The 56,276-nt window shown below is 68.6% G+C and carries 51 protein-coding genes and 2 pseudogenes (2 of these 53 cut by a window edge); 35 read left to right on the top strand and 18 right to left on the bottom strand.

What is annotated here, in order from left to right:
- On the bottom strand, positions 1-1,541 hold the 5' portion of the coding sequence (locus tag Q8K84_RS02600) for a S9 family peptidase (RefSeq protein WP_305280402.1). The gene continues 547 nt to the left of window position 1, outside the view; the window shows 1,541 of its 2,088 coding nt (coding positions 1-1,541); its start codon is at positions 1,539-1,541; its stop codon lies beyond the left edge, outside the window.
- Positions 1,542-1,743: 202 nt separating this feature from the next.
- Between Q8K84_RS02600 and Q8K84_RS02595 the strand changes: the two genes are divergently transcribed.
- The gene (locus Q8K84_RS02595) at positions 1,744-2,577 is read left to right on the top strand and encodes a serine protease (RefSeq protein ID WP_305280399.1); all 834 of its coding nucleotides are present in this window, start codon (positions 1,744-1,746) and stop codon (positions 2,575-2,577) included.
- Between the two features lie 59 nt (positions 2,578-2,636).
- Here the strand turns inward: Q8K84_RS02595 and Q8K84_RS02590 are convergent, their stop codons facing one another.
- Positions 2,637-3,086: a MaoC family dehydratase gene (locus Q8K84_RS02590; RefSeq protein WP_305280396.1), complete on the bottom strand. Its 450-nt coding sequence runs from the start codon at positions 3,084-3,086 to the stop codon at positions 2,637-2,639.
- 92 nt (positions 3,087-3,178) lie between these two features.
- Positions 3,179-4,717, bottom strand: coding sequence for an acyl-CoA synthetase (locus Q8K84_RS02585; protein ID WP_305280394.1), 1,539 nt, complete (start codon positions 4,715-4,717; stop codon positions 3,179-3,181).
- A 145-nt stretch (positions 4,718-4,862) separates the two neighbouring features.
- Between Q8K84_RS02585 and Q8K84_RS02580 the strand changes: the two genes are divergently transcribed.
- From Q8K84_RS02580 to Q8K84_RS02565, 4 genes are all read left to right on the top strand, one after another.
- Entirely contained in the window at positions 4,863-5,756 is an 894-nt protein-coding gene (locus Q8K84_RS02580) for a crotonase/enoyl-CoA hydratase family protein (RefSeq protein ID WP_305280391.1), read from the top strand.
- A 58-nt stretch (positions 5,757-5,814) separates the two neighbouring features.
- Positions 5,815-7,032: a DUF2336 domain-containing protein gene (locus Q8K84_RS02575; RefSeq protein WP_305280388.1), complete on the top strand. Its 1,218-nt coding sequence runs from the start codon at positions 5,815-5,817 to the stop codon at positions 7,030-7,032.
- A 217-nt stretch (positions 7,033-7,249) separates the two neighbouring features.
- Positions 7,250-7,669, top strand: coding sequence for a MucR family transcriptional regulator (locus tag Q8K84_RS02570; RefSeq protein ID WP_293322638.1), 420 nt, complete (start codon positions 7,250-7,252; stop codon positions 7,667-7,669).
- Positions 7,670-7,841: 172 nt separating this feature from the next.
- Entirely contained in the window at positions 7,842-8,333 is a 492-nt protein-coding gene (locus Q8K84_RS02565) for a PAS domain-containing protein (RefSeq protein ID WP_305280379.1), read from the top strand.
- Between the two features lie 11 nt (positions 8,334-8,344).
- Here Q8K84_RS02565 and Q8K84_RS02560 read toward each other — a convergent pair whose 3' ends face one another.
- Entirely contained in the window at positions 8,345-8,776 is a 432-nt protein-coding gene (locus tag Q8K84_RS02560; RefSeq protein ID WP_305280376.1) for a SufE family protein, read from the bottom strand.
- Between the two features lie 63 nt (positions 8,777-8,839).
- Positions 8,840-9,655, bottom strand: coding sequence for a sensor histidine kinase KdpD (locus tag Q8K84_RS02555; protein ID WP_305280374.1), 816 nt, complete (start codon positions 9,653-9,655; stop codon positions 8,840-8,842).
- A 213-nt stretch (positions 9,656-9,868) separates the two neighbouring features.
- Between Q8K84_RS02555 and Q8K84_RS02550 the strand changes: the two genes are divergently transcribed.
- The gene (locus Q8K84_RS02550) at positions 9,869-11,563 is read left to right on the top strand and encodes a HAMP domain-containing sensor histidine kinase (RefSeq protein ID WP_305280371.1); all 1,695 of its coding nucleotides are present in this window, start codon (positions 9,869-9,871) and stop codon (positions 11,561-11,563) included.
- Positions 11,564-11,572: 9 nt separating this feature from the next.
- Here the strand turns inward: Q8K84_RS02550 and Q8K84_RS02545 are convergent, their stop codons facing one another.
- The gene (locus Q8K84_RS02545; RefSeq protein ID WP_305280368.1) at positions 11,573-12,475 is read right to left on the bottom strand and encodes a hypothetical protein; all 903 of its coding nucleotides are present in this window, start codon (positions 12,473-12,475) and stop codon (positions 11,573-11,575) included.
- 168 nt (positions 12,476-12,643) lie between these two features.
- Between Q8K84_RS02545 and Q8K84_RS02540 the strand changes: the two genes are divergently transcribed.
- From Q8K84_RS02540 to Q8K84_RS02510, 7 genes are all read left to right on the top strand, one after another.
- The gene (locus Q8K84_RS02540; RefSeq protein WP_305280365.1) at positions 12,644-12,976 is read left to right on the top strand and encodes a DUF1491 family protein; all 333 of its coding nucleotides are present in this window, start codon (positions 12,644-12,646) and stop codon (positions 12,974-12,976) included.
- Between the two features lie 97 nt (positions 12,977-13,073).
- Positions 13,074-13,454, top strand: a complete 381-nt coding sequence (locus Q8K84_RS02535) for a hypothetical protein (protein WP_305280361.1) — start codon at positions 13,074-13,076, stop codon at positions 13,452-13,454.
- A gap of 69 nt (positions 13,455-13,523) precedes the next feature.
- On the top strand, positions 13,524-15,119 hold the full coding sequence (locus Q8K84_RS02530) for a peptide chain release factor 3 (protein WP_305280358.1): 1,596 nt from the start codon (positions 13,524-13,526) through the stop codon (positions 15,117-15,119).
- Positions 15,120-15,122: 3 nt separating this feature from the next.
- The gene (locus Q8K84_RS02525; protein ID WP_305280354.1) at positions 15,123-16,031 is read left to right on the top strand and encodes a class I SAM-dependent methyltransferase; all 909 of its coding nucleotides are present in this window, start codon (positions 15,123-15,125) and stop codon (positions 16,029-16,031) included.
- Entirely contained in the window at positions 16,028-16,762 is a 735-nt protein-coding gene (locus Q8K84_RS02520; RefSeq protein ID WP_305280351.1) for an RNA pseudouridine synthase, read from the top strand. The genes Q8K84_RS02525 and Q8K84_RS02520 overlap by 4 nt, the downstream gene beginning before the upstream one ends.
- A gap of 200 nt (positions 16,763-16,962) precedes the next feature.
- Positions 16,963-18,342: a hypothetical protein gene (locus Q8K84_RS02515; RefSeq protein ID WP_305280348.1), complete on the top strand. Its 1,380-nt coding sequence runs from the start codon at positions 16,963-16,965 to the stop codon at positions 18,340-18,342.
- Between the two features lie 61 nt (positions 18,343-18,403).
- On the top strand, positions 18,404-19,462 hold the full coding sequence (locus Q8K84_RS02510; RefSeq protein WP_305280345.1) for a TonB family protein: 1,059 nt from the start codon (positions 18,404-18,406) through the stop codon (positions 19,460-19,462).
- Between the two features lie 12 nt (positions 19,463-19,474).
- Here Q8K84_RS02510 and Q8K84_RS02505 read toward each other — a convergent pair whose 3' ends face one another.
- The 8 genes from Q8K84_RS02505 to Q8K84_RS02470 all read right to left on the bottom strand — a co-directional run bounded on the left by Q8K84_RS02505 (position 19,475) and on the right by Q8K84_RS02470 (position 28,592).
- A complete protein-coding gene (locus Q8K84_RS02505) occupies positions 19,475-20,572 on the bottom strand; it encodes a DUF2336 domain-containing protein (RefSeq protein ID WP_305280342.1) in 1,098 nt (365 codons plus the stop codon).
- 8 nt (positions 20,573-20,580) lie between these two features.
- The gene (locus tag Q8K84_RS02500; protein WP_305280339.1) at positions 20,581-21,261 is read right to left on the bottom strand and encodes a hypothetical protein; all 681 of its coding nucleotides are present in this window, start codon (positions 21,259-21,261) and stop codon (positions 20,581-20,583) included.
- A 37-nt stretch (positions 21,262-21,298) separates the two neighbouring features.
- On the bottom strand, positions 21,299-22,066 hold the full coding sequence (locus Q8K84_RS02495; RefSeq protein WP_305280336.1) for an ABC transporter permease: 768 nt from the start codon (positions 22,064-22,066) through the stop codon (positions 21,299-21,301).
- Positions 22,063-22,812, bottom strand: a complete 750-nt coding sequence (locus tag Q8K84_RS02490) for an ABC transporter ATP-binding protein (protein WP_305280333.1) — start codon at positions 22,810-22,812, stop codon at positions 22,063-22,065. Before Q8K84_RS02490 ends, Q8K84_RS02495 begins: the two co-directional genes overlap by 4 nt.
- 13 nt (positions 22,813-22,825) lie before the next feature.
- On the bottom strand, positions 22,826-23,818 hold the full coding sequence (locus tag Q8K84_RS02485; protein WP_305280330.1) for an ABC transporter substrate-binding protein: 993 nt from the start codon (positions 23,816-23,818) through the stop codon (positions 22,826-22,828).
- A gap of 71 nt (positions 23,819-23,889) precedes the next feature.
- Positions 23,890-25,977: an ATP-binding protein gene (locus Q8K84_RS02480; RefSeq protein ID WP_305280327.1), complete on the bottom strand. Its 2,088-nt coding sequence runs from the start codon at positions 25,975-25,977 to the stop codon at positions 23,890-23,892.
- A gap of 486 nt (positions 25,978-26,463) precedes the next feature.
- Positions 26,464-28,296: an ABC-F family ATP-binding cassette domain-containing protein gene (locus Q8K84_RS02475; protein ID WP_305280325.1), complete on the bottom strand. Its 1,833-nt coding sequence runs from the start codon at positions 28,294-28,296 to the stop codon at positions 26,464-26,466.
- Between the two features lie 47 nt (positions 28,297-28,343).
- Positions 28,344-28,592: a hypothetical protein gene (locus Q8K84_RS02470; protein WP_305280323.1), complete on the bottom strand. Its 249-nt coding sequence runs from the start codon at positions 28,590-28,592 to the stop codon at positions 28,344-28,346.
- Between the two features lie 161 nt (positions 28,593-28,753).
- On the opposite strand from Q8K84_RS02470, the gene Q8K84_RS02465 reads away from it, so the two are divergent.
- From Q8K84_RS02465 to Q8K84_RS02455, 3 genes are read left to right on the top strand one after another with little or no spacing between them, the layout of a single operon-like run.
- Positions 28,754-29,281, top strand: coding sequence for a methanogen output domain 1-containing protein (locus Q8K84_RS02465; protein WP_305280321.1), 528 nt, complete (start codon positions 28,754-28,756; stop codon positions 29,279-29,281).
- Positions 29,282-29,283: 2 nt separating this feature from the next.
- Positions 29,284-30,291, top strand: coding sequence for a sensor histidine kinase (locus Q8K84_RS02460; protein WP_305280318.1), 1,008 nt, complete (start codon positions 29,284-29,286; stop codon positions 30,289-30,291).
- The gene (locus tag Q8K84_RS02455) at positions 30,278-30,748 is read left to right on the top strand and encodes a response regulator (protein ID WP_305280315.1); all 471 of its coding nucleotides are present in this window, start codon (positions 30,278-30,280) and stop codon (positions 30,746-30,748) included. The genes Q8K84_RS02460 and Q8K84_RS02455 overlap by 14 nt, the downstream gene beginning before the upstream one ends.
- Before the next feature lie 17 nt (positions 30,749-30,765).
- On the opposite strand, the gene Q8K84_RS02450 is transcribed toward Q8K84_RS02455, so the two are convergent.
- Complete coding sequence (locus Q8K84_RS02450; RefSeq protein ID WP_305280311.1) at positions 30,766-33,024, bottom strand: PBP1A family penicillin-binding protein; 2,259 nt, start codon at positions 33,022-33,024, stop codon at positions 30,766-30,768.
- A gap of 77 nt (positions 33,025-33,101) precedes the next feature.
- On the opposite strand from Q8K84_RS02450, the gene Q8K84_RS02445 reads away from it, so the two are divergent.
- The 6 genes and pseudogenes from Q8K84_RS02445 (at position 33,102) to Q8K84_RS02425 (ending at position 37,163) form a co-directional block, all read left to right on the top strand.
- Complete coding sequence (locus tag Q8K84_RS02445) at positions 33,102-33,569, top strand: YcgN family cysteine cluster protein (protein WP_305280308.1); 468 nt, start codon at positions 33,102-33,104, stop codon at positions 33,567-33,569.
- Between the two features lie 110 nt (positions 33,570-33,679).
- Positions 33,680-33,935 (top strand): annotated as a pseudogene (locus Q8K84_RS17355) (J domain-containing protein); the annotation flags it as partial.
- 272 nt (positions 33,936-34,207) lie between these two features.
- A pseudogene (locus Q8K84_RS17350) lies at positions 34,208-34,615 on the top strand (DnaJ C-terminal domain-containing protein); the annotation flags it as partial.
- 97 nt (positions 34,616-34,712) lie between these two features.
- Positions 34,713-35,048: a PepSY domain-containing protein gene (locus Q8K84_RS02435; protein ID WP_305280307.1), complete on the top strand. Its 336-nt coding sequence runs from the start codon at positions 34,713-34,715 to the stop codon at positions 35,046-35,048.
- A gap of 26 nt (positions 35,049-35,074) precedes the next feature.
- Entirely contained in the window at positions 35,075-35,761 is a 687-nt protein-coding gene (locus Q8K84_RS02430; protein ID WP_305280306.1) for a response regulator transcription factor, read from the top strand.
- Positions 35,762-35,774: 13 nt separating this feature from the next.
- Positions 35,775-37,163, top strand: a complete 1,389-nt coding sequence (locus tag Q8K84_RS02425; RefSeq protein ID WP_305280305.1) for a sensor histidine kinase — start codon at positions 35,775-35,777, stop codon at positions 37,161-37,163.
- Positions 37,164-37,166: 3 nt separating this feature from the next.
- On the opposite strand, the gene Q8K84_RS02420 is transcribed toward Q8K84_RS02425, so the two are convergent.
- Complete coding sequence (locus tag Q8K84_RS02420) at positions 37,167-37,799, bottom strand: phosphohydrolase (RefSeq protein WP_305280304.1); 633 nt, start codon at positions 37,797-37,799, stop codon at positions 37,167-37,169.
- 161 nt (positions 37,800-37,960) lie between these two features.
- Here Q8K84_RS02420 and Q8K84_RS02415 point away from each other — a divergent pair, with 161 nt between their 5' ends.
- The 13 genes from Q8K84_RS02415 to Q8K84_RS02355 all read left to right on the top strand — a co-directional run bounded on the left by Q8K84_RS02415 (position 37,961) and on the right by Q8K84_RS02355 (position 52,225).
- Entirely contained in the window at positions 37,961-39,298 is a 1,338-nt protein-coding gene (locus Q8K84_RS02415) for a hypothetical protein (RefSeq protein ID WP_305280302.1), read from the top strand.
- Between the two features lie 69 nt (positions 39,299-39,367).
- Positions 39,368-40,447, top strand: a complete 1,080-nt coding sequence (gene ccmI, locus Q8K84_RS02410) for a c-type cytochrome biogenesis protein CcmI (RefSeq protein ID WP_305280300.1) — start codon at positions 39,368-39,370, stop codon at positions 40,445-40,447.
- Complete coding sequence (ccmE, locus tag Q8K84_RS02405) at positions 40,444-40,965, top strand: cytochrome c maturation protein CcmE (RefSeq protein ID WP_305280299.1); 522 nt, start codon at positions 40,444-40,446, stop codon at positions 40,963-40,965. The genes ccmI and ccmE overlap by 4 nt, the downstream gene beginning before the upstream one ends.
- Positions 40,962-42,980 carry a heme lyase CcmF/NrfE family subunit gene (locus Q8K84_RS02400; RefSeq protein ID WP_305280297.1) on the top strand — a complete coding sequence of 673 codons (2,019 nt, stop codon included), beginning with the start codon at positions 40,962-40,964 and terminating at the stop codon, positions 42,978-42,980. Before ccmE ends, Q8K84_RS02400 begins: the two co-directional genes overlap by 4 nt.
- On the top strand, positions 42,977-43,450 hold the full coding sequence (locus tag Q8K84_RS02395) for a cytochrome c-type biogenesis protein (RefSeq protein ID WP_305280294.1): 474 nt from the start codon (positions 42,977-42,979) through the stop codon (positions 43,448-43,450). Before Q8K84_RS02400 ends, Q8K84_RS02395 begins: the two co-directional genes overlap by 4 nt.
- 130 nt (positions 43,451-43,580) lie before the next feature.
- Positions 43,581-45,134: a Do family serine endopeptidase gene (locus tag Q8K84_RS02390; RefSeq protein WP_305280292.1), complete on the top strand. Its 1,554-nt coding sequence runs from the start codon at positions 43,581-43,583 to the stop codon at positions 45,132-45,134.
- 29 nt (positions 45,135-45,163) lie between these two features.
- A complete protein-coding gene (locus Q8K84_RS02385) occupies positions 45,164-45,835 on the top strand; it encodes a response regulator transcription factor (protein WP_305280289.1) in 672 nt (223 codons plus the stop codon).
- Between the two features lie 9 nt (positions 45,836-45,844).
- Positions 45,845-47,245, top strand: a complete 1,401-nt coding sequence (locus tag Q8K84_RS02380; RefSeq protein WP_305280287.1) for a HAMP domain-containing sensor histidine kinase — start codon at positions 45,845-45,847, stop codon at positions 47,243-47,245.
- Positions 47,246-47,284: 39 nt separating this feature from the next.
- Entirely contained in the window at positions 47,285-50,185 is a 2,901-nt protein-coding gene (locus tag Q8K84_RS02375; protein WP_305280285.1) for a bifunctional [glutamine synthetase] adenylyltransferase/[glutamine synthetase]-adenylyl-L-tyrosine phosphorylase, read from the top strand.
- 61 nt (positions 50,186-50,246) lie between these two features.
- Positions 50,247-50,678 (top strand): hypothetical protein, encoded by a 432-nt coding sequence (locus Q8K84_RS02370; RefSeq protein ID WP_305280284.1) that lies wholly within the window; start codon positions 50,247-50,249, stop codon positions 50,676-50,678.
- Between the two features lie 41 nt (positions 50,679-50,719).
- Positions 50,720-51,265 carry an RNA polymerase sigma factor gene (locus Q8K84_RS02365; protein ID WP_305280281.1) on the top strand — a complete coding sequence of 182 codons (546 nt, stop codon included), beginning with the start codon at positions 50,720-50,722 and terminating at the stop codon, positions 51,263-51,265.
- Between the two features lie 28 nt (positions 51,266-51,293).
- Positions 51,294-51,716, top strand: a complete 423-nt coding sequence (locus Q8K84_RS02360) for a hypothetical protein (RefSeq protein ID WP_305280279.1) — start codon at positions 51,294-51,296, stop codon at positions 51,714-51,716.
- Positions 51,716-52,225 carry a periplasmic heavy metal sensor gene (locus Q8K84_RS02355; RefSeq protein WP_305280276.1) on the top strand — a complete coding sequence of 170 codons (510 nt, stop codon included), beginning with the start codon at positions 51,716-51,718 and terminating at the stop codon, positions 52,223-52,225. The genes Q8K84_RS02360 and Q8K84_RS02355 overlap by 1 nt, the downstream gene beginning before the upstream one ends.
- Positions 52,226-52,244: 19 nt before the next feature.
- Here the strand turns inward: Q8K84_RS02355 and Q8K84_RS02350 are convergent, their stop codons facing one another.
- Entirely contained in the window at positions 52,245-54,797 is a 2,553-nt protein-coding gene (locus tag Q8K84_RS02350) for an ATP-binding protein (RefSeq protein ID WP_305280274.1), read from the bottom strand.
- 142 nt (positions 54,798-54,939) lie between these two features.
- Positions 54,940-56,276 carry the 3' portion of an aminopeptidase N gene (gene pepN / locus Q8K84_RS02345; RefSeq protein ID WP_305280272.1) on the bottom strand. The gene runs 1,285 nt beyond the window's last position, so only the last 1,337 of its 2,622 coding nucleotides appear in the window; its start codon lies beyond the right edge, outside the window — the gene reads right to left on this strand; its stop codon occupies positions 54,940-54,942.

The raw sequence follows: 56,276 nt of genomic DNA, 5'->3' as shown, positions 1-56,276 counted from the left end.
GTCTTCTTGGCCTTGCGGCCGTCCATGAACCAGCCCCATCCCTTGTCCGAGCCGCCGCGGATATGGGCCGTGGCCCAGATCCAACCCCGGTCCACCAGGGACAGATTGCGGATCGAGAAGCTGGGCTCCATGGCGTGACCATAGGAGCCGTAGCCGTAGAGCATCAGCGGCGCGGTCCCATCGACCGGGGTGTCGCGGCGCATCAGCAGGGTGATCGGCACCTCTTCCCCATCGGCGGCGCGGGCGTAGAGCCTGCGCGCCACATAGGCGTCGGGGTCATGGCCCGACGGGATTTCCTGGGTCTTGCGCCAGGTCCGCTGGCGGGTGGCCATGTCGTAGTCGAACCACTGCCGGGGCGTGGTCGGCGATTGGTAGACGAACCGCGTCAGGCTGGTCTCGTATTCCAGCCCGCCCTCCAGGTGCAGGGCGTAGGCCTGCTCGTCGAAGGCGACGATGTGCTCATCCCCGTCCCGGGTCATCACCGCCATCTGGTCGAGGGCGTTGACCCTTTCCATCCGCACCAGATGGCCGGCATAGGCGGCGAAGCCGGTGATGTAGCGGCCGGCCTGGTGGGGGACAAAGTCGCGCCAGGTGGTCCGGGCGGGCAGGGGCTCGGTCGAGACGCAAAGCTTGAAGTCCACCGCCCCGTCGGCGTTTGTGCGGATCACCCAGCGGTCGGTCCAATGGTCGAGCTCATAGCGGACGCCGGTCTCCCGGGGCTGGACACAGGCCGGCTCGGCGGTGGGTTCGCCAGCCGGGATGATCCAGATCTCGGTGGTCTCCTGGTCGCCCACATGGATGGCGATGTAGGCGTCGTCCGAGGTCGTGCCGACGCCGAGGAACATGCCCTCGTCCTTTTCCTCATAGACCAGCACGTCTTCGCCGCCCCGGGCCGGCCGGCGGAAGACCTTTGCGGGCCGGGCGTTCTCGTCCCGCCAGATCCAGAACAACCATTCGGAGTCCGGCGAGAAGGTGAAGTCGCCATAGGCGCTTTCAATCGCGCCGGGCAGATCCTCGCCGGTGACAAGGTCGCGCACGCGGATCGTGTAGTATTCCGAGCCCTGCTCGTCGGCGGCCCAGGCGTAGAGCCGGTGGTCGGGGCTGTGGCCCGCGCCGCCCACCTGGAAATAGGCCTTGCCCTTGGCCAGGGTCTCTTCGTCCAGCAGGATTTCCTCGCCGACCTCTCCCCCCCGGGGGCGGCGGGCGCGGATGGGATGCTGGGCGCCTTCCTGGTAGCGGACATAATAGTCCCAGGGCCCGTCCGGGGCTGGCACGCTGGAATCGTCTTCCTTGATCCGCCCCTTCATCTCGGCGAACAGGGCGGCCTGCAGGTCCTTGGTCCGCGCCAGCATCGCCTCGGTATAGGCGTTCTCGGCCTTCAGATGGTCGGCGATATCGGCCCGCAGGATGGCGGGGTCGCGCAGCACCTTCTGCCAGTTCTCGTCCTTCATCCACGCATAGTCATCGGTGCGGCGGCGGCCGAGCTGCTCGACGGAATGGGGATGCTTCGGGGCGAGGGGAGGGGTGGGGCGAGTGCTCATGCCCGTTAGATGCGACGTTCTGGCGGCCGCCTCAAGCCATGCCGTCGATCACCGGCGGCCAGGAAAGATATTCAGGTTTGACGCCGCATAGACAGGCGCGCGTCAATAGAGCGCGGGCGGTAACGTCCTCGCGTCTTGCCGCAGTGCGGCGGGTCTGATTCATTTGGCCCGTCGTTGTGCACCGATCAATCGAGGGGCGTCCATGATCGCGGATCTTGCTGTCGAATTGATCCACGCCACGGTTCAGATCGAGCAGCCGCTGGGTGATGGAACGCGCACGGTTGGCACCGGGTTCCTGATCAATGCGCCGACCCTGGACGGTCAGCCGCGCACGGTGCTGGTGACGGCCAATCACGTCCTGCAACGCATGCCTGGCGTCCAGGCCCGGATCGGCTACCGCATCGCCAATGCCGATGGCAGCTGGAGCTATGCGCCGCAAAAATTCAACATCCGCGATGCGGACGGCAATCCGAGCTGGACTCAGCATCCCAAGCGCGATGTCGCCGCCATTGTGGTGAGCGCCCCCCCGGAGTTCGCCAAGGCCGCGATCCCCAAGGACTGGCTGGCCGGCGACGAGACCTTTTCGGCCTATGCGGTCGGCGCCGGAGACCAGATGATGGCGCTGGGCTTTCCCCGGGGCCTGTCGGCCAATCCGGCCGGTTTCCCGATCCTGCGGTCTGGCCGGGTGGCTTCATTCCCCCTGGCGCCGGCGGCGGCCTTCCCGACCTTCCTGCTCGATTTCACCGTCTTTCCGGGCAATTCGGGCGGCCCGGTGTTCATGGCCGAAGGGGTGCGGCGCCGGCCAGGCGGCGGCGAGTCCCAGGAGGTCCAGTTCATCGCCGGCCTGCTGACGCAACAGGTTGAGCTGAACAGCGAGCGGCTGGAAATCGGTATCGTCACCCACGCCCGCTACATCCACGAGACCCTGGCCCTGCTGGACAACCCGCTCGCGGAGATCACGGTGGCCCAGGGCGACATGGGGGTGGGCGGCGCCAAGGCGGCCTCGGCCCTGGAGGCGATTTCGCCGGACTATTGAGGCCTGAACGAAAAAGGCCCGCATCGAAACGCGGGCCTTTCGCAACATAATCGGCTGATTTAGGCGCCGTAGACGACCGAAATCGTCTCGGCCACGCAGGCGGGCTTGGCCTCGCCTTCGATCTCGATGGTGCATTCGTTCTTCAGCTGCATGCCGCCGCCCTTGGGCTCGGCGCCGATCAGCTTCTGGCGCATGCGCACGCGCTTGCCCACGCGGACCATGTTGATGAAGCGCACCTTGTCCGAGCCATAGTTGATGCCGCGGGTCACGCCCTTGATCGGCAGCATGCCGGCGCCGAGGAAGGGGATCAGCGACAGGGTCAGATAGCCGTGGGCGATGGGGCCGCCCATTTCCTTGGTGGCGCGTTCCACGTCCACGTGGATCCACTGATGGTCGCCGGTGGCCTCGGCGAACTGGTTCACCCGCTCCTGGGTGATCTCGACCCAGTCCGACACGCCGACTTCCTGGCCGATCAGGCCGGGCAGATCCTTGAATTCCACCGGGTTCATCGCTTGCTCCCTAAAGGTTTGAAACAGGTGTTCGGGTCTATCACCTCATGCGGCCCGGGCAAGGCCGCAACGCTCGGCCTTGCCTTTTCGGATCAGACGATCTTGGAGCCTTCCTTGCCCCAATAGGCGTCCCGGATCAGGCGCTTATAGAGCTTGCCTGTGGGATGGCGGGGAAGTTCGGCCATGAAGTCCAGCATGCGCGGCGACTTCACGTGGCTGAGATTGGCCCGGCAGAAGGCCATCAGTTCGGCGCGCAGATCATCGCCGGCCTCGGCCCAGTCCATCGGCTGGATCACCGCCACCACCTTCTCGCCCATCTCTTCGTCGGGGGCGCCGACCACCGCGGCGTCAGCCACCTTGGGGTGGGTGATCAGCAGGTTTTCCAGCTCCTGGGGATAGATGTTCACCCCCCCGGAGATGATCATGAAGCTCTTGCGGTCGGTGAGATAGAGGAAGCCGTCCTCGTCGAGCCAGCCCACATCGCCCAGCGTCGTCCAGCCGTGCTGGTTGGTGTTCTCGGCCACCTTGTCGGGGGCGTTGTGATAGGTGAGCGGCGTGCCGCCGGCGAAGTAGACCACGCCTTCGGTGCGCGGCGGCAGGGGCTCGCCCTCGTCGTCACAGATCTTCACCTCGGCGGTCGTGCCCTTGCCCACCGATCCCTTGTGAGCCAGCCAGTCGTGCGGGCCAATGTGGCAGAAGCCGTTGCCCTCGCTGCCGGCATAGTATTCGTGGATGATCGGGCCCCACCACTCCATCATCTGCTCCTTGACCGGGATCGGGCAGGGGGCGGCGGCATGGACGGCCGACTTCAGGGATGACAGGTCGTAGCGGGTGCGGACCTCGGGCGGCAGTTTCAGCATCCGCACGAAGTGGGTGGGGACGAACTGGCCGCAGTCGATCTTGTGCTGCTCGATCAGGGCCAGGGCGTGCTCGGGGTCGAACTTCTCCATCACCACCACCGTGCCCCCCAGGCGCTGATAGCCCATGCACCAGCGCAAGGGTGCGGCGTGATAGAGGGGGGCTGGCGACAGATAGATCCCGTTCGGCGGGAAGCCGAACATCAGCTCGGCCATCATCGATAGCGCATTGGGGGCGTCGATCGGCCCGCCGGTCAGGGGCGGCTTGATCCCCTTGGGCCGGCCGGTGGTGCCCGACGAATAGAGCATGTCGGCGCCGGCGGTCTCATCGGCGATCGGGGTCTCAGGCATCTTGGCCCGGGCGGCCTCGAAGCTCTCATAGGGCGCGTGAGCCTCGCCGACCATGTAGAGCTTCACCCCAGGCGACAGGGCGGGAAGTTCATCGACCACAGGCCCCACGCCGGCAGATGTGATCAGCACCTTGGCCGCGCAATCGCCCATGATGTACTCGATCTCGCCGGCCGTGAGCTTGGACGAGATGCAGGCGTAGTAGAGGCCAGCCCGCTGGGCGGCCCAGGCCACCTCAAAGAAGCGGGGGTGATTCTCCATGAGGATGGCGATCACATCCCCGGCCTTCAGGCCAAGCTCACGAAACAGGTGCGCGCCCTGGTTGGAGCGGGCCTCCAACTGACCGTAGGTGACGGTCTCTCCGGAGCTGGCCATGACGTAGGCGGCGCGCTCGGGGTTGGACTTCGCATGATGTGAGGGATGCATGAGCCTGTTTCCTCCAGGCCGCAGCCCTCTGTCGGGACCGTTGGCCAGTTCTAGATGATCACTGTTCAGCGATGATGGCGTGCTTGACCTCCCGTCCGTCAAGCGGCTCCGATGGGGCAAACACGGAAAGCGAACGGGAGACATCATGGCCACAAAGAGCCTTGCCGAATTCGAGACCTTGAAGCTCGAGCTGGAGGACGGGATCGCCCTTCTGACCCTGAACCGGCCAGAAAAGCTCAACGCCTTCAATCCGCTGATGAATCGCGAACTGATCGCCGCCTTCGACCTGACCGACGCCGATGACCATGTGCGGGCGGTCATCGTGACGGGCGCCGGCCGTGGTTTCTGCGCCGGGGCGGACTTGGCGGGGGGTGGCTCCACCTTCGACTACGACCGCCGGGACGTCGATCCCCTGGGCCAACGCACGGAGTCCGGCGTCTATCGCGACGGCGGCGGTCTCGTCTCCCTGCGTATCTATGACAGCCTCAAGCCGGTGATCGCGGCGGTGAATGGCGCCGCCGTCGGCGTCGGCGCAACCATGCAACTGCCCATGGATATCCGCCTGGCCTCCACCGAGGCGCGGTTCGGCTTTGTCTTCGCCCGCCGCGGCATCACGCCGGAGGCCTGCTCGTCCTGGTTCCTGCCCAGGCTGGTGGGCATGCAGACCGCCCTTGAGTGGTGCTATTCTGGCCGGGTCTTCAACGCTCAGGAGGCTCTGGAACGCGGCCTCGTGCGTTCCCTGCACGCGCCGGAGGACCTCCTGCCCGCCGCCCGCGCCCTGGCCCGAGAGATTGTCGACAACGCTGCCCCCGTCTCGGTGGCCCTGACCCGCCAGCTCATGTGGCGCATGGCCGGGGCCGACCACCCGATGGCGGCGCACAGGGCCGACAGCCGGGGTATTCAGGCGCGGGGGGCTTCCGCCGATTCCAAGGAGGGCGTTGAGTCCTTCCTCCAGAAGCGGCCGCCTGTATTTCCCGATCGGGTTTCTGATGGCCTCCCCGACATCTGGCCTGGACGGACGCCGCCCGAATTTTCCTGAGGTTGGGCCGGGGGCGGGAACCCATGGTTAACGCCGCTGTGTTGGAATGGGCGTTCAGATGAGCCAGAGCGCGCCCTTTCCGGACGATTCGCCGCCGCCCCCGCAGTTCCGCGCCCGGGGCGCCCTGCTGCGACGGCTGGCCGACGTGGTGTGCCTGCCCTCCAGCCGGATCAACGCCTTCGAGCGATCGGTGACGGCCGATCTTCTGATCGAGATGCTGCGGGACGCTTCGCCCGACGAGCGCCTGCGGGTGTCCAAGCGCCTGGCCGGACTGTCTGAGCCGCCGGCCCAGCTCGCCCGCCTGCTTCTGCACGATGCGCCCGAGGTGGCCCGGCCTCTGCTTGAGGATTGTGAACACCTTTCGGACGCCGAACTTCTGGACTGCGCCCGCACAGCAAGCTCAGAGCACCGGCTGATGATCGCCGGTCGAAAGGGTCTGAGCGAAGTGGTCGTCGAGACCCTGGTCGCCGCGGGCGAACTCCGGGTGATCGAAGCCGTCCTGGCCAACCGCAACGCCAAGATCGGTCACGCCGGTCTTGAGGCCCTGGTGGCGATCAGCCGCGACGCCCCGGAACTGGCGCCGGCTTTGCTGCGCCGTACCGAGCTGCGCCCTGCTCAGGCCTATGTGCTGTTCTGGTGGGCTGACCCAGAGGCGCGCCGCACGATCCTCCAGCGTTTCGCCGTCTCCCGGGAGATCCTTCAGGACGCCGCCGGCGACATCTTCCCCATGGCGGCGCAGGAGGGATGGCAAGATCCCATGTCGCGTAAGGCGCTGCAGTTCATTGAGCGCCGGCAGCGCAACAGGGCCGCGATCGAGAAGAGCCCGTTCACCAGTCTGGAGGCGGCCGTTTCCGCCGCCCAGCATGGCATGACCCGGGAAGTGGCCGAGGAGATCTCCTACCTGGCGGGGCTCAAACCCATGACCGGCGCCAAGCTGTTCACGGACCCCGGCGGTGAGCCCCTGGCCGTCCTCTGCAAGGCGACTGGCCTGCCCCGGACGGCCCTGCGCGCCCTGTGGCGCGGGCTCCGACGCCCGGAGACCGGCGAGGATGGCGCGATCAATCCCGCCTTCGAGCGCACCCTGCTCATCTTCGACACCATGGCTGTGGATCGCGCGCAAACGGTGCTGCGCTATTGGAACTGGTCGTTGTCTTCGGCCATGACGCCGGAGTTATTGCGGGCCATTCGTGAAGGCGATGACAGCGTCATTGACGAATACTCCCTGCCGCAGAGGGCCGCTATGCTCGCCTTTGCAAAAGAGTTGGGCCGGAACTAGGGCCGGAGCAATCTGACAGCACGACTGAAATGTCGAGCCTGTGACGCCCTGTCGCACCTACTCAACTTTGACACGCAGTTCGCCGTGCGATGCTCTCACACAGATAGGTCTGCCTTCTATTGTCTTGTGCAGGACGAATAGGGGCGATAAGTAGCTAACAACTGATCTGGGAATCAGATGTTGTGGCGCTCGCATCGCGCCGTTCTGGGTAAAGCACATGGACGAAAAAGCAGAAGTCATTGAGATGACGGCCGATATCGTATCGGCCTATGTCGGAAACAATTCGGTCGCCGCGGCCGATCTTCCGAACCTGATCCAGGCAGTGCACCGTGCGCTGGCTGGCGTCACCACAGCCCCTGAAGCTGTTGAAGCGCCGCCGAAGGAGCCCGCGGTTCCCGTGCGCCGCTCCATTACTCCGGACTTCCTGATCTGCCTGGAAGACGGCCGTAAGTTCAAGTCGCTGAAGCGGCATCTGCGCACCAAGTACAACATGAGTCCTGAGGAATACCGGGCCAAGTGGGGCCTGCCCAAGGACTATCCCATGGTCGCCCCCAACTACGCCAAGGCGCGTTCGGACCTGGCCAAGCAGATGGGCCTCGGCCAAGGCGGCCGTCAGGCTGCTCGCAAGAAGCGCTAGACCCCGCCCAACGGGCTCGCAGACAAGAACGCTCGCCTCTCGTTGAGGCGGGCGTTTTTTGCTATTTGTTGACCATCTTCGCCGCAGGCGGCGATTTCGACTTGCCCCAGATTCGCCATATGGGCGATAAGTGATTCGTCGCGATTCCAATGGGTTGTTAAGGAATCTGAACATGGCGGCTCAGATTGGTGCTTCGGCGGCTGCCGCTCGTGCTCATGAGGAAATCTACGGCTATTGGGCCGGCTTGCGCCGTGGCGCGCGGCTGCCTGCTCGGGGGGATGTTGACCCCGCGGCGCTGAAACGGCTGTTGCCCACGGTAAGTCTGATCGACATCCGGCGCGAGCCTATGGATTTTTGCGTCCGTCTGGCCGGCACCGGCCTCTATGGCATCTATGGCCGGGAGATCACCGGCCGCACCCTGGGCGAGGTGTACAACGCTGCGGCCGCCGACTACTGGCGCGAGGAGCTGACCGCCGTCGTCAATGAGCGCCGCCCTGGCGTGGGCGTCCACAGCCTGTCCTGGCGCGGCGCTGGGCACATGTCGATTCTCTGGCTCCGTCTGCCGCTCGCCTCCAATGGGCGCGATGTGGATATGATCCTTGGCTACGACACGGTCGTCGGCCTGCAGAGCGCATCCGGCTTTTCCGGAATTCGCGCCGCCTGAACCGCAGCCGCTCAGGCGTTGGCGGCGTTGAGGGCCGCGGCGTCTCGGGCGATACGCTCGGCCATGGCGGCCAGCCCGTTGGAGCGCTGGGTTGAGAGGGCGCCTGATAGCCCGAGCCGGCTGAAGGCGGCGCGCACATCGAAGGCCAGGATGTCAGCCGGGCGTCGGCCAGAGAACATTCGCAACAGAATGGCGATCAGCCCGCGAACGATGTGGGCGTCGGAATCCCCACGAAACTCCACCCGTCCATCAGCCTTTGGTTCGGTCACCAGCCAGACCTGGCTGGCGCAGCCGCGGACCTTGTTGGCTTCCGACCGCTCGGCCTCGCTCAGCGGCGCAAGGTCGGCGCCCAGCTCGATCACATAGCGGTAGCGTTCCTCCCAGTCGCCCAGGAGGTCGAACTCTTCGGCCAGGTCGTCGAGGGTTTTCTGGATGCCGTCCATCTGGCTTCGCACTTAAGCCCCCAGACGCCGAGGCGCAACGCGTGAGATGCCCGAGCGATGCGATCAGGGAACAGCGGGCTTCGCCAGACGGACGACGGCCTTCAGTCCCCCATCCGGCCCGGGCCCGAGGGCGAGGCCGCCGCCCATTCCCCGGCAGAGCATATAGGCGAGCGGCAAGCCAAGGCCCGCGCCCTCACCCCGGCGGGTCAGGGCGTTCTCTCCCTGCTCGAAGGGTCGAAGGAGCCGGGGAACGTCGTGCTGAGCCACGCCGGGGCCCTGGTCGATCAGGGTCAGGGTGACTCCCCCGTCCTGAATTTCGGCGCTGATGCGCACGGTTCCACCCTCAGGGCCATAGGCCAGGGCGTTGGAGACGAGGGCGGTAAGGGCGGTGCGGATCCCCTTGGGGTCGGCCACGATGTCGGGCAGCGCCCCCTGGCCCAAGACGATCACCTCGGCTCGCCGCCCCCGGATCTCTTCGGCCAGGCCGTCCAGCACATCGTCCAGCACATGGTCCAGGGGCTCGCGCCGGGTGGCGAGGTCGGCGGTCCCACTTTCCAGGCGAGCGATCTCCAGCACCTGGTTGGCCAGGGCCAGCAACTTCTGGCCACTATCGCGGATCAGGCCGGCGTACTCCTTGTATTGTGGCGCGCCCAGCGGACCGTAGATCTCCGCCCCGATCAGTTCGGAGAAGCCGAGGATCGAGTTCAGCGGGGTGCGAAGCTCGTGGCTGACCATCCGCAGAAACGAACGTCGATGCTCCTCCGCCCGGGCCTCCAGCCGACTGTGGGCCGCCCGCCGCGCCTTTCGGCGTGCGGCGGCGTCAGCCGCGGGCGGGGCGTCCTTTGGTGTCAGAGGGCGACAGGGGGCCGCATCTGCCATGGGATGGGGCTCATTGATGAAGTAATCCAGCCCCCCAGACTGGAGGCCGGGCCTTACGAATTCGTTTCCGGGTCCCTCGCGCCAGCTGAGCTGCCTATGTCGCCTAGTCTGGGCCGGTTGCGACCCTGTGACCGTCGCCCAGGGGGCGAGCAGGCTCGCTACTGCGGGGAGCGGCGGCTAAAGTCGTGCGTTCACACTCAGCGATTCCGCCTCGTGAGAGCCAGACTGCGACCCGACACCCAGATGGACGTCCTGCCCGACCACATCGCCCATGGCTCCGCCGCACCGTCGGCGGAACCCTTCTGGTGGAGCGCGGGCTGGCTGTCGGTGGTGGCTGGGGGCTGCGCCTTCGTGCTGGCCAGCGGCGGCGGTTCGAGCGCGGCGACCGTCCTGGCGCTGGGCGGCGTTGCGGCGCTTGTCGACCTTGGTCTGATCCTGACCCGGCGGCCCTCAAATGACCGGCTTCGGCTGGCCGCCTGGACCCTGGGGCCGGGCCTGGCCATGCTGCTCAGCGGCGGCGCGCTTGGCCCCCTGGGGGTCTGGTGTCTCGCCCCGCTGGCGGCGAGCCTTATGGAAGGGCGCACCCGTAGCGCTGCGGCGGCAGGCGCGATGGCGCTCGCTTTGATGGGCCTTGGCCTGCTGGTCAGCCTGTTGGGCGGGCCTACTCTTGCCTCAGCTCCGGCGGCCCCCATCCTGGAAGCGGTCGCCCTGGTGAGCGCCGTGGGCGGCCTCGCCGTGGGGCTGGTCAGCCTCCTTCGCCGCCAGGAGACCAAGGCGCGGATGCAGGCCGGGACCCTCGCCCGGCTTCACAGGCTGATGGGGGAACAGCCGACCCAGCTCCTCGACATACTGCCCGACGGACGTATCGCCGGGGCCTATGGCCGCCCCCTCGCCGGGGGAAACCTGGCAGGCCGGGCCTTTTTCGATCTCGGCCTCCCCCAGGGCCGTCATGAGCTCGCCCGCGGTTTTCAAGTGGCCCTGCGGGAGGGTCAGGCCGACCTGGGCTTCGCCCCGGCCGCTAATCCCGAGGGCTGGCTGGAAGTGCGCCTGAGGCGGGGCCGGTCGCTGAGGCTGGTGGCCATTCTCGCGGACGGCCGGGCCCGCCGGGATCAGGAGGTCGAGCTGGAGGCCGCCCGCAGCGAGGCGGAGGCCCAGAATACGGGCAAGTCCCGCTTCCTGGCCAATATGAGCCACGAGCTGCGCACTCCGCTCAACGCCATCATGGGCTTCTCAGACATCATGCGCTCGCGGCTGTTTGGCCCCCTGCCGGACCGCTATGGCGAGTATGCCGAACTGATCCACGAATCCGGCCGCCACCTGCTCGATCTGATCAACGACGTCCTCGACATGTCGAAGATCGAGGCCGAGCGCTTTGAGCTCAGCCGCGAGGAGTTTGACGGCCGTGAGGCGGTCAACGCGGTCCTGCGGCTGATGCGCGGTCAGGCCGACCGCGCCGGCGTGCAGCTGCGTGGGGTTCTGCCGCGCGAACCGCTGGAGATTGACGCCGACCGGCGCGCCCTGAAGCAGATTGCGCTGAACCTGGTGTCCAACGCCCTGAAATTCACCCCCCGCAACGGGGCGGTGACCGTGGGCCTGCAGGCTGCGGGCGGCATGATGGAACTGGTGGTCGCCGACACGGGCATGGGCATGAGCCCCGAGGATCTGGCCCGGGTCGGCCGCCCCTATGAGCAGGCGGGCGACGCCGAGCGGCGGGCGGCGGGCACGGGTCTTGGCCTGTCTCTGGTGCGCAGTTTCGCCGAGTTGCACGGTGGCGAGATGATTATGGAAAGCGCCGTCGGGGAGGGCACCACGGTGACCGTTCGGATGCCTGTGCTGCTGCCGCCCTATGCGCGCCCCGAGGGGGCGCAGGCTTCCTCACCTGAACTGGTCGAGGCCCCGACCGCCTAGTCTTGGACTCTAGCGGGCGGCCATCCGCAGGAAGGCGTGGCCGGCCGCGAAGTCGCCCACCTCGACATAGACTCGACGCACCGCCGGCCCGTCGGTGAACAGGAACTCCACGGCGACCGCCTCACGAGGGTCGAGGGTGGACAGACGCGCCGCGGCTTCAGGCGGAAAACGGAAGGCCCAGCCCCCCCGCATGGTTTCCGGACGAAGGTCGAGACCGGCCTTGCTGCGCGCCTCGGCGGCGTAGGTCCGCTGGGCGCCGGCCGGCGGCAGGCGTCTGGCCAGGTTGGGTCCGCCCCGGGGGTCGAGATAGGGCTCGGTCGCCCGGGCGCTGTCACGCAGCACCAGGCGCGCGCCGTAGGGGGAGCGGCCGTCATTGAAACTGGCCAGGGCCAGCAGGACGGGCCGGCTGTCGCGACCCGCCAGGCCGAACACCATCTGGCCACTGGCGAAATCGGTCTGCTGGGCCAGGCGCCAGCGATGGATCTCGGCGCTGGCCGTGCGGTCAGCCCGCCAGTCCGCCGTTTCGCCGGGATAGGTGATCTGGCGCAGCTTGGCGAAGCCCTCGAACGCGCTGCGGACATGGGCGGCGGCGGCGGATACCGCCTCGGAGTCACAGACCACCGTCGCCGCCGAGGCCCGAGCCCTGGCGTCGGCCTTTGACAGGTCGCCCGTGGTGGCGCCGCTGCGCAGGGCGGCGTTGCGGGTCTGGACGCGCCCAGCCTCCAGGGCGGCCCGCAGGCCGGCGTCAAAGAAGCCGCACCGCAGATCGGCGGCGGCCATGGCGGTGCGCTCAATATAGAGATCCAGCGGTCCGGCGACCGCCACCATGGGCGCAGCGAGCATCCCCGCCGCGGCCATCGACCCCATCCATCGAAACGCCCGACGCTGCGCTGTGTCGCGCTTGATCGTCATGCGTCCATCTCGTTCTTATGCGGCTCTGCGGCCTTTGAGCCATCTTGGCGGCCGAGCGGTTGTCGTTCCGTTAGCGCGGCGCACTTTCCTTGCCGTCCGCGCGGGGCGGCTTGCGACCTCTGGCCGCCCATGGCCTATGCAAGGCGCGCGCAAGGAAGAGGAACCGACATGATCCTGTCGACAGATGTCTGGGCCGCGGCCCTGATCCGCCGCGCCGAGCTTTCCGGTGGCTTCGGCGTCGTGGCGCGCAAGGGCGACGCCCGGGCCGGCGCGGTCCTGGTCAAGGCGGTCAACCTGTCTGACAGGACCGTGCGGCTGTTTTCCGAGGCCACCCGCGGCGACGGCGAGCGGATCTGGATGCGCCCGACCATGGCCACCGAAGAGCGCGAGGTCGACGCCTATGTCGCCCGCGCGGCCAAGGTCGACCCCGACATCTGGGTCGTCGAGGTCGAGGACAAGCAAGGCCGCCACTTCCTCACCGAACCGGTGGAGGAGGGGTGAGGTCAGCCTTGCCGCTCCGTTAACCGGTTTCGTCCACCGAACCGAAAGCCGCCTGGGCGCAGGATAGCCATTCCCCGAACAGTACAGGTGCGTGGCGATGCTCTTCCTCATGAACGACGTGGTCCTCGATCTCGCCGAAATGAAGCTGACGCCGCGCCTGACGGCCGACCGGTTTCGGGCGCTGTCCTTCCCGTCGATCATGCGCATGGGCCAGGAACTCTATGCCGAGACCCCGCTGCTGCACCTGGAGCGCCCCAATCGCGCCCGGCGTCTGGCGTCCCTGATCCAGGCCAAGGCGCCGACCATCACCGGCGCGCTGTTTGTGGTCCCGAGCTTCGAGGCTGACCCGCAGGACGTGACCATCAGGTTCGCTGAGCTGGGCCAGGCGGCCCTGGAGGACCTCAAGGTCCGCCAGGACGAGGGCGATCTCGACATGCTGGCCTGCGACCGCCAGGTCTGGCGGCGACTGGCGGCCTGAGGACGTCCCTGCGCTGGCGATCGATGCGCGCCGTTTGCGTCTGAGGGCCGCGCGCGCTAACCCGCGCCCATGACTCAATCTCCCGCCGCCCAGGCCGCGCGCCGCCGCACCTTCGCGATCATCTCCCACCCCGACGCCGGCAAGACCACGCTGACGGAAAACCTGCTGCTGGCCGGCGGGGCGATCCGGGCGGCGGGCCAGGTCCGCGCCCGGGGCGAGAACCGCCGCACCCGGTCGGACTGGATGAAGATCGAACGCGAGCGGGGCATCTCCGTCTCGGCCAGCGTCATGACCTTCGACCACGATGGCCTGATGTTCAATCTGCTGGACACCCCGGGTCACGAGGACTTTTCCGAAGACACCTATCGCACGCTGACGGCCGCCGACGCCGCGGTCATGGTGCTGGACGCCGCCAAGGGCATCGAGCCCCAGACGCTGAAGCTGTTCGAGGTCTGCCGCCTGCGCGACATCCCCATCGTCACCTTCATCAACAAGATGGACCGGGAGGCCCAGGACCCCTTCGAGCTGCTGGACGAGATCTCCACCAAGCTGGCCCTGGATCCGGCGCCCCTCTATTGGCCGGCCGGGTCAGGGGGCCGGTTCAAGGGCATGGTCGACCTGCGCCGCAATCGCTTCCTGCCCTTCGCCAAGAAGACCGCCGACGATGACGGCCATCCCGATCCCATCGCGTTTAAGTCCAATGCGGTGGTCTCCTATCTCGACCCCGAGGAGCAGGCCGAGGTGGAGGAGGGTTCGATGCTGGTTCAGGAGGCCTCCAAGCCCTTCGACCCGCAGTCCTTCCTGGAAGGCCACATGACCCCGGTCTTCTTCGGCTCGGCCCTGCGCAAGTTCGGGGTCGCCGAGCTTCTGGAGGGCCTGGGCGCCTACGCCCCGCCGCCGGACACCGTGCCGGCTCTGCGGAGCGGGGAGGCTATCCACGTGGCTCCGGGCGACCGGGAGGTCTCGGGCTTCGTCTTCAAGATCCAGGCGAACATGGACCCCAACCACCGCGACCGGGTGGCCTTCCTGCGCGTGACCTCTGGCCGGTTCACCCGGGGGATGAAGCTGAAGGTTCAGAACACCGGCCGGCAGCTCTCGGTGAACTCGCCGATCATGTTCTTCGCCTCCGACCGGGAGCTGGCCGAGGAGGCCTTCGCCGGCGACGTCATCGGCATTCCCAACCACGGGGTCCTGCGGGTGGGCGACAGCCTGTCGGAAACCGGGACCCTGCGGTTTGCCGGCTTGCCCAACTTCGCCCCGGAAATCCTGCAGCGGGTGCGGGTCAAGGATCCGCTGAAGGCCAAGCACCTGAAGAAGGCCCTGGAAGGTCTGGCCGAAGAGGGCGTCACCCAGCTGTTCCGCCCCAATATCGGGGCTGACTTCATTGTTGGCGCCGTCGGCCAGCTGCAGTTCGAGGTCATGGCCGACCGCCTCGCCAACGAGTACCAGCTGGAGGTGGTCTTCGAGCCCGCGCCCTATGCCGAGGCCCGCTGGCTGGGCGGCGAGAAGGCCGATGTCGAGGACTTCGCCGGCAAGCACCGCGGCGCCATGGCCAGCGACATCGATCAGCAGCCAGTCTTCCTGGCCAAGTCCAGCTGGGAGCTTGGCTACGTCGCTGAACGCTATCCCAAGGTGCGCTTCGAGCGCTCCAAGGAACGGGCCTGAGCCATGGTCGCCCACGGTCTCTATGGCCTGCCGCCCCGGGAGCTGGTCGACACGGCGTCGGACGCCGTTCAGGTCTCGCCCCTGATCCCGGGATCTGAGGCGCTGGATATGCTGCCCGACCAGTCCCTCGACAGCTTCACTGTCCTGGCGCCGCCGGGGACGGTGGAGCGCCGCTACGTCCTGGCCCAGGGGCTGCGCGCCCTGAAGGTGGGCGGGACGATGACGGCGCTGGCCCCCAAGGCCAAGGGCGGTTCGCGCCTCGCCAAGGAGCTCAAGGCCTTCGGCCTCGATGTCACCGAGGACGCCCGGCGCCATCACCGCATCTGCGAGGTGGTTCGCACCCCGGCGCTGGACCTGAGCGACGCCCTGACCGCCGGCGCGCCGCGACTGTCATCTGAACTCGGCCTCTGGACCCAGCCTGGGGTCTTCAGCTGGGACAGGATCGATCCGGGCACCGCCCTGCTGCTGCGCCGACTGACCCCGCAGTCAGGCGCCGGCGCCGACTTCGGCTGCGGCCTTGGCCTGCTGGCCCATGGGGTCCTGCGCAGTCCAAATGTGGGCCGCCTGACCCTGATCGACATCGACCGTCGGGCCATCGCGTGCGCCCGGCGCAATGTGGTCGACCCCCGGGCCGACCTGGTCTGGGCTGATGTCCGCCTCGGCGTTCCGGCCCTGAGCGACCTGGACTTTGTGGTGATGAACCCGCCCTTCCATGACGGGGGGGCTGAGGACCGGGCCCTGGGCGCGACCTTCATCGCCCAAGCCGCCAAGGTGCTGCGTCACGGCGGCAAGCTGTGGATGGTGGCCAACCGACACCTGCCCTATGAGCGCCCCCTGGCCGACAGCTTCGGCGCCAAGGTCAAGCTGCTGGCTGAAGAGGGCGGCTACAAGCTCTATGAGGCGAGGCGGTGAGCAAGGTCCCGATGGCCAGGCTCGACCGCCTGCTGGCCAATCTGGGCTATGGTTCGCGCCGGGAGGTGCAGGGCCTCCTGCGCAAGGGCGCGGTGGTGTTCGACGGCGCGACGCTCAGCGACGGCGGCCAGAAGATTCCGGTGGTCGCCGACCTGCCCGAACGCATGACCATCGAGGGCGCCCCCGTCGATCCGCCGGCGCCGCTCACTCTGGTGATGCACAAGCCCCTTGGCGTGGTCTGTTCCCACCGTGAACCTGGCCGCAGCGTCTATGAACTCCTGCCCCGGCGCTGGCGGGCGCGGATGCCGGGTCTATCCACCATCGGCCGCCTCGACCTGGACACCACCGGCCTGCTGCTGATCACCGACGACGGGCCGCTGTTGCACCGGGTGATCGCGCCGCGCAGCCATGTGGCCAAGCGGTATGTGGCCAAGCTGGCCCGTCCCCTGCGGGGCGATGAGGCGGCGGTGTTCGCCGCCGGCGACCTGATCCTGGAGTCGGAGGCCGAGCCCCTGGCGCCGGCCATCCTCGAGCCGCTGTCGGACACCGAGGCCCGCCTGACCATCACCGAGGGCCGCTATCATCAGGTGCGCCGCATGTTCGCCGCGGTGGGCAATCATGTGGAGGCGCTGCACCGCGACCAGATTGGCGGGCTGGCTCTGCCGTCTGATCTGAAAGCTGGTGAGTGGCGCATCCTCAAGCCCGAGGAACTGAACGCCATCTTCGCCTGAAACGGCGGCGGACAACGCCCTATCATGCCGGAAAGACCGCCCGACAACCGGCGCTTTTGCTTAATGCCCGCAAGGTTCCATTAACCATGTTCAAGAGTTAATGACTTGTTAATTGGCGCGGCTCCGGCTTTGCTCTGTCTCACCTGAACCTGCGCGGGAAGTCCCGCCGCGGGACTCTGATGACCACGGAGCGCCACGGCATGTTTGAGTTCGGCCGGGAGTTGAAGCGGATCTTTGGCGCCCAGGGCGGCTGGCGTCCGGGTCGGGACGGGCTGGCCGGTGGCGACGCCGCCCTGCTCGAACTGCTGGACCTTTCACTGTTGCGCAATGAAGGCAGGGCCGCCGACGTCGCGGCTGGCCGGCTCAGCGCCAAGGACAAGCCCCAGCGTCGGCTGGAGGCAGCCATCGTCTGGCGCGAAGTGGCCCGCCGTTCCGGCGATGCGGCGACCCTGCGCAAGGCCGCGGCCCAAGCCGAGGCCGCCGCTGTCGCCTTCGACCGGGACCGCCGCCCTGACGGCTGGGCCCGCGCCCGCTGCGAACAGGCCTTCTGCGCCCTGCTCGGCGCCGAACTGTTTGGCGAAGAGGGGCTGAACGCCGCCGCGGAGATCGCCTTCCGGGAGGCCCGCGAAGCCGCCCGTGGCGGGCTGGCCGCGCCGTTGGCCGAGGTGGGTCTGGCCCTGATTGAGGGCCGCCGCCGGATGAGCCTGGGGGACGCCCAGGCCGCCCGCGTCACCGCCGCCCGTTTCACCGCCCCGATCGCCGCCCTGCAGGCCCTGACGCGCCGCTGTTCGGCCGCCCACCTGCTGATCGCCGAGGCCCGCACCTTGCGCGCCGACATGCTGGCGGGCTGGGGCGCACGGTTGAAAGACCCTGATCTGCTACAGATGGCGCTGGACGAGGCCGCCAGCGTGGCCGATGGCCTGGACGGCGCCTATGAACCCCTGGCTCATGCCCGCGCCGCCGCCCTGCGCGGTCAGATCCTGGCCCTCATGGGCGAGGTCAGCGGCGACATCGAACAGATCCTGGAGGCGGTCACCTGCCTGGCCGACGTGGTCGAGGACCTGACCCGTGACCACAGTCCCCTGGACTGGGCGCGGATGCAGGCCGCGCTCGGGCTGGCCCTGCAGATCCTCGGGGAAGCCACCGCCGGTGAGCGGGCCTTCGAACAGGCGGTCACCTGCTATGAGCGGGCCGGTCTTGTCCTGGCCGATGCGCCGGCGCTCGCCCTGCGGGCCGAGGCGTCCAACGGCCGGGCCCTTTGCCTGGCGCGTTCAGCCGAACTGTCCGGCGATCTCGCCGTGCTCGATGCGGCCGAAGCGGCCTTCAAGATCGAACTGTCCCATCGCCGGGCCGGAATCGACCCGGTGAGTTGGGCCCTGGCCCAGGTCAATCTGGCCCGCATCTACGAGGCGCGCCTGGACATCACCGGCAAGGATCGCGGCGAGCGGGCCTCAGCGGCCCTGGCCCTGCAGGCGGCCCTCGACGTCTTCGCCGAGGAAGGCCTGCGCTCCTTCACCCTGATCGCCATCGACGCCATGGAGCGCCTGCGCGTCCGCGCCGTCCCCCGCGACGGGGTCTGAAAACGGGCATCGCTACGGAAGACAACCTTTGGTAGGCTTCCTCTCCGTGGAGGATGCGCCGATGAGACTGACCGCCCTGGCCCTATTCGTCGCCCTGGCCTTCTCGGGGGCCGCTGCGGCTCAGACGCCAGCGACGGGTCCCGATGTCTCGGCTGACTGGCTGCGGCAGCCGACGCGCTCCCAGCTCATGGCTGTTTTTCCAACCAAGGCCCTGGATAAGGGGATGGATGGCGAAGCCACCATCGGATGCAAGGTGAGCATTCAGGGCGCGCTGTTTGAGTGCGTCGTTCTGTCGGAGAAGCCCGCTGAGCTGGGATTTGGCCAGGCCGCCATCGCGCTTACGCCGCAGTTCCTGATGAAGCCCGCCATGAAGGACGGCCAACCGGTTGTCAGCGGCGTCCGCATCCCGATCAGCTTCAAGGGTCTTGGGACGACCACCGGCTCGTTTCTTCCCGGGACCCGGAACTTGATGACGCGGCGCTTCATGGGGCGGCCCCTGTGGGCTGACGCTCCCAGCCACGCGCAGACGGCTGCGGCCTATCCGGAAAAGGCGGCCGCAGAAGGGATCGGAGGCTCCGCCACGATCCGTTGCGCCCTGACCGAAGATCGGCGCCTCAAGTCTTGCGCCACCCTCAGCGAAACGCCCCGCGGCTACGGCTTCGCCAAGGCGGCCCGGGACCTGTCGGGACAGTTCGAGCTGGCGCCGCCCTCGGATGGAGTCAATCTGCGCGGAGCCGAGACGCAATACATGGTCACCTTCGCTCCGGAGATGCTGGATCCTGAGAAGCGGGTGATCGGCAAACCCCATTGGACCCAGCTTCCGTCGGCCGGCGACGTCGTTGACGGCTACCCGGCGGAGGCTAGGATCAAGGGCGTTTCCGGCGCCCGCGTGCTTATGAACTGCGCCGTGGGAACGGGTGGCGCGGTGCAGGACTGCCAGGTGACGTCCGAAGCGCCGGCTGGGCTTGGATTTGGCCAGGCCGCCCTGGCCCTGGCGGCGCACTTTCGCCTGTCAGTCTGGACTGACGAGGGGCTGCCGACCGTGGGCGGGCGCATCACCCTGCCGATCCGCTACGAACTGCCACCTGAGGCCCCTACGACCCCGGAGCCGGGGTCGTAGGGAGCGCCTGGCTTAGGCCGCGGCGAAGTCGCCGGTCTGGCGGCGGATGCGCCAGAAGCGGATGGTTCGTTGCGCGGCTTCCCGGGGGAGGGCTTCGAACAGCTCGCCATATTCCCGGGCCCGGCCCATGGCGTTGGCCTCGCGGTCGAGAATGAGCACGGCGAAGGTCAGATAAAGGGATCGCTCAAAGCCGGCGGCCTTGCAGACGATGGACAGGGCGTCCAGATCGCGCCGCTCCAGAATCTTGCGTGCGGTTCCGAAATCGATATCGGCCATCTCGCACAGGGCGACCAGGAACTTGGTGGTCTCGCGATTGCGCAGGAAGGCCGCGAGCACGGGCGGGGTGATGCCGTTGCGCAGCTTGAGCAGGCGCACGGCCCGCTCGGCCTCTTCGTAGTCGTCAGGCAGGGCGCCGTCCCGGGTGGCCAGGCTCTTGCGGCTGGCGGCCAGGGCGGCCTCAAGCGCTTCGGGGTCGACCTCGCTGTTGCGGTCCCGGATGGCGTCTCGAAGCTGCGCCTCGACGACGAAATACATCTCGTTCAACAGGTCCACGGGCACCGCCCGGCGGCTGATGACGGCGGCATGCAGATCGGAATTGGCCATGGCCCGGTCGATCACCCGCTCGTGGGTCTCCCGGGACAGTTCAGCGCCGTCATTGCGCAGCAGGGCGTCGAGGGTGTGGTCGTCCCCCCGCTCGACAATCGCCTCTGACACCGCAGCCGAGACCTGCGGCCTCTGGCTGATGGCGCGCAGATGGTCCTGGCCGCGGGTGTGGGCGACGGCCAGCAGGTCGTCGTCGCTCAGGGCCGAGGAGCTGGCCAGGATGGGCTCGGCGACGGAGATCGCGGTGTCCCGGGCCAGGTCACGCAGCAGATGGCGCGGCGGGGCCGAGGCCGTGGCGAGGCGACGGGAAAGCTCACCCCGGAAGGCTTCTTCCATGTCGCTGGCCAGTTGGCCCATCACGTCATCAAACAGGGCGAGCTCGGAGGCGCCATGCTCGCCGTCGCCGACGAAGAACAGGTCGGTGACGCCCCTCAGCAGTTCGCGCCGCCGAGCGCTGGATGGCTCGTTGGCGAGGGCGATCAGGTCGTGAAGCTTGGACCGGGCCATGTGTGGTCTCAGAACTGACGATCAAGGCCCTGGGCGGGCTCGTCCCCGTCGTCCGAAACCTCGGGCGTGTCGGGGGGGCCGACCAGGATGTAGTTGGGCCCCGACGGGGGCGTCGGGATGGCGTCGGGGGTCATGCCGTACTCGCGGTGCAGCGAGTAGAGCTGGCTGCCCCCGGGCCGGGCGGCCGCAGAGGCCTGGGCGAAGGACTGAGCCTGAGCCTGAGCCGGCGCCGGCCTCGCGGCTTGGTCATAGATGCTGGTGGGCAGGGGCCCGGGGGGCGGTCCGCCCAGAAGTCCGGGCGCAGGACCAGCGGTCGGCGGCAGGGATGAGCGCAGGACAGGCTCATAGCCAGGCTGCACGGCCGGCGCAGGCCTGTTGACGGCGGGCGGCGGAACGAAGGCGGCCGGCATGGCCGCCGGGGAAGATTGCGGTGCGAACTGACGCGCCAGCGCCATGGGTTCTGGGCGAGCAGGCGCGTTCGGGGCCCGGGCGGGCGACAGGCTCTGCTTTCCAGACCAGCTGAGCATCGGGCCGCCATAGGAATCGGTGCCCACGCCGATCGGTCCCCGAGTCGCTGCGGCCGGCGGTGGGCCATAGCGATCCTGGATCACCGTCTGGGCCTGGGCCGGAGCGGCGCTCGCCAGGATCAGGCCGGCGAACAGGAGGGAGGGGGCGAGGTGCGGGATCATGCCTCTCCCGTTCTAGAGTCGCCGGCTTAACCTGTGGCTAACGGCCGCGCCACCAGCGCAGCCCGGCCCGTTCGAGCCGAGCGAGGCCGGCATAGAGCAGGGCGCCCATCAAGCCCAGCACCACCAGGGCGGCGAACATGCGCGCAGTCTGCAGTCGGTTTCCAGCCTCCAGGATCCGCCAGGCCAAGCCCTGGGCGCCGCCGGACCCGGCGACGAACTCCGCGACCACCGCCCCGATAAGCGCCAGGCCCGCAGCCACCTTGTGGCCTTCCAACAGGAAGGGGACCGCCGAGGGCAGGCGCAGACGCAGGAGCCGCTTCAGCCGCCCGGCGCCATAGAGATCAAACAGGCGCTCCAGGTCGGGATCGGCCGCCTTCAAGCCGGTGATCGCCCCGGAGAAGATCGGGAAGAAGGCCACCAGGGCCGCAAGGGCGATGATCGCCCGCTCGGGATTGTCGATCCCCGCCCAGATCACCACCAACGGCGCAATGGCCACCACCGGCGTGACTTGCAGCACCACGGCCAAGGGCTTGATCGCTCGCTCGAGAATTGGGCTGAGCGCCACCATCAGCGCCAGGGCCTGGGCCGAGAGGCTGGCCAGGATGAGCGCCGCCAGGGCCATGACGAGGGTGTTTCCAGCTGAGACGAACAGGGTCGGCGCATCGGTCCAGAGGCTGGCGGCGACCGCACTGGGGGTCGGCAGGAAATAGGCGGGGGTCTCCAGCACCCGGCACGCGATCTCCCAGGCGGCCAGGAGCGCCATGACGAGAATGAGGGGCGCAAGGATGTCGACCAGACGCTTCATGCCGGCGCCATGCCCCGGGCGAGGACGGCGGAGACCGCCTCCACGCTGGTCCTGAAGGCCGCTGTGGTGCGAAAGCCCTCGGGCCTCGGGGTTGACCCCGAGACACTCAGCTCGCCGGCGATGCGACCGGGGCCGCGACTGAACACCACCACGCGGCTGGCCATATAGACGGCCTCCTCCACGCTATGGGTGACGAAGATGATGGCGGGGCGGGTCTCCGACCACAGGCGCAGGACGTCATCCGCCAGGGCGCGCCGGGTGATCTCGTCCAGGGCCGCGAAGGGCTCGTCCAGCAGCAGCAGGCGGGGCTCGGTGACCAGGGCGCGGGCCAGAGACACCCGCATGGCCATGCCGCCCGACAGCTGGGTGGGGCGCGCGGCGGCGGCGCTCCCCAGGCCGACCCGCTCCAGGGCCGCCTGCGCCCGGGCCCGAGCCTCTTTCTTGGGCAGGCCGGAGAGCTGCAGGGGCAGGGCGGCATTGTCCAGGGCCGAGAGCCAGGGGGCCAGGGTCGGGGCCTGGAACACCACGGCGGTTTCCCCCCGCCGGGCCGTGCGGTGAACCTGGCCGCGGGTGGGCGCCTCCAGCCCCGCCAGCAGGCGCAAAGCAGTGGACTTGCCGCAGCCAGACGGGCCGACGAGGGCGGTGATCGCGCCTGGCTCCAGGGCGAGATCCACTGGCCCCAGGGCGAGGCCCGCGCCCGGGTATTCCACCTCGACCTGCGCCAGTTCGGCGACCAACGGCTCCATGGGGATTTTCAGCCTAGGGCAGGAAGTCGAGGGTGTAGGCCGAGGCGCCGTCCAGATCAGCGGGATAGACCCCCTGGGCCTTGGCCATATCGATGAACTCAGACCAGCGCGCGTCGCTCATCTGGCCAGTGAGCGTGGGATCGCCAGCATCGACAATGCCATAGGACTTCAGCTTCTCCCGCGCCTGATCCAGGACGTCCTGGGTCATCTCGGGATTATGAGCCTTGATCAAGGCGTCGGCCGGGGCGGGGTCGCCGTCCAGATAAGACCGCCAGCCGGCGATGCTGGCCTCAATGAAGGCGCGGATGGCCTCGGGGTTCTCGGCGATCATGGGGTCCCGCGCCAGGACCATGGTGGCGTAGCCAGGATAGCCGTTGTCGGCGAGCAGGAAGACCTTGGGGACGAGGCCCGCCTCCTTCTCGATCGTATAGGGCTCAGACGTCACATAGCCCTGCTGGGCGACCCGCTTGTCGGACAGGAAGGGCGCGGAGTTGAAGGTGTATTTGCGGACCTGATCGTCGGTGAAGCCGTACTTGGCCTTCAGCCAGACCCAGAAGGCGGTGACCGAGGCGTCTGACAGCAGGATCGGTCGGCCCTTCAGATCGGCGATGGTCTCGATCCCCTGGTCGGGATGGGCGATCAGGACCTGGGGGTCCTTTTGCATGAAGGCGGCGACGGCCTTCACCGGCGCCTTTTCCTGGGCCAGGTTCATGACGATGAAGCTGTTGGAGCCCATGCCCATGTCCACGGCGCCAGCGGCCAGCAGCTGGGGCACGTTCACGCCGGGGCCCCCCTGGATGATCTCGACCTTCAGGCCGCGCTTCTCATATTCGCCGGTGGCCAGAGCCTGATAGAAGCCGCCGTGCTCGGCCTGGGCCCGCCAGTCGGTGGCGAAACGGACGGTGGTCAGGCCCTCAGCGCCTGTGACTTCGTCCGTCTCCGCGGCCGGCGCGCAGGCGCAGGCCAGGGCGGCCAGCGCAATACCGAGATGCCGCAGCAGCTTCATGGAAATCCCCCCGAGAACAAGCCCGTCCTATAGGTAGGGGGCCGCCGTCTCGACGCCAAGCGGCTTGCATGTCAGGCGACGGCGTGAAGGTCCCGATCGCCGGCCTCGGGCGCATCCTTCGTCCAGCGCGCCAGGGCGGCGTGAAGGACATCGATCTGAATGGGCTTGCCCACGGCGTCGGACATGCCCGCCCGCCGGCAGCGTTCCACCATTTCGGGCATCACGTCGGCGCTCATGGCGATGATGGGCGTCTGGCCGGCGGGGCCATCGAGGGCGCGGATCATCCGGGTGGCCTCCACGCCGTCCATCACGGGCATGTGGATGTCCATCAGAATGACATCAAAGCCCCCCTCTCGGGCCGCCTTGAGGGCCTCGGCGCCATCACAGGCGAGCACGACCTCGCAGCCCAGCAGGTCGAGCACGGTTGCGCCCAGGTCGCGGTTCATGGCGTGGTCGTCCACCAACAGTACGCGGACCCGCCCTAGGGCGTCTTCGGAGATCGGCTGGGCCGAGATGGGCGGCGCGGCGGCGCGCTCGGCGACAATCTCGAACCAGAAGACCGAGCCGGCGCCGGGCTGGCTCTTCACCCCGATCAGCCCGCCCATAGCCTCCACGAGGCCCTTGCAGATGGCCAGGCCCAGCCCGGAGCCGCCGAAGGCCCGGCTGACCGAGGAATCAGCCTGGGAAAAGCGGCGGAAGAGGCGGTGCATCAACTCGCGGGGGATGCCCAACCCGGTGTCCTGCACCTCAAAGCGCAGCAGCACGTCAGGGCCCTGGTCCCGGGCGGTGAGCATCAGCCGCACCTGACCGCTCGCGGTGAACTTTACGGCGTTGCTGAGCAGATTCAGCAGGATCTGGCGCACCCGCAGGTCGTCGATCATCACTGTGGCCTCGGTCGGGCCGGTATGCTCCAGGAGCAGCTCCAATCCCTTGGCCTCGGCCGAAGGGGCGATGATTTCCAGGGCGTCCTGGGCCACCCCCTGGGGCGACTGCGCCTGGAGCGCGAGCTCGACCTCGCCGGTCTCCAGGCGGGAATAGTCCAGGATGTCATTGACCACCGCCAGCAGAGATCCCCCGGCCCGGTGGATCATCTCGACCTGACGGCGCGCTTCTTCGGGCAGGTCCTGGCGCCGGCGCAGGGTTTGGGTGAAGCCGAGGATGGAGTTCATCGGCGTCCGGATCTCATGGCTCATGGTGGCCAGAAATTCGCCCTTGGCCGCACCGGCCGCCTGCGCCCGCGCCTGGGCGCGCTTGGCCGCCCGGGTGCGCGTGGCCAGAAGTCGCCGGGTGCGGGCCTGTTCCGACAGGATCAGCGCCACCGACAGGCTGGTGAAGAAGGCGGTGGCGATGACAAACTGCAGGTTGTGGATACGCGATGCTGGCGACCAGATTTCGGAGATGCCGCCGCTGGGCCCGAGGGTAAGGACGATCGTGCAGACCACGGCCATGATCACCGCAGATATGCCTGTGGCCCGGGGGCCAAGGGTAAACGCCGCAATCACCAGGGTCGGCGTGATCAGCAGGGGTGCGGGAAATGTCCAGGGCAGATAGGCCCCCGCGCTGACCATGATCACCAGACCGTATACGGCAGTCTGCACCAGCGGGCCGCGGTGATGGTCAGGGCCGGCGCGGCGGTCGATGAGCAATAGGGCGGCGGGCAGGGTGATGACCATGCCCAGGGCGTGGGCGAGGAACCAGCTGATCAGGACGTCCTGAAAGGGGCGACCGAGGGCGGCCAGCGCCGTCGCCGCCAGCAGCGCGGTCAGGCCTGCGGCGGGCGCCACGGCCAATAGCGCGATCCGCAGAAGCTGAGGGAGGTTGGCGATCCTGAGTCTGGCGCCGCAGAAGCGCTGAACCATCAGGGCGGCGATCAGCGCCTCAACGATGTTCAAAGCAGTGAATACGGGCGCCAACTCTGGTGGGGCGCCCGTGAGGAGATTGATGCCAAGGCTGATTGCTGCACAAACGGCGGCGAGGATGATCGCCTTGCGGATCGGCAGCAGCAGGAGCCCCGCAGCCAGAACCCCGTTGGCCAGCCAGAGGGCGGCGACGCTGTTTGTGTCTCGGGTAAGGGCTACGCTCAGCAGGGCGGCGCTGGCGAAGGCGACGCCAATCGCGAGACCGACCGCGGTGTCTCGCTGCAGCAGTCCCCTCGCCATGTTGGAATCCCCCTGAGTCCGCCCAATCTGCCCCAGGGGATGACGCCAAATCGTTAAGCTTGGCTGAGCGCTGGATGCCGCGCATGGCAAGAGGGCGGCGCTGCGGCAGGCCGCGGCGTCGCCCTCATTCCAGATCCTTGCGGACCTGTATCGTAAGGTCGGTGCGACTTCGAACGCGGGCTTCCCCGCAGGTTTCCGTCACGCCGGTGTCCTTCGAACTCAGGCGCTGGGTCGCCCCGTCGCCGTCAGTCCTGGAACCTTCCGCTCCGTTTGCGTCCCGGTTTCCCGGTCGGCCAGGGCTGCGGTCCCTCTCGACCCCTTGACGTTGCTCCAGAACCCGCTATGCAGCAAGCGCCCGAGTTTGGCCTGCTCTGGAAATGCTGTGGCCGATCCGTGGACAAGCTGTGGACACCCTGTGGGGGCCTCCAGAATTCCCGAACAGATTCAAGCAAAAAGGTTGTCCACAGGAAGCTGTGGGCCGATCGCCTAGCGGCCCGTCTCCAGGCCCTCCCGGCGTTCTTCGAGCTCCAGCCACTCCATTTCGGCGGCCTCCAGCTTTTCCCGCGCCGTCGCCAGGGCATGGCCAAACCTGTCGAAGGCATTGGGATCGCGGCCATAGAGCGCGGGATCAGCCAGCTGGGTTTCGAGAACCGCAATCTTGCCGGGCAGATCGGCGATCAGGCCGTTCAGCTCATCGAGGCGGCGCTGTTCCTTATAGGTGAGCTTTGCGGGCTTGGTGGTCGCTGGCGCCGCGGCGGCGGCCGGCGCGCTGGCCGCTGTCTGGCCTCGCCGCCCGCCTGGAGCCTTGGCTGGAGACACGCCGAAGAAGCCGGGGTTCTGGCTCAGAAAATCCAGCCAGCCGCCGGGCGTCTCCACCACCTGGCCGCGTCCATTGAGGCCGATGGTCGAGGTGGCCAGCCGATCGACGAAATCACGGTCGTGGCTCACCAGAATCAGGGTGCCCTCATAGTCCGAGAGCATCTCTTCCAGGAGGTCCAGGGTCTCCATGTCCAGGTCGTTGGTGGGTTCGTCGAGCACCATCAGATTGGCCGGCTGGGCCAGCGCCCGGGCCAGCAGCAGGCGGTTGCGTTCCCCCCCTGAAAGGCTTCGGACCGGCTGGCGGATCTGGGCGTCGGTGAACAGGAACTCCTTGGCGTAGGCGGCCACATGCTTGGGCGCGCCGCGGACCATGATCTGGTCGCCCCCCAGCGGGGCCAGCGCATCCTTCAGCAGCATGTCCTCCTTCAGGTCGGCCCTGGCCTGGTCGATATAGGCCACCTCCAGATTGGTCCCGAGGATCACCTGGCCGGAGTCGGCGGGCAGTTCGCCCAGCAGAAGCTTGACCAGCGTTGTCTTGCCCGCCCCGTTGGGACCGACCACGGCGATCCGGTCGCCGCGCAGGATGCGGGTGGAGAAGTCCTCCAGGATCACCCGATCGCCGAATTTCTTGGAGAGACCCTTCACCTCGACCACCCGCTGGCCGGAGGTTCCAGCCGAGGCCACGCCCATGGACATTGAACCACGGGTGTCGCGCAGTCGGTCGGCCTTGGCCTCGCGCATCTCCATCAGCCTGCGGCGACGGCCCTCGTTGCGGGCCCGGCGGCCGGTGACGCCGCGGGCCAGCCAGTGGGTCTCGCGCTCCAGGGCCTTGTCCTGGCGCCGGGCCTCGTCAGCCTCGGCGGCGGTGAGTTGCTCCACCCAGGCGTCGAAGGCGCCAAAGCCCCGGTCGAGCTTTCGGACCTTGCGGTTCTCCAGCCAGAAGCAGCGCTGGGTCACACGCTCCAGGAAGGCGCGGTCGTGGCTGACGATCAGCACGCTGGCCCGGCTGGCGGCGATGGCGCCCTCCAAGGTCTCGATGGCCAGGATGTCCAGGTGATTGGTCGGCTCGTCCAGCAGCAGGACATCGGGGTCCTCGGCCAGGGCCCGGGCCAGGGCCACCCGGCGGGTCTCACCGCCGGACAGGCCGGTCGCGGCCTTGGCGGGATCGAGGCCGAAGCTCTCCAGGGCCGCGGCGGCCTCATGGGGCGCTGCGCCCCCGGCGGTGGCGTGGTCCAGCAGGGTGTCACCCTGGATCTGGGGCTCCTGCAACACATAGGCGACCGTCGTGCCCGGCGTTACGGCGCGCTCGCCGTCATCGGCTTCGGTCAGGCCAGCCAGGATGCGCATCAGGGTTGATTTGCCCGCCCCATTGCGCCCGACCAGAGCGGCGCGGCTGCGGGGCTCCAGGGCCAGATCGACGCCGTCAAACAGCATGCGGGGCCCGTCGGCGAGACGAACATTCTTCAGGGCGAGAACGGGGGGCTTCATAGGGCTAGGCACATAGCGCGCTTTGGCGCCCCCGCAAGGGCGCAGGCGACAAACCCTGGTCAGCTCTCGTCAAATGGCGGCGGCAAGGGGCCCGACCGGAAGAGGATCACCGGGTTCTCATCATAGTCGCCCATCTCGGTGTCGGCGGAGACCGAGAAGGCCACCACCGCCACCCGCAGGGGCGCCAGGCGCTCGGCCTTGCGACGGGCCTCCTCGGCGCTGGCGCAGCCGACCTGCTGCTCGGCCTTCAAGGCCTTGCCACGGCCAGCCACGTAGGACTGCAGGATGTGCACGGTTTCTTTCGCCATCCCTATCCGGGCCGCTGATTGGACCGGCGCGTCAAGGGCGAGGCGGTTTGTTCCCGCAAAGTCGTGCGGGAAAACCCCTTCCACCGGCCGGAGGGTACAATCTATAGGTTGTGTCCGGCTGCCAAAGTGCAGCGTTGGTCGCGGCTGGAGGCCCCCTGGTGATGCTGGATCATCTGGAAATCGATCTTGAACGGGACATGTTCCTGCGCACCCTGCTGCGCGAGCTGTCAGGCGCTCTGCAGGACGTCGTCGGACTCGAGGAAGCCTCCGGCTATATCAGCGTCGTGGGCGCGGCTGTGGGCAAGGCGCTCGACGAGAAGTACCGCGCCGCCCTGGCGGTCGACCGCCTGTCGGCTGATCAGGTGGCCCAGGTGCTGGTCGACCTCAAGCAGCGGATCAAGGGCGATTTCTACGTCGTCGAGCAGCGAGAAGACCGGATTGTCTTCGCCAGCAACTCCTGTCCCTTCGGGGAGTTCGTGGCTGGCCGTCCGGCCCTGTGCATGATGACGTCCAATGTGTTTGGTCACGTCGCTGGTGAGAACCTCGGCTATGCCCGGGTGCAGATCGACAAGGCCATCGCCCGGGGGGACCCAGGTTGTCATGTCACCGTCTATCTGACGCCCAAGGACGATGGCGGAGAGGCCCGGGAGTACTTCCGTCGGGTGAGGCCTGAGTTGGCCGACCACTGACCATGCACCCGATCGCCAAGCTTATCCGGGAGCCGGTCGTCATCTTCGCCGGCGACGGGCGCATTACCGACATGAACCGACCCGCGAGGACCCGGTTTGGCGATGGGGCTGACAGTTGGCGTCACCTGTTTGCAGATCTGGAGGGCTTGCAAAACCTCCTGGAGCGCGCCTCGGGGTCAGCCGATCCTGTGCTGGGCGCCCTGCGTCTGGCCGGGGCCGTGCCGTCTGAACCGGACGCCAAGGTCGAGGCGCTCGCCCTGCGGCAGGAGGGCGAGATCGGCTATGTCGTCAAGCTGCGTGACGTGACGGGGGATCAGTTCCCCGCCCTGACCGCCCAGGTCCGGGAACTCAACGCCGAGATCAATGTGCGCCGGCGGGTGCAGGCCGAATTGGAAGAGTCCCTGGCGCACAACAAGGTGCTCTACCGCGAGCTTCAGCACCGGGTGAAAAATCATCTGCAGATGATCCTGGCCCTGGTCTCGACCGCCGGGCGCGAGAGTGACGATCCGGGCCGCAAGCAGTTTGTGAAGATGCTGCAGTCCAAGCTCTCGGCGCTCTTTGACGCTCAGCGGCTCATGTACTCTGAAGACTCCGCCCACGGGCTGCGGGTCGATCAGATGCTCACCGCCCTGGCTGAGACCGTTCAGTCCTTGGCGGGTGTGCGGATCGCCATCGAGGTGCGGGCCGAGCCGGTGATCGCCCCTAACGATCTGGCCTTCCCCCTGGCGCTGATCGCCAACGAGCTGCTGACCAATGCGGTGAAATACGCCGCCGGCCCAGGGGCGTCGGTGTCCCTGGACTTCGTGCGCACAGGGCGCGAGGCTGTGCTGACGGTACGGGACAATGGTCCAGGCTTTGCGCCTGCCGCCTCTGGCCCCACGTCTTCTGGCCTCGGCCTCGTAAGGGGGCTCTGTCGCCAGATCGGCGGCCATCTCGTCATCAAGTCCGACGGCGGCGCGGTGGCCGTTGTCTCGTTCCCGCTTTCCGAGGCGAGCCATGGCCTATCCTGACCAGTACCGTCTTCAGTCCCGCGGCCCGCGGGATGGTGTCTATGGGCCGTCTCAAGGTGACGGCCAGCCCGACGCGGATTTTCCCCTGGGCCGCCGGGTTCTGATCACCGAGGACAACTGGCTGGTGGCCGGCGAGTGGCAGGCCGCCCTGGAGGACGCCGGCTATGAGGTGGTGGGCGTGGCGGCTTCGGCCGAGGAGGCCCTGGATATCTGCTTTCAGGAATCCCCCGACCTTATCCTGATGGACATCCGGCTGCTGGGCGATCGCGACGGGGTCGAAGCCGCGCGGGACGCCCGCAGCCTCTATGACATCCCTTCGGTGTTCGTCAGCGCCCACGATGACAGCGAGGTTCGGCGTCGCGCCGCCGAAGCCAGACCTCTCGGCTGGATCACCAAGCCGGTGGTCGCCTCCAGGATCCCCGAACTGCTACTGCAGTTTGCGCGCCCATTGAACTGACGCCGTCGGCGGAGGCGTCAGAAGGGGATGTCTTCCTCCGGCAGCGGGCGGCTTGCGTCGAATTCATCCCTTGGCTGAGGCTGACTGGGCGGCGGCGGCAGGGGAGGCGGCTCAGCGCGGACAGCGGCGTTGGCGAAGTCGCTAGCCAGACCCTGATAGAAGGTGTTGCGCGGGTCCACGTCGAACATCGGCTCAGGATCAGGCAGCAGCCAGTCGAAGTCACGGACCTCCAGATCCTTGTGCGCCTCGATCATCAGCCGCCGCCAGATCTGGGCCGGGATCGCCCCGCCGGTGACCCTGTTCATGGGCGTATCGTCGTCATTACCCACCCAGACCCCGGTGACATATTCCGCCGTGAAGCCGACAAACCAGGCGTCGCGCCAGTTCTGGCTGGTGCCGGTCTTGCCGGCCGCGGGCCAGTCGAAGGCGGCCCGCGCGCCGGTTCCGCCGGGGGCCAGCACCTTGCTCATCATCTTCACCATCATGCTCGCATGACTGATGTCGAGGGCCGGCAGGGGGCCGGAGGGGACCCGCGAGAAGACCGCCTGCCCATCCACCGTCCGGATTTCCTCGATGATCGACGGCGTCAGGCGCCCGCCAGCCTGCTGAAAGACCTGGAAGCCGCTGGTCAGTTCGAGCAGGTTCACCTCATAGGCGCCTAGCGTGACCGAGAGGTCAGGATTGCGCGGGATTGAGGTCAGTCCAAACCGTTGGGAGATATCGCCCAGGGCCGGTCCGCCGGCCTCGGCGCCCAGCTTGACCGCCACGGTGTTGATGGAGCGCGACAGGGCGGTCTCGACGGTCACCGGGCCACGATAGCCCCCGCCATAATTGCCCGGCCGCCAGTCACCGAACCGCACCGGACCATCGACCCGCACATCGGTGGGCAGCACCCCCTTCTCAAGGGCGGCGGCATAGACGAAGGGCTTGAAGGTCGAGCCCGGCTGGCGCTTGGCCTGGGTGGCGCGGTTGAAGACGCTGCGGGCGTAGTCCACCCCGCCCACCATGGCGCGCACCGAGCCGTCGGGCCCCAGGGTCACCAGGGCGGCCTGTTCGGCGCCGGCGGTGACTCCGTCACTGGCCATGATCTGGCTGAGGATCGCGGCAGCCTGGTCCTGCAACACCGGGTCGATGGACAGGCGCACCAGCAGGTCCGGCGAGTTCGGCCCGATCCGGCGCAGGACCTCGTTCGTCGCGTGGTCAAGCAGGTAGCCATAGGGACCGTCGGTAGATGTGGCCGTCGGCGCCAGGGCCGGGCTCTGGCTCTGGGCCAGGACCATCTCCTCCCGGGTGATCCAGCCGGTGTCGTGCATCCGCTGCAGCACCCAGCGCGAACGCACCAGGGCCGCAGGCATGTCATTGGTCAGGGCCAGACGCGAGGGCGCCTTGGGCAGGGCGGCCAGCAGAGCGGATTCCGCCAGGGTCAGCTGGCTGGCGGGCTTGCCGAAATAGGTGCGGGCCGCGCCGTCCACCCCAAAGGTGTTGGCGCCGAAGAAGACCCGGTTGAGATAGAGTTCAAGCACCTCGTCCTTGGTCAGCATCCGCTCCAGCCGCCAGGCGAGCGCCGCCTCCTGCATCTTTCGCTCAAAGGTCTGGTCCGGGGTCAGGAACAGGCTTTTGGCGATCTGCTGTGACAGGGTCGAGCCCCCCTGGACCACCCGGCCAGCGCGCCAGTTCACATAGGTGGCGCGGGCGATGGCCTGCAGATCGATGGGGCCATGCTGGTAGAACCGGTGGTCCTCCGCGGCCATGAAGGCCAGCGGCACGTGGGGCGGCAGATCGGTGAGCCGCACCCGGTCACCATATCGCGGTCCCCGGGAGGCGATGAGTTCGCCATTGCGGTCGAAGAACTTGATCCCGGGCGCCCGGTTGAAGGCGTAGAGCTGCGAGCGGGGGGGCAGCTCGGGGATATCCTGCAGAAACCGCTGCTGCAGATAGACGCCGCCGCCGATGACCGCGGCGACGACGAGCAGGGCGAGGACAATCAGGGTCTTCCAGACCCAGCCCCAGCGGCGGCCTCGCCTGGGCTCCTGGGAGATCACGAACGGCCCGCCGGGCCCATCTCCATCTCCATCGCCGGGGCCCGAGCCGGAGCCCGCCTTTATCGGCGGCGGCAGGGGGCGGCGGCCAAAGCCGTCCTCATCCGCAACCGGCCGGGACGGGGGCGCATCCTGGCCGTCCGGCGCGGCCGCACGGGGCTGAGGCGCGCGCGGCTTGCGCGGCCGTCCCGGCTCGTCGTCGGGGAAGCGATAGGGGTCCAGGGTCCAGTCGTTCACGTCTATCGGGGGTTCTGGGCGGGCGGGAGGGCGTCGAGCGTTTGGCGGCGGCGGCGCTTTGGGTTTAGGACGGTCCCGTGAGCAGGCACAAACCCTTTTGGCAGGCCAAGACCCTCCAGCAGATGACGGCCCAGGAATGGGAGAGCCTATGCGATGGCTGCGGACTCTGCTGTCTGGTTCGCTTTGAGGACGAGGACAGCGGCCAAGTTATCCCCACCCGCGTGCATTGCCGGCTGTTTGATACAGAGACCTGCGCCTGCTCCAACTATGCCGAGCGGCGCAAACATGTGCCCGACTGCATCAAGCTGACCCCGGGCAATATCGCCAAACTCCCCTGGATGCCCTTGAGCTGCGCCTATCGGCGGCTGCACGAAGGCAAGGACCTGCCAGCCTGGCATCCATTGGTCACGGGAGATCCCGAGAGCGTCCATGAGGCGGGAGTGTCGATCCGGGGCCAGACCCTGAGCGAGGATGAGCTGACCGATCCAGAGGACGCCTGGTCCTACGCCGCCTGGGATCTGCTGGATGATCGCAGCGGCGACTAGTCCTGCGACACAGGGGTGTGGCTAATTTGTCACATTGCCTCTTGCGTGACTTGGCGCGCCGCACAATCTAGAGCCCATAGCCAATACCGGACGAAAGAAGAGGTCATCCCTTGGCGCGCGATCCCTATCAGGAACTGGGCGTTCCCCGCGGCGCCGCCGAGGATGAGATCCGCAAGGCCTTCCGCAACCTCGCCAAGAAGCACCACCCGGACGCCAATCCCGGCGACCAGGCCGCCGAAGAGCGCTTCAAGCGGGTCAGCGCGGCGTTCGATATCCTGGGCGATCCCGACAAGCGCAAGAAGTTCGACTCCGGTGAGATCGACGCCGACGGCCACGAGACCGGCCGTGGCTTCGGGGGCGGCTGGAGTCCCGGGGGCTTCGAGGGCGGCCGCCGCGGCCAGACCCGGGGCGAGACCTTCGACGGGGTCGATCTGGGCGATATTCTGGGGGAGATGTTTGGCGCTCGCGGCGGGGCGCGCGGCTCGGGCGGGGGATTCGGAGGCGGTCACGCCCGGGGCGCCGATGTGCGCGCCAAGCTGGAGATCGACCTGGAGGAGGCCATCGCCGGCGGCAAGAAGCGGATAGCCTTTTCCGATGGGCGCACCATCGACGTGCCCATCCCCTAGGGGGCCGGAGAGGGTCAGACCCTGCGCCTGAAGGGCCAGGGATCACCGGGCCGGGCCGGCCCGGGCGACGCCTTTATCGAGCTGACGGTCCGGCCTCACCCCATCTTCCACCGGGAGGGTGATCGCCTGGTCATGGATCTTCCCGTCAGCGTCTATGACGCCGTCCTGGGGGGCAAGGTCGAGGCGCCCACCCCGGAGGGACCGGTGACCCTCACCGTGCCCAAGGGCGCCAACGCCGGCGCCATGCTGCGGCTGAAGGGCCGGGGCCTGCCGGACGCCGCCGGCCAGCGGGGCGACCTCCTGGCGCGGCTGGTCATCACCCTGCCCGAAAAGCCGGACGCTGAGCTGACCGCCTTCGCCGAGACCTGGCGGGCCAAGCGACCCTACCCGCCCAAGGCCGCGCCGCGCCGGGGCGCGTGAGGGCGGTGGCGCCCACCCATGGTGACAGCGGCGGCCTGCGGCTTCATAAGCAGGACGTTCAGCCACGGTTCAGTCGTCCTGGCCTAGATCGGCATCCATGAAACACCTCGTGCTCATCGCAGCGCTGCTGGCCGCAGGCGCCCCCGGCGTCGCCCAGGCTCAGTATGGGGCTGACCTGCGCTCGTCCTTCGGGGCGGGTCGTGGTGATCAGGACGACGCGCGCGCCGCTGTCCGCGCCGGTCGCCAGGCGCCCCTGTCACAGGTTCTGTCGGCCATCGCCCAGCGCACGCCGGGCCGCCACCTGAACACGACCCAGGGGACTCACGGGAGCCGCCCGGCCTACTTCGTCCAGTGGCAGACCCCGGACGGAAAGGTGATCATCTTCATCGCCGACGCGGAGTCCGGGGCGATCATCGGCCGCCAGGGCGGCTGAGACGACTTACAAGGGAGGCCGAGGCCATGCGCATCCTGCTGGTGGAAGACGATCCGGATCTGGCGCGCCAGCTGAAGGGCGCCCTCTCGGACGCCGGCTACGCCGTCGACCACGCCCCCGACGGCGAGGAGGCCCAGTTCCTGGGCGAGACCGAGCCCTATGACGCGGTGATCCTGGATCTCGGCCTGCCCAAGGTGGACGGGGTCTCGGTGCTGGAGCGCTGGCGGCGCGGCGAGATGGCCACGCCGGTGCTGATCCTCACCGCTCGCGGGGCCTGGAGCGAAAAGGTGGCGGGTTTCGACGCCGGCGCCGATGACTACCTGACCAAGCCCTTCCATACCGAGGAACTACTGGCCCGCCTGCGCGCCCTGCTGCGCCGTTCGGCCGGCCATGCGACGCCGAACCTGACCTGCGGCGGCCTGCGGCTGGATCCCCGGGCGGCCAGGGCCTCGGTCAATGGGGAGCCCCTGCGCCTGACCTCGCTGGAATATCGCCTGCTGCACTATCTGATGATGCACCAGGGGCGGGTGATCAGCCGCACCGAACTGGTCGAGCATCTTTACGACCAGGACTTCGACCGGGACTCCAACACCATCGAGGTTTTCGTAGGCCGCATCCGCAAGAAGATCGGCCCTGACCGGATCGATACGGTGCGCGGCCTCGGCTACCGGCTGACCTGTCCCGCCGACGAGACTGAGACGAGCGCCACTTGAGCCCCTTAAGACGGTGAAGCTGGCGGCCCTGCAGAGCGCCTCCCTGGTCCGCCGCCTGGTGATCCTGGCGGCCGGCTGGAGCCTGACGGTCCTGCTGATCTCAGCGGTCGTGTTGTCCCTGCTGTTCCAGCAGGCGGCCCTGCGGCGGTTCGACGAGGGTCTGGCCGAGCTGATCGATAACCTCCTGGCGGGCACGACGGTGGACGCGACCGGCCAGGTCCTGGCGCCGGCCCTGACCGACCTCCGCGCGCTTCGGGCCTATTCCGGCCGCTACTGGCAGGTGGTCGAACCCCTCCCGGACGGTCAGTGGCGGATTATCGTCCGCTCCCGCTCCCTGTGGGACGCCGAGCTGGCCGCCCCTGAGGACCTGGTCGCCCGGGTGGAAGCCGCGCCCGGTCAGCCCGTCACCTACGAGACCAACGGCCCCTTGAGCCAGCCTCTGCGCGCCCGGGCGAGCCGCGCCACCCTGCCTGGGCGCGAGGCGCCCTTGATCTTCATGGCCGCCGAGGATCGCTCCCCTATCGACCGCGACGTCCGCGGTTTCATCACCGCCACGGCCCTGGCCTTCCTGCTGCTCGGCGCCGGGCTGGTGGGGGCCGTGGTGTTCCAGGTGCGGTTCGGTCTGCGCCCCCTGTTTGCTCTGCGTCGGGAGGTGGCGGCCGTCCGGCGTGGCAAGGCCGAGCGGATCGCCGGCGCCTATCCGGTGGAGCTCGAGCCGCTCGCTGAGGAACTGAACGCCCTGGTCAGCCACAATCAGGAGGTCGTCGAACGCCAGCGCACCCATGTGGGCAACCTGGCCCACGCCTTGAAGACGCCCCTCTCGGTCATGCTCACCGAGGCGCGGCAAACCCCGGGGCCCCTATCTGAGGTGGTCGAGCGACAGGCCGAGGTGATGCGGCTTCAGGTCGACCATCACCTGCGCCGAGCCAGGGCGGCGGCCCGCACCCCCGGCCGTGGGGAGCGGACCGATGTCGCCGAGGTGCTCGACGAACTGGCGCGGACCCTGGTGCGCATATTCCAGGACAAGGGCGTCGACATCGACTGGGACTGTGACGAGGATCTGGTCTTCCAGGGAGAGCGCCAGGACCTGCTGGAGATCGCCGGCAACGCCATGGAGAACGCTGCTCAGTGGTGCCAGGGCCGGGTCCGGGTCCGGGCCACCGCTCAGACGCCAGAGCGCCTGAGGCTCACCATCGACGATGACGGGCCAGGCCTGCCGCCGGAACGCCGGCCTGAGGTTCTGCGACGGGGGGCGCGTCTGGACGAGAGCGCGCCGGGCTCAGGTCTCGGCCTCTCCATCATTGACGAACTGGCCCGCGCCTACGGGGGCGATCTTCACCTGGACGCCGCCAAGCTGGGGGGCCTGTCGGTGATCATCGATCTGCCGCGGGCCGAGACCTGAGCCTCAGCGGAGGTTGGTGATTTCCCGGCTGAGATTCGCCCTGGCCTGATCCTCGAGGCGCGCCCGGAAGGCCGGGTCGGGGTAGAGGGGCCTGGCGTCCAGGATTCGTTTCAGGACCGCGGCCCGACCGGGGCGGAAGAAGGCCTCGGGGACGTGGCTGTATTCCTGGCGAATGGCGCGGGCATAGACGTCATAGGCCTCCGGCGCGCGGCCCAGCACGGCCAGGTCGATGGAGACCAACAGGGCGCCCTCGAGATCATCATCCCCCACCTGATGGCCCGTGGTGAGCTCGATCAACCGGGCGACCTCGGCGCAGGTTGCGGCGTCCTCGCCCAGTGCGGCCAGGTCGCGCCCGGCCTGGGCGGCGCTGGCCGCCTCATTGTCGCTGCGCGTCGGGTCATAGACCACGTCGTGCCACCAGATCGCATAGGCCAGGCGTAGACGGCGCGCCTCATCCAGGCCTTCGATGGCGGCCAGCTCTGCCAGGCAATCGGCGATGTGGGTCATGTCGTGATAGCGGCGATGGGGCTCGGCATAGGCGGCCCGCAGGCGGGCCTTGGTCTCGCCCGCCAGCCCGCCGCCGGGGGAGGGCGGGCCGGAGTCCAGCCAGAAGGCGCAGGCCTGGGCGCGGTCCATTGGAGGTCTCCACAGCAACGCGACGGGCAGCTTTCCACAGGCCAAGGGCGACGTCACGCCGCGGCATTTGGTCAGGCTGTGGACCGGTAGGGTTAAGGGAAGCCTTAACCGCGTCTGGGGCAGGGTCAGGCCTACGCTGTCTTTCGCGTCGAGGATTTTATATGGGCGGTCTGCCCGAACAGAAGCTGGCCATACTGCGTCAGATGGTGGAATCCGCCCCGGATCGGGTGGTCGGCGATCTGCGCGGCGCCCTGTGCAACGCTGACGGTGATTCGGGACTGGTCGATGTGCGGGTTTTGGTCGAGACCGAGGCCCGGGATCGCCAGCTGCGCAACGCGGTCCTGCATCCCATTGCGCCCCTATGCGTCGGCGATGGCCGTACGGATCGCCTGACGTTTCCGGCCCGCGCCCTCGCCCTGGTTTGGCGCGCCCTGCGGGACCAGGCCACCCATGAGGTCGGCCGGGCCGCGGCCCTGTTCGAGGAGTTTCAGGCCGATCAGAGTTCGCCTGAGCCCTTCGATATCCTGGCGCGTCGCGCCGCACGGGGGGTGCGCGAGCGCAATCATCCCAAGTTCGCCGCCGCTGCGGACCTTGCGGACGCCGCCCGCCCTGACGGGGCTCGGCTCCTGGCTGAATGCCTCCAGATGACTCCGGTCGTTCGAGCCGCAGTGGGGCGTTTGCCCAGCTGGATCCAGCGGGTGACCGACGAGGACGCCGCCCTGGCGCGCATCGCCTACAAGGACTCAGTCGCCATCGCCGAGGACGCCGGCCCGCGCTTCTTCGAGATGCTCGCGGCCCACCTGACCCACCGATGGATGGTGCTTCGCCTGATCAGCGCGGTGATGGACAAGCCGCCGGAAACCTACCTGGCCGGATCGGAGCTGGCGGGCTTTGGCCTGAGTGTGCTCGACGGGATCGATGCGGGGCTTGCCGAGATCGATGGATTCGACTCAAGCGGCGGCATGCCCGCTGTGCGCGCGGCGGCCCAGGCCATTGACTCGGTGACGGCGCAGATCGCTGAGCTCGAAGGCAATGTGGAGCTGAGCCGCAATGGCGCCTGGGGCGGCCGCCTGGCCAAGCAGAAGTCAGCACTTGCTCGCCAGGTGGAGAGCCGTCTGCGGGAAATCGACAAGGCCTTGTCCCTGACCCTGCCGGTGACCCAGGTCTGGATCGGGCGGGTGTCCAAGGACGCCGCCCGCCTGACCGCCCTGCCTGACCCAGCCGCCCTACAGAAGACCAAGACCCTGGTGGCCTTCGCCCAGGAAATCCGCGGCGCCGCCAACTATGGCGGGTTCGCCGCGGCGCGCATCAAGGTCATGGAGGCGCTTGAGGCTCACCTCGACCTCTTCGTCGAGGACGCCTTGGATCACCTTAAGCAGGGCGACGCCCCTGACCCAGAAATCGCCCGGGCCCTGCTGTCCGCAGCCATCGAACTGGTGGCCCTGGCTCGGGATCGCCAGGCTGCAGATATCCTGCGTCGCAGGCTGGCGGTGGTCTAGCCCGCGATCTGACGCCGCGGTCGCTGCTGCCCTCTCGCGCCGCGCCGGGCTTTGGGTTAAACGCCGTCCATGATCGTATTCTGGATTGCGGTTGGGGTGCTGTCGGCCGCTGTAGCGGGTCTCATCCTGCGCCGCGCTGCGCGCGCCATGGCCGGGGGCGGCGACGCCGATTCAACGCTTCCTCTCTACCAGCGGCAGCTTTCCGAGATCGAGGACCTGGCCGATCGGGGACTGATCGCCGCCGACGAAAGGCGCAGCACGCACGCCGAGGCCGCCCGCCGTCTGCTTTCAGCCGCCAACGCCGCGGGGCCGGCCTGGACCGCCCCTGCGATGGCCCGCCCGGTCCTGCTGGCTATGGCGGTGGCGGCTCCGGTGGCGGCCCTCGGTCTCTATCTAGGCTTGGCCTCCCCCGGCTACAGGGACCAGCCCTACGCCCAGCGATTGGACCAGTGGCGCGCCGCCCCGCCGACCCAGCTGGACGCCCCCCGCATGGCCGCGGTGCTGCGGTCGGTCACCGGTGAGCGCCCCACCGATCCCGAGCCCTACCGATTCCTCGCCATCGCCGAAATGGCTTCTGGCGATGCCGGCGCCGCGGCGCGCGCCCTGCGCGAAGCCCTGCGCCTGGCGCCTGACCGGGCCGACCTGTGGGAGTCCCTCGGCGAGGCCCTGATGGTCGCGGCGGAGGGAGAGGTCACCCCCCAGGCGGCGGCGGCCTTTCAGCGGGCCCTCGAGCAGGATCCCCAGGCCGCTACGGCCCGCTTCCACCTGGCCCGGGGCCAGATCGAGGCCGGCGAGGTTGAGGCCGGTCTCGCCCAATGGCGGCTGCTCCTGTCCGATCTGCCCACCGCCGATCCCCGTCGTCCGGTCCTGCAGGCGGCGATCGCCGATGTCTCATCTGGTCCCCGTCCGGCGGCGCCGGCCGTGGTCGGAGCGCCTGAGATCGCGGCCATGGTCGATGGCCTCGCCGCACGCCTGGTTGCAGAGCCCGACGATCCGGAGGGTTGGGTCCGCCTCGTCCGCTCCTACAGCGTGCTGGGCGACGTCGCCCGCCGGGACGCCGCTTTGACCCAGGCCAAGGCGCGCTATGCGGACAACCCCCAGATACTGAGTGAGCTCGCCAAGGCGGCGGCTGTGGAGCCCATGCGATGACCGGTTGGCTGCCCAAATCGCGCAAGGCGCGGCGCCGTTTGATGGTGCTGTCGGCCGTGGCGCCGGTGCTGGCCCTGGCCGTTGGCCTGACACTCTGGGGTCTGTCGGATTCGATCTCCTACTTCTACACCCCGGCCCAGGCCGCCGAGACGCGGCCCGAGCCTGGCCGAACCATACAGCTCGGCGGACTCGTCCAGGGCGGCAGCGTGGTGAAGCATCCCGACGGACGGCTGGAATTTGTGGTCGCTGACCAGATCACCGCAGCGCCAGTGGTCTTCCAGGGCGATCCGCCGGACCTGTTTCGCGAGGGACAGGGCGTGGTCGCCACCGGCGCCTTCCGCGAGGACGGGGTCTTCGAGGCCCGTCGCCTGCTGGCCAAGCACGACGAGACCTACATGCCCCGGGACCTGCAGAACGCCTTGAAAGAACAGGGCGAGTGGCGTGGCGACGGCGCGCCCCGCGATCCCGACGCCCGAGACCCCGCCGCGGCGCCCTACGCCGGAGGCGCAGGCCAATGATCGTCGAGATCGGCGCCTTCGCCGTGATCCTGTCACTGGTTCTGTCGGTGTTGCAGACAGGCGCCTCGACCCTGGCTCGAATCCGTCGCTCCCCGGTCTTGGCGGCGGTCGGCGAGGGGGCGGCCCTGTCGGCCTTCGCCGCCCTGGCCGTGGCCTTCGCCGCCCTGGTCTACGCCTTCGTCGTGTCCGACTTCAGCGTCGCCAATGTCACCGCCAACTCACATACGGCCAAGCCGCTGCTCTATCGGGTCGGCGGGGCCTGGGGCAGTCACGAGGGCTCGATGCTCATGTGGTGCCTGGCCCTGACCGGCTTTGGCGCCCTGCTGGCCGGTTACGGACGCGGGCTGTCGGCGGGGCTGAAGGCCGTGGCCGTGGCTACCCAGGGCGCCCTGGGCGTCGCCTTCCTGGCCTATACGGTGTTCGCCTCAAATCCCTTCTGGCGGTTGGCTGACCCGCCAGTGGAAGGGCGCTCGCTCAATCCGCTGCTGCAGGATCCGGCCCTGATCCTGCATCCGCCCTTTCTCTATGTGGGCTATGTGGGCCTTTCGGTGGTCTTCTCCCTGGCCATCGCCGCCCTGGTCGAAGGCCGTGCCGACGCCGCCTGGGCCCGCTGGGTCAGGCCCTGGACCCTGGCGGCCTGGAGCGCCCTGACCGTCGGGATCACGCTTGGCGCCTTCTGGGCCTATTACGAACTGGGTTGGGGGGGCTGGTGGTTCTGGGATCCGGTGGAGAACGCCAGCTTCATGCCCTGGCTGATCGCCACGGCCCTGTTGCATTCGGCCGTCGTCACCGAACGGCGCGGCGCCTTGCCGGGCTGGACCATCTTCCTGGCCTTGGGGGGCTACACCTTCTCCATGCTCGGCGCCTTCCTGGTCCGTTCAGGGGTGCTGACCTCGGTTCACGCCTTTGCGGTCGATCCGACCCGGGGCGTCCTCCTGCTGACCATTCTGGGCGTGACAGCGGGTCTCGGCTTCGCCCTGTTCGCCTGGCGGGCGCCGGCCATGGCCCGGGGCGGCATGTTCGCCCCCATCAGCCGTGAAAGCGCGCTCGTCCTCAACAACATCCTACTGGCGGCGGCGACCGCCACGGTGCTCCTGGGCACCCTCTATCCCCTGATCCGCGAGGCCATGGCGGGCGAGGCCATCTCCGTGGGTCCGCCCTATTTCAATCTCACCTTCACGCCGTTGATGTTCATCCTGCTGCTCCTGCTGCCGGCCGGACCGCTGCTGGCCTGGAAGCGGGCCGACGCCGGCGCCGCCCTGCAGCGGCTCTGGGTGGCCGCCCTGCTGGCCGCCCTGGCGGCGGTGGCGACCCTGGCGCTGGCCGAGCCCCGCAGCCTCTTCGGCGCCGCAGGCCTCGCCCTGGGGGTCTGGCTGATCATCGGCTCCCTGACCGAGGTCGCCGAGCGGATCCGACTGTTCCGTGTTCCCGGGCGGGAAGTCCTGCGCCGCCTTGGCGGCCTGCCCCGGGGCGCCTGGGGCATGACGCTGGCCCATGCCGGGCTCGGCGTCTTCGTCCTTGGCGCGGTGTTCGAGACCACCTGGAAGGCCGAGACCGCCGAGGTGTTGGCCCTTGGCCAGCGGCTCGAGGTGGCGGGCTATGTCCTTACGCTTGAAGATGTGGCGCCGACGCTTGGCCCCAACTACGAGGCGGAACAGGCCACCCTGCGCGCCACGGCGCCTGATGGGACGTTGGCCTGCATGGCCAGACCCGAGCGGCGGCTCTATTCGGCCGGCGGCCAGACCACCTCGGAGGTGGCCATCTGCACCCGCGGCCTCAGCCACCTCTATGTGGTGCTCGGCGAGCGACGGACCGGCGTCGACGGCGGCCCGGTCTGGCTGGTCACTGGCTATTGGAATCCTTGGGCGCTGCTGATCTTCCTGGGGCCTGGCCTGATGGCCTTCGGCGGCCTGATCTCCCTGTCTGACCGCCGGTTGCGGCTGGTGGCCGGCCGTCGTGCGGCGCCGGCGCTGGCCCCAGCGGCGAAGCCAGAGCCTGTGGGAGAATTGACATGAAGGGCCTTGGGCGTTGGGCGGCCATGGCCTGTGCTGTCCTTTGCCTGGGGGCGGCGTCGGACCCTGGCGAGCGGCTGGCTGACCCCGCGCAGGAGGCCCGGGCCCGGGCCCTCTTCAAGGATGTCCGCTGCCTGGTCTGCCAGAACGAGTCTATCGACGCCTCCAGCGCCGAACTGGCTCAGGACCTTCGGGCGATCGTCCGGCAAGAGGTGGCCCAGGGCCGCAGCGACGTCGAGGTCCGCCGTTTTCTCACTGACCGCTACGGCGAATATGTCCTGTTGAAACCCCGTTTCAGCTGGGCCAACGCCGCCCTGTGGCTGGCGCCCCTGCTTGTGGTGCTGGCCGGCGCGGGCCTGTTGATCCGTCGCTGGCGTGTCCCGCCGCCCGAGCCTGACCTCACCAGTGAGGAGTCCGCCGCCTTGGCGCGCCTTTCGCAAGCTTCCCGTTCGGACCCTGGTTCGGCCTCATAGGCGCCGCGAACCGATGCTACAGCTTGCGAATTGGTAAGTTGAGATCGGTTGCACATCGGCGCATCGATCCTAGCTAGTGGAAGGCGGGCATGTGCTATGACCCGAAGAGCCCGCAAGGAATCGAAGGCCCATGACATCTAAGAAGACCGGATATCTTCTCGGCGCCGTCGCCGGCATTGGCGTCGCAGCGGCCGCCCTGGCGGCCACCGATGTCGGCCTGACCCTGGCTGAAAAGTCGGGGCCGTCCATGCCGGTGATCCGCGCTTCGACAGCGCCGGTCTTTGCGCCCCCGCCGGGCGCGCCTCTGTCCTTCGCGGACATCTTCGAGCAGGTTTCGCCGGCCGTGGTCTCAGTGAACGTCACCTCCCGGGCCGACGCCAGCGCGCTTCGTCAGATTCCAGGCTTCGAGGGCCTGCCCTTCGGCATCATTCCCCGCGCCCCCAGGGGCGGCGAGGGTGAGGGCGAAGGCGAAGAAGAGCAGCAGGGTCCGACCCAGATGTCGGCGGGCTCCGGCTTCTTCATCTCCGCCGACGGCTACATCGTCACCAACAACCACGTCGTCGAGAACGCCGAGGAGATCAAGGTCGTCCTGAAGGATGAGCGCGAGCTGGTGGCCGAGATCGTCGGGCGCGACGAAGCCACGGACCTGGCCGTCCTGAAGGTCAAGGGTGCGAACTTCCCCTATGTGAGCTTTGAGAACGACGCCGTGCCGCGGGTCGGCGACTGGGTGATCGCGGTGGGCAATCCGTTTGGCCTCACCGCCACGGCCACCTCGGGCATCGTTTCGGCCTACGGCCGTGACATCGGCGAGACCTTCGTCGACTTCATCCAGATCGACGCGCCCATCAACCGGGGCAATTCCGGCGGCCCGACCTTTGACATCTATGGACGGGTGATCGGCGTCAACACCGCCATCTTCTCGCCGTCCGGCGGCTCGGTGGGGATCGGCTTCGCCATTCCCGCGGCCACCGCCGACATCATCACCAAGCAGCTGATCGCCAGCGGCAGCGTGACCCGTGGCTATATCGGCGCCACCATCCAGAACTACACCCGTGAAATGGCCCAGGCTCAGGGATTGGGCGACCAGCGCGGGGCCATCGTGTCCGACACGGTGCCGGGTGGCCCATCGGCCCGGGCGGGCCTGCAGGCCGGTGACGTGGTCATTTCGGTGAATGGCGTCGCCGTCGGCACCTCCTCCGAGCTGACCCGAGAGGTCGCCAAGGCCACGGCCGGCGACACCCTGCGACTGGAGATCATTCGTGGCGAGGCCCGCCGGACCATTCAGGTCCGGTCCGGCGTCCGCCCGAATGAGCGTGAACTGGCCGCCAACGACAATAGCGGCGGGCCGGCGACGCCTCGTGGCCAGAATCCCGCGCAGCCGGCGGCGCCGCAGGTGCTGGGCATGACCCTCGCGCCGATCGACGACGCCGCCCGCCGCAGCTTCGGCATCGCCGCCGAGGTGCGCGGTGTCGTGGTGACTGCGCTCTCGGCCTCGTCTGACGCCGCCCGCAAGGGCCTGCGACGGGGGGATGTGATCGTCCGGGTCAACAGCCGCGCGATTACAGCGCCAAGCGATCTGTCCGCCGAGGTGGAAGCCGCCCGCAAGGCCGGTCGGCCGAGCATTCTTCTGGGGGTGAGCCGCGATGGCCGCACCCTCTTCCTACCGCTGGACATCGCGCAGTAGGCTCGGGCCAAGACTCAGCGGGGGCGGGTATGCGGATACTGATTGTCGAGGACGACCTGGAGGCCGCCGCCGTGATGGTCCGCGGCCTCACGGAGAGCGGCCACGTCTGTGTGTCGGCCGCCGATGGCGAAGCAGGCCTGACCGAGGCCCAAGGGGGCGAGTTCGACGTGATGATCGTCGATCGCATGATGCCCAAGATGGACGGCGTCACCCTGGTCGAGACCCTGCGGCGGGAAGGCGATCAGACTCCGGTGCTGTTCCTTTCGGCGCTGGGCGAGATCAACGACCGCGTGGACGGCCTCAAGGCCGGCGGCGACGACTATCTGGTCAAGCCCTACGCCTTCGCCGAGTTGATCGCCCGGGTCGAAGCCCTGGCGAGGCGTCGCGAAACCGGCTCGGTCCAGACGCTGTTGCGGGTCGGTGAGCTTGAAATGGATCTGATTGGCCGCACGGTTCACCGACAGGGTCAGGAGATCGACCTGCAGCCACGTGAATTCCAGCTGCTGGAATTCATGATGCGCCACGCCGGACAGGCGGTGACGCGCACCATGCTGTTGGAAAAGGTGTGGGAGTATCACTTCGATCCCCAGACCAATGTGATCGATGTGCACGTCTCGCGCCTGCGCGCCAAGATCGACAAGGGTTTCGACCGGCCGATGCTGCAGACCGTGCGCGGCGCGGGCTACCGGCTCGACGCTTAAGGGCCGGGCATGCGCCTGCCGCGCATCTTCCGCACGACGCCGTTCAGGCTGACCCTGCTGTTCCTGGCCCTGTTCGCGGCCTCGGCCAGCGCCTTCCTGGCCTATATCTATGTGGCGACAGCCGGCGAGGCGACGCGCCGGGTCGACCAGCTGATCACCCGCGAGATGCGCACCCTGCAGAGCGCCTATGGCCGGGCCGGGACCGACGCCCTCAATCAGGCGCTGATCGAGCGCGCGGCGAGCGAGCGCCCCTATCTCTATCTGCTGATGAAGCCCGATGGCGAACGGATCTCCGGCTCCATCGAGGAATCCCCCCTGGACGACTTCAACGGCGCGGCGACCTGGACCAGCTTCCAGGTGACTGAGTTCGACGTCCAGGGCCGGGAGCTCAATCGCCCTGCCCGGGGCCTGCAGGAGCGGCTATCTGGCGGTGAGATCCTGTTTGTCGGCGCCGACATCGCCGAGGACGAGGCCTATGTGGTCAAGATCGTCCGGGCGCTCTGGGGCGCCGGGGCCCTGATCATCGTCCTGGGCCTGGCTGGCGGCGTGGTGGTCAGCCGAAATGTCAGCCGTTCCATGACCGGGCTCAACAATGTCGTAGACGCCGTGCGCAATGGCGATCTCTCCGCCCGGGCGCCCGTACGTGGGACCCGGGACGAGCTGGACGAGCTGGCTGTGGGCCTGAACGAAATGCTCGACCGGCTGGAACGCTCGATGGCCGGGCACAAGCATACGGGCGACGCCATCGCCCATGATCTGCGCTCCCCGCTGACCCGCCTGCGCGGGAGGCTCGAGGCCTCCTTCCTGGACCTGGAGGCGGGCCGGGGCGATCCGCAGGCGGCCTTCGCCCAGGCCCTGGACGACACCGACGGCGTGTTGAAGACCTTCGGCGCTGTGCTGGCCATCGCCCGGCTGCAGGCCGCGGGCGCCGCGCCAGATCCCGTCCTGTTCGACCCAGCCGATCTGGCCGCCGATATCTGCGAGCTCTACGAGCCCCTCTGCGAGGACGACGGGCTGGATTTCAAGGCCGAGCTGGACCGCGGCATGACGATCCGCGCCAACCGCGAGTTCATGGCCCAGGCCCTGGCCAATCTGATGGACAACGCCATCAAGTACACGCCGAAGGGCGGCGCCATCATGCTGCGGGTCCGAAGACGGTCATCGGGAGAGGTGGAGTTCTCGGTGACCGATACAGGTCCAGGCGTGCCCGAAGAGGACCGGGAACGGGTGGTGGAGCGGTTCGTGCGCCTGGAAAACAGCCGCAGTCTGCCGGGCGCTGGCCTCGGCCTTTCTCTGGTGGCGGCGGTGGCCGAAGCCCACGGCGGCCGTGTCGAACTGTCGGAGGGGCCTGGCAAGGTCGGCGAGATTGGACCTGGCCTGCGGGTGGCGGTGATCCTGCCGCCCGCCTGAGATTGCCACAGGCCCGCCTGAACCCCCAGACTGCTCCTCATGACCCTGCTTGCTGACTCGCTTTCCCCCTGCGGCCCTGTCGCCGACGGCAAGGCTGCTGAACGAACCCGGGAGATGCTGACCCCCGCCGCCGACAGAGAGGGGTGGGCCGACCTGCTTGAGCGCAGCTGGCCTGCCCTGGCGCCGGTGTTCGGGGCCTCGCCCTACCTGGCTGGCCTCGCCCGCCGGACGCCGGCCCGCCTGCGGGCGGTTCTCGAGCACGCGCCCGATGCGCAGTTCGCCGATCTGCTGGCGCGGACGAAGGCGGCCGGCGACCTCGAAACCGCCGCCGAGGCCGGACCCGAGCTGCGCCGGCTGAAGGCCGAAGCGCATCTGCTGATCGCCCTGGCCGATCTCGGTGGCGTCTGGGACCTGGATGCAGTCACCGGCGCCCTGACCCATTTTGCAGACTCCGCCCTGGCCGCGGCCCTGCGGGTGGCCGCCCGGGCGGAGGTGGCGGCCGGGCGGCTTCAGGCGGAGGGAGAAGGGCCAGAGGGGCCCGTTCCCGGCTGGTTCTGCCTGGCCATGGGCAAGCAGGGCGCCTTCGAGCTCAACTATTCCAGCGATATCGACGTTTCGGTCTTCTACGAGCCCGATGTCCTGCCGGTGTGCGAGGGCGTGGAGCCCCGGGCCTTCGCCGTGCGCCTGACCCAGGCCGTCGCGGCCCTGATTCATGACCGGACCGAAGAGGGCTATGTCTTTCGGGTGGATCTGCGTCTGCGTCCTGACCCTTCCTCGACCCCGCTGGCCGTGTCGGTCAACGCCGCCTTCGAATACTATGAGACCGTGGGCCAGAACTGGGAGCGGGCGGCCTTCATCAAGGCCAGGGCCTGCGCCGGCGACCTGCCCCGGGCTGAGGCCTTTCTGGAGGAGCTGGCGCCCTTCATCTGGCGCAAGAATCTGGACTTCGCCGCCATCGCCGACATCCATTCGATCAAGCGGCAGATCCACGTCCACAAGGTCGACGACCGCCTGACGGCCAAGGGCGCCGACCTGAAGCTTGGCCGAGGCGGCATTCGCGAGATCGAATTCTACGTCCAGACCCAGCAGTTGATCCTCGGCGGCCGTCATCCCGAGCTCCGCGGGATGAGGACCCTGGATACCCTGCAGGCCCTGACCGCGGCGGGGCACGTGTCGCCCGAAGCGGCTGCGGAACTGCACGACGCCTACCTCCTCCTGCGCGCAGTCGAACATCGGGTGCAGATGGTCGGCGACGAGCAGACCCACCGCCTGCCCGAGGCCGATGGGGAGCGGACCCGTGTGGCGGCCCTGTTCGGCTACGACAAGGTCAAGGCCTTTGACGCCGCCGTCACCGAGGTGCTGAAGACGGTCAACCGCCGCTATGGCGAACTGTTCCCCGACGAAGAGCCCCTGTCCTCAACCTTTGGGAGCCTGATCTTCACCGGGGTGGACGACGACCCGGCCACCCTGAAAACCCTCGGGCGGATGGGTTTCGACAACCCGTTGCAGGTCTCCCAGACCATTCGCGCCTGGCACCACGGCCGCATCCCGGCCACCCGGACCGAACGGGGGCGGGAGCTGTTCACCCGGCTCGCCCCGCGCCTTCTGGAGGCCGCCAACGCCACGGGCGCGCCCAATGCGGCCTTCAACAGGTTCAGTGATTTCTTCGCCAGCCTGTCGTCGGGCGTGCAGATCCAGTCCCTGTTCCTGGCCAACCCCAAGCTGTTCGAGCTGCTGGTCCAGGTTCTGGCCTTTGCGCCCAAGCTGGCCGCCACCCTGGCTCGGCGGCCCGCCGCGATCGACGCCCTGGTCGACGGGGACTTCTTCGCCGAGATCGACCCGGCCGAGGACGAGGCCGTCATGGCCATGGCTCTCGCCCAGGCTGAGGGGTTCGAGGCTGTCATGGACGCGGTTCGCCGGGTCCATCGCGAGCAGGCCTTCCGCCTGGGGGTGCAGGTCATGAGCGGGGTGGCCAGCGCCGAGCGGGTCGGGCGGGGCTTCGCCGACCTCGCCTATCTCTGTATTCGCACCCTGGCGCCCGCAGCCCTGGCCGAGGCGGAGCGACTGGGCGGCGAGTTTCCAGGGCAGGTGGCCGTGGTGGCGCTGGGCAAGTGCGGCTCGCGGGAGATGACCGCCTCATCTGACCTCGACCTGATGACCCTCTACCGGGCCGATGATCCGCGGGCCATGTCGGGCGTAAAGGGCTGGGGGGCCGAGACCTTCTATGGCCGCTTCACCCAGCGTCTGATCGCCGCCCTCTCGCTGCCTACCGCCGAGGGGGAGCTCTATGAGGTGGACATGCAGCTGCGCCCCTCGGGGACGCAGGGGCCTGTGGCGGTGAGCCAGGCCGCCTTCGAGGCCTACTATGCCGGGGAGGCTGAGACCTGGGAGTTTCTGGCCCTCACCCGGGCCCGGGTGGTCTGGGCCAGCACGCCGGCCTTCGCCCAGCAGGCGACGGACCTGATCGAGGCGGCCCTGCGGCGTCCCCGGGACCGCAAGGTCCTGGCCCGTGACGTGCGCGCCATGCGGACCCTGCTGGACAAGGAGCGGCCGGCCAAGGATGTCTGGGACATGAAGCTGGCCCGGGGCGGGCTTGTGGACGTGGAGTTCGCCGCGCAGTTTCTGCAATTGGCTCATGCCGCGGACGGGGGGCCTCTGCGGCCCCACACCGCCCGGGCGCTGTCGGCCTTCCGCCAGGCGGGCTTGGGCGCCCTTGAGCCCCTGAACGTGCTGGAGGACGCCTGGCGTCTGCAGCAGAACCTCACCCAGCTGATCAAGGTGGCCCTGGAGGACGGGGCCGATCCCTCTGCGGAGCCGACGGCCTTTCGCCGTCTGATGGCGCGGGCGGCGGGGGAGGGCGACTTCCGCCAGGTCCGACCGCGGCTGGAGGCGGCGCGAAAGGCCGCCCGCGCGGCCTATGAAATGCTGGTGCAACCTTGAGCGACGGAAATGAGCGGCTGGCCCGTTCAACTCTCCGAACCCGCCGCACAAGGAGGTCGCCATGTCCCGCATGCTTCTGTTCAGCGTCCTCGCCGTCGCCCTGATGGGCGCGCCGGCGCAAGCGCAGATGATGGGCCGTGCGCCGGACCCCGACCTGAACAAGGACGGCAAGGTGACCCTGGCCGAGTTCCGCAAGAGCCAGACTGACGCCATGCTTGAGGCCTTCGACAAGAACCGTGACGACAAGATCACCCGGGCCGAGTTCAAGCCCATGGAGGACATGGCGCGGCGGTTCGGCGGCGCAGGCGGCGCCGGCAGGGTCGCCGAGATCTGGACGCGGCTGGACGCCAACCGAGACGGTGTGATCACCCGCGCTGAGATCGAGGCCGGCGCCGACCGCCGCTTTGCGGCCAGCGACGCCGACAAGGATGGCATCCTGGACCGCGCCGAACTCACCAGCCTTCGTCAGAGCCGTCCGCGTGGCCGACCGTGATCCCCCGACAGGGCCCAGCCACGGCGCGGGCGAGGTGAGGCTTGGCGATTGCGCAGGATCCCGACGACGAGCTGCTGGGTCGGGTCGCCCAGGGCGACCCCGCGGCGGTGCGCGCCCTGATGGCCCGCAAGCTGCCAAGGATCAACGGCCTGGCGGTGCGGATGCTGGGAGACCTCGCCGAGGCCGAGGACGTGTCGCAGGAGGTCTTCGTTCGCGCCTGGCGCCAGGCGCCGAAATGGACGCCGGGGGCGGCCCGGTTCGATACCTGGCTGCACCGGGTGGCCCTGAACCTCTGCTACGACCGCCTGCGCAAACGCCGCGAAATTCCCACCGAGACGCCCCCGGAGCAGGCCGACGAGGGGCCGGCGCCCGATCGCGGTCTGGAGGCGGCCGATGTCGGGCTCAGGGTGGCCGCCGCCATGGCGCGCCTGCCCGACCGGCAGCGGGAGGCGGTGGTGCTCTGCCACTATCAGGAGCTGGGGAATATAGAGGCCGCGGGCCTGATGGGCGTCAGCGTCGAGGCTCTGGAGAGCCTGTTGTCCCGAGGCCGGCGCGCCCTGCGCCTGGCCCTGGCGGATATGCGGTGAGGGCGTCGCGATGAAGGAAGGACCGAACATGGAGTTGGACCGTTTCGCCGTCCTGGCCGAGGCCTACGGAGGGGATGTCTCCCGCTGGCCCGCCGCCGAGCGCGAGTCCGCCGCCCTGCTGATGTCGGCCGAACCTGCGGCGACAGCGCCGCTGCTGGCCCAACAGAGCGACCTGGACTGGGCGCTGGACTCCTGGCGCGTCCCCGCGGCCAGCGCGGCGTTGCAGGCGGCGATCCTGAGCCATGCGCCGGCTGAGCGACGGGCGCCGCCCTGGCGCGGCTGGCTGTGGCGCACCAGCCTTGGGGCGGGACTCATGGCCGCCGGGGTCGCCGGCGTCATGGCTGGAGTCGTGGTGTCCGGGGCCGTCGCCCCGATGGGCGAGCTCGAGGTGATCACCGCCGCGGTCAGCGCCTACGACACCCTGGATATTGAGTTGGTGGGAGACGTTTGATGTCGCAGCGTAGCCTGACCATCGCCCTGTTCGTCTCCCTCGCCGTCAATCTGTTCGCCATCGGGGCGATGATCGGCGGTCTGGTGATCGGCGTGCGCATGTCTGAAGGCCGGCAGATGGCCATGCGGCCGGGGCCGCCACCCATCTTCTCCGCCGCCTCCGCCCTGCCGGAGGCCCGCCAGGACGCCTATCGTCAGGCCCTGCGGGGAGAAGCCCGTGAGGTGCGTCGTTCGCTGGTCAGCGCTGGTGAGGCTCGGCGTGGCGCCTGGGGCGAGATCGCCGCCGATCCCTATGATCCCGCCGCCGTGCGTGAGGCCCTGGCCAAGGCCCAGGCGATCGAGGCCGAAGCCCGAAGCCGGCTGGAGAGCCGGGTTGTCGAGTTCGCCGCTGACCTCAGCCTGCAAGAGCGTCAGGCCCTGGCGGACGCCCTCTCGCGCCCGGTCATGGGCCACCGCGACGGGCGCGGCCATCGGGGCGAGCGGGACCACCGCGGCGGCGAACAGCCTTAGGGCTCACACAGCCCGGCCTTCAGGCCGCCGTCCCCGTGCGACGAACGGGCGCCTGCTGGGGCTCACTCTGCCGGACGGGCAGAGAGAAGCCGACGGTGGTGCCTTCGCCCGGCGCGCTCTGGATGTCGAGGGAGCCCCCGTGCATCTCCACCAGGGACTTGGTGAGGGCGAGACCCAGGCCCGTGCCCTGCTGGGTCTTGGAGTGCTGGTTCTCGATCTGCTCGAAGGGACGGGCGAGCCGGGCCAGATCGTCCGGGGCGATGCCGATGCCGGTATCACGGACCGTGATGCGCACCCGCTCGCCCAGGGGATCAGGGCGGGCGTCGGCGCGCACTGTGATGCGGCCGCCCCGCGGCGTGAACTTGATGGCGTTGGAGAGCAGGTTGAGCAGCACCTGCTTGATGGCGCGGTAGTCGGCCTCGACCTCGGGCAGGTCCCGGGGGAATTCCAGATCGACCGCCAGGCCCGCGCTGTCGGCCCTGTTGCGGATCAGCCGGGCGGCGTCCTCGACCACGTCCTCCAGGGTCAGGGGCTCGAACTTCAGGTTCATCTTTCCGGCCTCGATCTTGGACATGTCGAGGATGTCGTTGATCAGCGCCAGCAGGTGCTGGCCCGAGGACAGGATATCCCCACAATATTCCTTGTAGCGGGGGTCGCCGAGGGGGCCGAACATCTCGCCGACCATGATCTCAGAGAAGCCGTTGATGGCGTTCAGCGGGGTCCGCAACTCATGGCTCATATTGGCCAGGAACTCGCTCTTGGCGGTGTTGGCGCTCTCGGCGCGGACCTTTTCAGCCTCGTACTTGCGGGCCAGCTCCGACAGCTGTTCCTGGCTGCGCTCCAGGCTGACGACGGCCTTCTGCAGGGCCTCTTCGTTGACCCGGCGGGCCTCCTCCTGGGTCTTGATGGCGGTGATGTCTGCCGCCGTCATCACCAGCCCGCCCTCGGCGGTGCGGCGCTCCGATATCTGGATCCAGCGGCCGTCGTTCAGCTCGGCTTCGCGGACCCCGCGCTGGCCGTCCATGGCCGGCGCCTCGCGCTTGATGGCCAGCTGGGCGAAGCGGTTGACCTGATCGCGGGCGGCGCCGGGCTTGAGCAGGCGCGCCTCCAGGGAGAAGACGCTGCGATAGTTGCGATTGCACATCAGCAGGCGGCCATGCCGATCCCAGAGGACGAAGGCCTCCGATACGCTCTCAATGGCGTCGCGCAGGCGGTTCTCGGCCGCCTGGGCCCGGGCCTGGGCCATCCGCTCCTCGGTGACGTCGAGGGCGACCCCGATGATCCGGGCAAAGCCGCCTTCGGGCGCGCGGCCAAAAGCCTGGCCCCGGGCGTCGATCCATATGGGCCGTTCCCCCGGCTCACCGGGCACCCGGAATGAGACGTCGAAGGCGCCGTAGAGCGCCGCGGTGGACAGGGCCTGACGGACCCGCTCGCGGTGATCTGGGGACACCCGGTCCAGAACGTCCTGGCCGCCCACCACGCCGCCGCCGCCCCAGCCCAGCATGCCGCCGGTGACGTCGGACAGAAAGACCTCGTCGGTGGCCAGATCCCACTCCCAGATCCCGCAGCGGGCGGCCTCGACAGCCATCCGGAAGCGCTGCTCGCTGTCATAGAAGGCCTGCTGAGCCGCCTCGACCTTGCGGCTCTGGGTGAACAGCAGCAGTCCCAGAAGGAAGGCCACGCTCAGGGGGATCAGCACCCAGCCGAGCTGCTCCCGGGCCGACAGGATTTCCAGCGGATCAGCATCGGCGCCGACCACGGCCAGCCAGGCGCCGTCCGCCGCAGGATACGCGACCACCTGCAGGCTTGACCCGTCCGAGCTTCGGGCCCGCGTCAGGCGGCCGGGCCGCAGTTCGCCCGGCGTGAGTTCAAACGCTGTGCTCAGGCTGTCGGCTTCGGCGACGCCCCCGGCGCCGATGGCGGCCACCATCTGGCCCCTCGCAGACAGGATGGCGCCCAGACGCGCATCCGCCAGCAGAGCCGTCAGCCGGGCAGGATCGGCGACGAGGAAGATCGTGCGGCGTCCCTGTGGGGTGGAGGCTGTGGTCCCAGCCAGCAGGACCGGGGCGCCGCCCTGGGGACTGTCGGTCCCAAACCAAACCTCCCGCTGGACCCGGTCGGTCTGGGCCGCCAGGGCGCTCCAGTTCAACTCGGGCGCCGTTCCGGTGGTCGCGAGGGTCTGCCCCTCATTCAGGACAATCAAGGCGCTGGCGGTTCCTGTCGCGACCTTCAGGCCAATTTCAGCGGCTTCCAGCGGGCTGTCGGGTCTGGTCTCGAGGATTTCCCGCGCCGCCAGCAAACCGCCCCGCAGGGTGGCGGCCTCGGCGTCAAGGCGCGCGGCCAAGGCCTGGGCCTCGCCAGGCAGGACGACGCCCAGCTGTCCGGCCCGGGTGGGTTCGGCCTGGATGCGGGCCACGGCGAAGGCCGTATAGACGGCCATGAGGAGCAGGGTGGTGAGGATCGCCAGACGTGCGAACGCGAACGTCGGCGGCGGCCGGGAACCTGGACTCGCCTCCCCGCCGCGCTTCCGACCCTGGGTCCGAGCCGCGCTTCTGCTTCCGCGTCCGGCCAAGCCCGCCGCTCCCTTACCCTCAAATTCGAGTCACCCCGCAAACCGGAGTCTAGGCGGGCGGACTCGCCACGTCACGAGTCATACGGTCGCGTCTGCATCGGAACCTTGCTTGACGCAGACGCGTGCGACGGACGGGCTGGGCTCAGTCCTCGGCAAGCGCCCGCGAGGCGAGTTCGTAGACGTTTTTCGACAAGCCTTCCTGACCGGCGATCCGCTCCAGTTGGGCGCGCATCAGGGCGCCCAGATCGGGGCGATAGCGCCGCCAGCCGCCCAGCGGCTCCAACAGGCGCGCCGCGGTCATCGGGTTATAGCCGTCGACCGACAGGATCTGATCGGCCAGGAACCTGTATCCGGCTCCACTTTCATCGTGGAACCGCACGGGATTGCCGGCGGCGAAGGTCCCGACCAAGGCCCGCAGGCGGTTGGGATTTTTCGGATCAAACGCCGGGTGGGCGGTCAGGCCCAGGACGCGGCCGAGCGCGCCCTCATCCGGCGCCCGGGCCTGCAGGGCGAACCACTTGTCGATGACCAGGGGCTCGCCCTTCCAGCGTTCGTAGAAGTCGGCCAGGGCCTTCTCAAACGGCTCGCCGCCGATCTGCATCAGGGCCGAGAGCCCGCCCATGGCGTCGGTCATGTTGCCCGCGGCCTCATAGTGGCCAAAGGCGCGTTCGGCGTTCTCCGCGTGCGGGTCCACCGAGAGGATGTCGAGGGCCATGTTGCGCAAGGCCCGGCGCCCGGCGCCCGCGGCGTCGGGGGAAAACTCTCCGAGGTCCTGAAGGCCGGTGTGCAGACGCCCCAACTCCTCGGCCAGGTGAACGGCCAGCCGGGCGCGCAGCGCGTTCCGGGCCAGATGGATGGCGGCAGGGTCAGCAGGCTGCTGGGCCAGGGCCAACTCGGCTTCGCTGGGCAGGGACAGCAGCAGAGCCTTGAAGGCCGGATCTGCGGCCTGATCGGACAGGGCGCGACCGACCGCCTCGGCGTAGCGTTCCTCGCCCACCTCGTCTGGGGTTCCGGCGCTGCGGGCCAGCATGAGGTCGCGGGCCAGATCCTGGCCGGCCTCCCAGCGATTGAACAGGTCCGGATCGGCGGCGAGCTGGACGTAGCGATCCTTGGGCTCGGAATCGGTGGTCAGGACCACAGGCGCCGAGAAGCCGCGCAGGGCTGAGAGCACCGGTTCGCGATCGACGCCCGTCAGGGTGACGCTGGTCCTGGCGGCGTCCAGCACCACCACAGTCTCGTCCACCGCCTGACCGTCGCGCTCAAAGGCCAGGGCGCGGCCTTCCCCGTCGAGCAGACCGAGGCGCACCGGGATGGGCAGGGGGATCTTGCTGGCCTGGCCAGGGGTCGGCGGCGTCGTCTGGGTCAGGTCGAGCTTCAGGGTCTGGGCGGCGGCGTCATAGGTGCGCCGGATATCGACCCGGGGGGTGCCTGCCTGCTCGTACCAGCCGAAGAACGCCGACAGGTCCTGGCTCGAGGCTT

Origin of the sequence: Phenylobacterium sp. (genome assembly GCF_030679875.1) — a bacterium.
In the GTDB taxonomy this organism is placed as follows: Bacteria; Pseudomonadota; Alphaproteobacteria; order Caulobacterales; family Caulobacteraceae; genus Phenylobacterium.
Note: the sequence above shows the minus strand (reverse complement) of the source record. Positions and strands in the feature narration are given on the sequence as shown.

Coding starts and splice junctions, on each gene's coding strand:
- Q8K84_RS02420 (WP_305280304.1), bottom strand. CDS start 37,799: ATGGACCGCGCCCAGGCCTGCGCCTTCTGGCTGGACTCCGGCCCGCCC.
- Q8K84_RS02370 (WP_305280284.1), top strand. CDS start 50,247: ATGTCCCGCATGCTTCTGTTCAGCGTCCTCGCCGTCGCCCTGATGGGC.
- Q8K84_RS02415 (WP_305280302.1), top strand. CDS start 37,961: ATGGGCGGTCTGCCCGAACAGAAGCTGGCCATACTGCGTCAGATGGTG.
- Q8K84_RS02385 (WP_305280289.1), top strand. CDS start 45,164: ATGCGGATACTGATTGTCGAGGACGACCTGGAGGCCGCCGCCGTGATG.
- Q8K84_RS02540 (WP_305280365.1), top strand. CDS start 12,644: ATGATCCTGTCGACAGATGTCTGGGCCGCGGCCCTGATCCGCCGCGCC.
- Q8K84_RS02590 (WP_305280396.1), bottom strand. CDS start 3,086: ATGAACCCGGTGGAATTCAAGGATCTGCCCGGCCTGATCGGCCAGGAA.
- Q8K84_RS02470 (WP_305280323.1), bottom strand. CDS start 28,592: ATGGCGAAAGAAACCGTGCACATCCTGCAGTCCTACGTGGCTGGCCGT.
- Q8K84_RS02565 (WP_305280379.1), top strand. CDS start 7,842: ATGGCGGCTCAGATTGGTGCTTCGGCGGCTGCCGCTCGTGCTCATGAG.
- Q8K84_RS02390 (WP_305280292.1), top strand. CDS start 43,581: ATGACATCTAAGAAGACCGGATATCTTCTCGGCGCCGTCGCCGGCATT.
- Q8K84_RS02355 (WP_305280276.1), top strand. CDS start 51,716: ATGTCGCAGCGTAGCCTGACCATCGCCCTGTTCGTCTCCCTCGCCGTC.
- Q8K84_RS02500 (WP_305280339.1), bottom strand. CDS start 21,261: ATGATCCCGCACCTCGCCCCCTCCCTCCTGTTCGCCGGCCTGATCCTG.
- Q8K84_RS02455 (WP_305280315.1), top strand. CDS start 30,278: ATGGCCTATCCTGACCAGTACCGTCTTCAGTCCCGCGGCCCGCGGGAT.
- Q8K84_RS02525 (WP_305280354.1), top strand. CDS start 15,123: ATGGTCGCCCACGGTCTCTATGGCCTGCCGCCCCGGGAGCTGGTCGAC.
- Q8K84_RS02375 (WP_305280285.1), top strand. CDS start 47,285: ATGACCCTGCTTGCTGACTCGCTTTCCCCCTGCGGCCCTGTCGCCGAC.
- Q8K84_RS02530 (WP_305280358.1), top strand. CDS start 13,524: ATGACTCAATCTCCCGCCGCCCAGGCCGCGCGCCGCCGCACCTTCGCG.
- Q8K84_RS02515 (WP_305280348.1), top strand. CDS start 16,963: ATGTTTGAGTTCGGCCGGGAGTTGAAGCGGATCTTTGGCGCCCAGGGC.
- Q8K84_RS02490 (WP_305280333.1), bottom strand. CDS start 22,812: ATGGAGCCGTTGGTCGCCGAACTGGCGCAGGTCGAGGTGGAATACCCG.
- Q8K84_RS02460 (WP_305280318.1), top strand. CDS start 29,284: ATGCACCCGATCGCCAAGCTTATCCGGGAGCCGGTCGTCATCTTCGCC.
- Q8K84_RS02560 (WP_305280376.1), bottom strand. CDS start 8,776: ATGGACGGCATCCAGAAAACCCTCGACGACCTGGCCGAAGAGTTCGAC.
- Q8K84_RS02575 (WP_305280388.1), top strand. CDS start 5,815: ATGAGCCAGAGCGCGCCCTTTCCGGACGATTCGCCGCCGCCCCCGCAG.
- Q8K84_RS02480 (WP_305280327.1), bottom strand. CDS start 25,977: ATGGCGAGGGGACTGCTGCAGCGAGACACCGCGGTCGGTCTCGCGATT.
- Q8K84_RS02485 (WP_305280330.1), bottom strand. CDS start 23,818: ATGAAGCTGCTGCGGCATCTCGGTATTGCGCTGGCCGCCCTGGCCTGC.
- Q8K84_RS02585 (WP_305280394.1), bottom strand. CDS start 4,717: ATGCATCCCTCACATCATGCGAAGTCCAACCCCGAGCGCGCCGCCTAC.
- ccmI (WP_305280300.1), top strand. CDS start 39,368: ATGATCGTATTCTGGATTGCGGTTGGGGTGCTGTCGGCCGCTGTAGCG.
- Q8K84_RS02595 (WP_305280399.1), top strand. CDS start 1,744: ATGATCGCGGATCTTGCTGTCGAATTGATCCACGCCACGGTTCAGATC.
- Q8K84_RS02510 (WP_305280345.1), top strand. CDS start 18,404: ATGAGACTGACCGCCCTGGCCCTATTCGTCGCCCTGGCCTTCTCGGGG.
- Q8K84_RS02545 (WP_305280368.1), bottom strand. CDS start 12,475: ATGACGATCAAGCGCGACACAGCGCAGCGTCGGGCGTTTCGATGGATG.
- ccmE (WP_305280299.1), top strand. CDS start 40,444: ATGACCGGTTGGCTGCCCAAATCGCGCAAGGCGCGGCGCCGTTTGATG.
- Q8K84_RS02570 (WP_293322638.1), top strand. CDS start 7,250: ATGGACGAAAAAGCAGAAGTCATTGAGATGACGGCCGATATCGTATCG.
- Q8K84_RS02555 (WP_305280374.1), bottom strand. CDS start 9,655: ATGGCAGATGCGGCCCCCTGTCGCCCTCTGACACCAAAGGACGCCCCG.
- Q8K84_RS02395 (WP_305280294.1), top strand. CDS start 42,977: ATGAAGGGCCTTGGGCGTTGGGCGGCCATGGCCTGTGCTGTCCTTTGC.
- Q8K84_RS02505 (WP_305280342.1), bottom strand. CDS start 20,572: ATGGCCCGGTCCAAGCTTCACGACCTGATCGCCCTCGCCAACGAGCCA.
- Q8K84_RS02580 (WP_305280391.1), top strand. CDS start 4,863: ATGGCCACAAAGAGCCTTGCCGAATTCGAGACCTTGAAGCTCGAGCTG.
- Q8K84_RS02360 (WP_305280279.1), top strand. CDS start 51,294: ATGGAGTTGGACCGTTTCGCCGTCCTGGCCGAGGCCTACGGAGGGGAT.
- Q8K84_RS02400 (WP_305280297.1), top strand. CDS start 40,962: ATGATCGTCGAGATCGGCGCCTTCGCCGTGATCCTGTCACTGGTTCTG.
- Q8K84_RS02380 (WP_305280287.1), top strand. CDS start 45,845: ATGCGCCTGCCGCGCATCTTCCGCACGACGCCGTTCAGGCTGACCCTG.
- Q8K84_RS02495 (WP_305280336.1), bottom strand. CDS start 22,066: ATGAAGCGTCTGGTCGACATCCTTGCGCCCCTCATTCTCGTCATGGCG.
- Q8K84_RS02465 (WP_305280321.1), top strand. CDS start 28,754: ATGCTGGATCATCTGGAAATCGATCTTGAACGGGACATGTTCCTGCGC.
- Q8K84_RS02430 (WP_305280306.1), top strand. CDS start 35,075: ATGCGCATCCTGCTGGTGGAAGACGATCCGGATCTGGCGCGCCAGCTG.
- Q8K84_RS02535 (WP_305280361.1), top strand. CDS start 13,074: ATGCTCTTCCTCATGAACGACGTGGTCCTCGATCTCGCCGAAATGAAG.
- Q8K84_RS02435 (WP_305280307.1), top strand. CDS start 34,713: ATGAAACACCTCGTGCTCATCGCAGCGCTGCTGGCCGCAGGCGCCCCC.